Source organism: Pseudomonas sp. S9 (genome assembly GCF_000222125.1).
GTDB lineage: Bacteria > Pseudomonadota > Gammaproteobacteria > Pseudomonadales > Pseudomonadaceae > Aquipseudomonas > Aquipseudomonas segetis.
This window is the reverse complement of sequence record NZ_AFFX01000006.1, coordinates 285,907-335,422: the sequence shown is the minus strand read 5'-3', so window position 1 is coordinate 335,422 and position 49,516 is coordinate 285,907. Positions and strand designations below refer to the sequence as shown.

General features: G+C 56.7%; 34 protein-coding genes and 3 pseudogenes (1 of these 37 cut by a window edge). 9 read left to right on the top strand and 28 right to left on the bottom strand.

The annotated features are described in order from the left end of the window. Positions 1-64: 64 nt before the first annotated feature. The 10 genes and pseudogenes from pelG to PSES9_RS0114855 all read right to left on the bottom strand — a co-directional run bounded on the left by pelG (position 65) and on the right by PSES9_RS0114855 (position 14,937). Positions 65-1,435: an exopolysaccharide Pel transporter PelG gene (gene pelG, locus PSES9_RS0114895; RefSeq protein ID WP_010488199.1), complete on the bottom strand. Its 1,371-nt coding sequence runs from the start codon at positions 1,433-1,435 to the stop codon at positions 65-67. A 1-nt stretch (position 1,436) separates the two neighbouring features. Continuing rightward, positions 1,437-2,966 carry a GT4 family glycosyltransferase PelF gene (gene pelF / locus PSES9_RS0114890; protein WP_010488198.1) on the bottom strand — a complete coding sequence of 510 codons (1,530 nt, stop codon included), beginning with the start codon at positions 2,964-2,966 and terminating at the stop codon, positions 1,437-1,439. Continuing rightward, positions 2,963-3,952: a hypothetical protein gene (locus PSES9_RS0114885; protein WP_010488197.1), complete on the bottom strand. Its 990-nt coding sequence runs from the start codon at positions 3,950-3,952 to the stop codon at positions 2,963-2,965. Before PSES9_RS0114885 ends, pelF begins: the two co-directional genes overlap by 4 nt. Then, positions 3,930-5,309, bottom strand: a complete 1,380-nt coding sequence (locus tag PSES9_RS0114880; protein WP_010488196.1) for a PelD GGDEF domain-containing protein — start codon at positions 5,307-5,309, stop codon at positions 3,930-3,932. The genes PSES9_RS0114885 and PSES9_RS0114880 overlap by 23 nt, the downstream gene beginning before the upstream one ends. Next, on the bottom strand, positions 5,306-5,824 hold the full coding sequence (locus PSES9_RS0114875) for a hypothetical protein (RefSeq protein WP_010488195.1): 519 nt from the start codon (positions 5,822-5,824) through the stop codon (positions 5,306-5,308). The genes PSES9_RS0114880 and PSES9_RS0114875 overlap by 4 nt, the downstream gene beginning before the upstream one ends. 27 nt (positions 5,825-5,851) lie before the next feature. After that, positions 5,852-8,320, bottom strand: a pseudogene (locus tag PSES9_RS23715) (tetratricopeptide repeat protein). A 558-nt stretch (positions 8,321-8,878) separates the two neighbouring features. Next, entirely contained in the window at positions 8,879-9,448 is a 570-nt protein-coding gene (locus PSES9_RS24340) for a hypothetical protein (RefSeq protein WP_051120981.1), read from the bottom strand. Further along, a pseudogene (locus PSES9_RS23710) lies at positions 9,426-12,278 on the bottom strand (endo alpha-1,4 polygalactosaminidase). Before PSES9_RS23710 ends, PSES9_RS24340 begins: the two are co-directional and overlap by 23 nt. 178 nt (positions 12,279-12,456) lie before the next feature. Next, complete coding sequence (locus PSES9_RS0114860) at positions 12,457-13,680, bottom strand: CaiB/BaiF CoA transferase family protein (RefSeq protein WP_010488194.1); 1,224 nt, start codon at positions 13,678-13,680, stop codon at positions 12,457-12,459. A 78-nt stretch (positions 13,681-13,758) separates the two neighbouring features. Continuing rightward, entirely contained in the window at positions 13,759-14,937 is a 1,179-nt protein-coding gene (locus PSES9_RS0114855; RefSeq protein WP_010488193.1) for an acyl-CoA dehydrogenase, read from the bottom strand. Between the two features lie 274 nt (positions 14,938-15,211). Here PSES9_RS0114855 and PSES9_RS0114850 point away from each other — a divergent pair, with 274 nt between their 5' ends. From PSES9_RS0114850 to PSES9_RS23705, 4 genes and pseudogenes are all read left to right on the top strand, one after another. Continuing rightward, positions 15,212-16,120 carry a LysR family transcriptional regulator gene (locus PSES9_RS0114850; RefSeq protein ID WP_010488192.1) on the top strand — a complete coding sequence of 303 codons (909 nt, stop codon included), beginning with the start codon at positions 15,212-15,214 and terminating at the stop codon, positions 16,118-16,120. 536 nt (positions 16,121-16,656) lie between these two features. Further along, on the top strand, positions 16,657-17,778 hold the full coding sequence (locus PSES9_RS0114845) for a Re/Si-specific NAD(P)(+) transhydrogenase subunit alpha (protein WP_010488191.1): 1,122 nt from the start codon (positions 16,657-16,659) through the stop codon (positions 17,776-17,778). 12 nt (positions 17,779-17,790) lie between these two features. Then, positions 17,791-18,108 carry an NAD(P) transhydrogenase subunit alpha gene (locus PSES9_RS0114840; protein ID WP_010488190.1) on the top strand — a complete coding sequence of 106 codons (318 nt, stop codon included), beginning with the start codon at positions 17,791-17,793 and terminating at the stop codon, positions 18,106-18,108. A gap of 2 nt (positions 18,109-18,110) precedes the next feature. Next, positions 18,111-19,547, top strand: a pseudogene (locus PSES9_RS23705) (NAD(P)(+) transhydrogenase (Re/Si-specific) subunit beta). A gap of 91 nt (positions 19,548-19,638) precedes the next feature. Here the strand turns inward: PSES9_RS23705 and PSES9_RS0114830 are convergent. Continuing rightward, positions 19,639-20,190 carry a cytochrome P460 family protein gene (locus tag PSES9_RS0114830; protein ID WP_010488187.1) on the bottom strand — a complete coding sequence of 184 codons (552 nt, stop codon included), beginning with the start codon at positions 20,188-20,190 and terminating at the stop codon, positions 19,639-19,641. Between the two features lie 592 nt (positions 20,191-20,782). Here PSES9_RS0114830 and PSES9_RS0114825 point away from each other — a divergent pair. Beyond that, positions 20,783-20,998: a DUF1127 domain-containing protein gene (locus PSES9_RS0114825; RefSeq protein WP_010488186.1), complete on the top strand. Its 216-nt coding sequence runs from the start codon at positions 20,783-20,785 to the stop codon at positions 20,996-20,998. A 136-nt stretch (positions 20,999-21,134) separates the two neighbouring features. On the opposite strand, the gene PSES9_RS0114820 is transcribed toward PSES9_RS0114825, so the two are convergent. The 13 genes from PSES9_RS0114820 to PSES9_RS0114760 all read right to left on the bottom strand — a co-directional run bounded on the left by PSES9_RS0114820 (position 21,135) and on the right by PSES9_RS0114760 (position 36,213). Further along, entirely contained in the window at positions 21,135-22,289 is a 1,155-nt protein-coding gene (locus PSES9_RS0114820) for a glycosyltransferase family 4 protein (protein WP_010488185.1), read from the bottom strand. After that, on the bottom strand, positions 22,289-23,431 hold the full coding sequence (locus tag PSES9_RS0114815) for a glycosyltransferase family 4 protein (protein WP_010488184.1): 1,143 nt from the start codon (positions 23,429-23,431) through the stop codon (positions 22,289-22,291). Before PSES9_RS0114815 ends, PSES9_RS0114820 begins: the two co-directional genes overlap by 1 nt. Next, positions 23,409-24,797 carry a glycosyltransferase family 4 protein gene (locus PSES9_RS0114810; protein ID WP_010488181.1) on the bottom strand — a complete coding sequence of 463 codons (1,389 nt, stop codon included), beginning with the start codon at positions 24,795-24,797 and terminating at the stop codon, positions 23,409-23,411. The genes PSES9_RS0114815 and PSES9_RS0114810 overlap by 23 nt, the downstream gene beginning before the upstream one ends. Positions 24,798-24,805: 8 nt before the next feature. Next, the gene (locus PSES9_RS0114805) at positions 24,806-26,059 is read right to left on the bottom strand and encodes an ABC transporter ATP-binding protein (protein ID WP_010488180.1); all 1,254 of its coding nucleotides are present in this window, start codon (positions 26,057-26,059) and stop codon (positions 24,806-24,808) included. Further along, the gene (locus tag PSES9_RS0114800; RefSeq protein ID WP_010488179.1) at positions 26,059-26,856 is read right to left on the bottom strand and encodes an ABC transporter permease; all 798 of its coding nucleotides are present in this window, start codon (positions 26,854-26,856) and stop codon (positions 26,059-26,061) included. The genes PSES9_RS0114805 and PSES9_RS0114800 overlap by 1 nt, the downstream gene beginning before the upstream one ends. Next, entirely contained in the window at positions 26,856-28,295 is a 1,440-nt protein-coding gene (locus PSES9_RS0114795; RefSeq protein ID WP_010488178.1) for a mannose-1-phosphate guanylyltransferase/mannose-6-phosphate isomerase, read from the bottom strand. The genes PSES9_RS0114800 and PSES9_RS0114795 overlap by 1 nt, the downstream gene beginning before the upstream one ends. Positions 28,296-28,299: 4 nt before the next feature. Beyond that, positions 28,300-29,271, bottom strand: a complete 972-nt coding sequence (gene gmd, locus PSES9_RS0114790) for a GDP-mannose 4,6-dehydratase (protein WP_010488177.1) — start codon at positions 29,269-29,271, stop codon at positions 28,300-28,302. Positions 29,272-29,420: 149 nt separating this feature from the next. After that, on the bottom strand, positions 29,421-30,332 hold the full coding sequence (locus PSES9_RS0114785; protein ID WP_010488176.1) for a GDP-mannose 4,6-dehydratase: 912 nt from the start codon (positions 30,330-30,332) through the stop codon (positions 29,421-29,423). Further along, on the bottom strand, positions 30,329-31,519 hold the full coding sequence (locus PSES9_RS0114780) for an acyltransferase family protein (RefSeq protein ID WP_010488174.1): 1,191 nt from the start codon (positions 31,517-31,519) through the stop codon (positions 30,329-30,331). Before PSES9_RS0114780 ends, PSES9_RS0114785 begins: the two co-directional genes overlap by 4 nt. A 12-nt stretch (positions 31,520-31,531) precedes the next feature. Then, a complete protein-coding gene (locus PSES9_RS0114775; protein WP_010488173.1) occupies positions 31,532-32,386 on the bottom strand; it encodes a class I SAM-dependent methyltransferase in 855 nt (284 codons plus the stop codon). Then, positions 32,376-33,278: a class I SAM-dependent methyltransferase gene (locus tag PSES9_RS23700; protein ID WP_010488168.1), complete on the bottom strand. Its 903-nt coding sequence runs from the start codon at positions 33,276-33,278 to the stop codon at positions 32,376-32,378. The genes PSES9_RS0114775 and PSES9_RS23700 overlap by 11 nt, the downstream gene beginning before the upstream one ends. Continuing rightward, positions 33,275-34,774, bottom strand: coding sequence for a glycosyltransferase (locus PSES9_RS0114765; RefSeq protein WP_010488166.1), 1,500 nt, complete (start codon positions 34,772-34,774; stop codon positions 33,275-33,277). Before PSES9_RS0114765 ends, PSES9_RS23700 begins: the two co-directional genes overlap by 4 nt. Beyond that, positions 34,771-36,213 (bottom strand): glycosyltransferase, encoded by a 1,443-nt coding sequence (locus PSES9_RS0114760; protein ID WP_010488164.1) that lies wholly within the window; start codon positions 36,211-36,213, stop codon positions 34,771-34,773. The genes PSES9_RS0114765 and PSES9_RS0114760 overlap by 4 nt, the downstream gene beginning before the upstream one ends. A 554-nt stretch (positions 36,214-36,767) precedes the next feature. Between PSES9_RS0114760 and PSES9_RS0114755 the strand changes: the two genes are divergently transcribed. From PSES9_RS0114755 to PSES9_RS0114745, 3 genes are all read left to right on the top strand, one after another. Further along, positions 36,768-37,085, top strand: a complete 318-nt coding sequence (locus PSES9_RS0114755; RefSeq protein WP_010488155.1) for a DUF2388 domain-containing protein — start codon at positions 36,768-36,770, stop codon at positions 37,083-37,085. Between the two features lie 171 nt (positions 37,086-37,256). Further along, the gene (locus PSES9_RS0114750; protein ID WP_010488147.1) at positions 37,257-37,577 is read left to right on the top strand and encodes a DUF2388 domain-containing protein; all 321 of its coding nucleotides are present in this window, start codon (positions 37,257-37,259) and stop codon (positions 37,575-37,577) included. Continuing rightward, the gene (locus PSES9_RS0114745) at positions 37,574-39,526 is read left to right on the top strand and encodes a DUF7844 domain-containing protein (protein WP_010488146.1); all 1,953 of its coding nucleotides are present in this window, start codon (positions 37,574-37,576) and stop codon (positions 39,524-39,526) included. Before PSES9_RS0114750 ends, PSES9_RS0114745 begins: the two co-directional genes overlap by 4 nt. Here PSES9_RS0114745 and PSES9_RS0114740 read toward each other — a convergent pair. Then, complete coding sequence (locus PSES9_RS0114740) at positions 39,523-39,924, bottom strand: GFA family protein (RefSeq protein WP_010488145.1); 402 nt, start codon at positions 39,922-39,924, stop codon at positions 39,523-39,525. The two genes, PSES9_RS0114745 and PSES9_RS0114740, sit on opposite strands and share 4 nt — an antisense overlap. A gap of 77 nt (positions 39,925-40,001) precedes the next feature. Here PSES9_RS0114740 and PSES9_RS0114735 point away from each other — a divergent pair, with 77 nt between their 5' ends. Further along, positions 40,002-40,937 carry an AEC family transporter gene (locus tag PSES9_RS0114735; RefSeq protein ID WP_029529574.1) on the top strand — a complete coding sequence of 312 codons (936 nt, stop codon included), beginning with the start codon at positions 40,002-40,004 and terminating at the stop codon, positions 40,935-40,937. 2 nt (positions 40,938-40,939) lie between these two features. Here the strand turns inward: PSES9_RS0114735 and recD are convergent, their stop codons facing one another. The 3 genes in view from recD to recC are tightly spaced (each overlapping or abutting the next) and all read right to left on the bottom strand, a layout consistent with a single transcriptional unit that may run on beyond the window. Next, entirely contained in the window at positions 40,940-42,784 is a 1,845-nt protein-coding gene (recD, locus tag PSES9_RS0114730; protein ID WP_083840280.1) for an exodeoxyribonuclease V subunit alpha, read from the bottom strand. Further along, positions 42,784-46,377: an exodeoxyribonuclease V subunit beta gene (gene recB, locus PSES9_RS0114725; protein ID WP_010488141.1), complete on the bottom strand. Its 3,594-nt coding sequence runs from the start codon at positions 46,375-46,377 to the stop codon at positions 42,784-42,786. The genes recD and recB overlap by 1 nt, the downstream gene beginning before the upstream one ends. Beyond that, positions 46,374-49,516 carry the 3' portion of an exodeoxyribonuclease V subunit gamma gene (gene recC / locus PSES9_RS0114720; protein ID WP_010488140.1) on the bottom strand. The gene runs 130 nt beyond the window's last position, so 3,143 of the gene's 3,273 nt are visible here — the last part of the coding sequence; the start codon falls outside the window, past its right edge — the gene reads right to left on this strand; the stop codon is at positions 46,374-46,376. Before recC ends, recB begins: the two co-directional genes overlap by 4 nt.

Genomic DNA, 49,516 nt, shown 5'->3' with positions numbered 1-49,516 from the left:
GCACCTCAGATTTGCCGTCAAGGGTTTATTTGAATCTAATCCCGAAAATCTGCAAACCCGCTTATCAGCGGCTTAGCATAAAGGTTTCGTACTCAAGGTCATCAAGCGAGCTTGATAGCCGCCCGAGGGCCAGCAGCACGCAAACCAGCAGGGACAGGGTGAAGCCATATCCGAAGAAGCTCGGCCCCATATAGATGCTCAATATAGTCAGCGCGGCGTTGAGCACAACAAACAGGATGCATAGCTCAAGCACTATGGCGCGCTTGTCTAGATAGAAGAAGACGTTAAGCAGGGCCATGAAGACAACCTGGATGCTCACGCCGATCAGGTCGATATAGAACAAGGGCAGGTAATGGCTGGACATACCCAACCATTCAAGCAGTTGCGGCGCGAACAAGAACAGCAAGGTCACAGTGACGCCCTGCACCTTGCAGATCTCCAGCAGGCCTTGGCGGATAGATAGAATCATCTGCTCTTTTAGCTGGCCAATATGCTGCAGGGTCTCGCCCCCGCGGATGGCCACATACAAGCGCTCGTTCCATTCGGCAAAATCAGTTTCAATCCGCACCAGGAACACCGCCATGCCGGGAATAATCGCCAGGTAAGCGAGAAAGATCGGCAAGTCATACAGAATCGAGGCACGCAATGGCCCGATGACCTGGCCAGAGGTCGCGGGCGTGTACCAGAAGATAAACTTGTCGATCCACACCCCAAGGTTGTAGCAAAGCCCCGTGACCAACAGGCTGTAGAACACTTGCTGACGCTTGAAGAAGTCAAAGGCGACCAACTGTTTGGCCGGGTACTCACGCAAAATATCGAACAAGTACATAAAGAGCAGGCTGGCGTGGCCAATTAGGAAGGCCAGCAGCAAGCCCTCCATTTTCAGGAAGCGCAGCAGCAGGGCACAGAGCACCATCAGCGAATAGCCCGCCAGCATCACCAGCAATATCCGATTGTAGGCCTTCATCCCGGACAGAAAGTTAATAACCAGCCACAGGTTGCACAGCACTACGAAATTGGACACAACCAGCAGGTGGTAGGTAAAGGACTCATAAAATAGCGTCGCCAGCAGCATGAAGCCCAGGAAGCCTGCACCTATAGTGACGACTAACAGCATGCCCACCAGGTTAGGCAGGATTCTGTCGTTGGCCTTTTCAAACAAACGATCGGAAATAAAACGGGTAAACATCAACTGCAGGCCGCCGGTGATGATCAGCGAGCAGGCCATCAGGTAGGTTACTGTGATCAGGAACTGCCTGATGAGCAGTTCGGGAACCACTATACCCAGGCTGAGCACACCAATCATCATCACGCTCAGGATCGACAGCACCCACGGGCCGGAGCCGATCAACCCCGCATAGACATAGGCACGCAATGTCGATGTATAAGAGTCTCGCGAGAGAATCTTGCGCAGTTCAAATCCAATGCCAGCCATTTTATTGGGCCTCCATGGCAATAGCATCGTGATAAAGGGTGCGATAGCGCTGCAACATCAGTGTCTCTGTGTAATAGGTATTGACCCGTTTCAAGCCAACTGACTGGGCCTGGTGCCAGCGGGTTGAATCACTGAGCAGACTGACAATAGCCCGCGATGTCGCTTGAGGGTCGGCAATGGCCACCACCTCGCCAGCACACCCTAATGCCCGGTCTTCGCCCTCTGCGCCCTCGATCAACTCACGACATGAGCCAACATCACTGCTGACAACCGGGGTACCGGCCGCCCAGGCCTCAAGAATAACCAATGGCTGGGCCTCACTTATTGATGTCAGGACCATCATGCCCAGCTCCGGCAACAACTCGCGGATATTGCGATAACCCAGGAACTTCACCTTGTCCTGCAAACCCAGGCTGACCACCAGGCTATGGCATTCGCTGGCGTATTCCGGATCTTCTTCCTCTGGCCCCACAATCCAGCCTTCGGCTTCAGGTATGGCACTGACCACGCCACGCATCGCGCGGATGAATGTCTTGACGTCCTTGATAGGTACAACCCGTCCAATCAAACCCACTATTGGCGGGATTCCTGGCGGGCGCTGTTCAATGGCATTGCTCCAAACATCCATTGCAATACCATTGGGGATAACCCGGGCTCGCTGCGGATCGGCACCATCGGCCAGTTGACGCTGGCGATTGCCTTCATATAAAGCCGTAATCGGGTTGGCAGAGCGATATGCCAGCAAACCAATGCGCTCAAAGAACCGAATCCACAAGCGCCTGACGTAGTTGACCTCCGAGTCGATACCGGTCTTCAACGCTTCGTCCGGGCTATCGGAGATCCAACTGGCCTGTGCCAGGTCAATCTTGCGCTCCTTGGTGTAGATGCCGTGCTCACTCAATACATAGGCGCAATTCCAGCGCGACTGCAAGATGCTGCCCAGCAGCCCGGCATACCCCGTGGAAATCGAGTGCAGCGCGCGAGCACGTGGCATGCGCATTGCCGCTTCACACAGCATCATCAATGGCGCCTGCATGGTGCGCAGCGTCCAGAAATAATTGACGAATGAAGGATCGCTGCAATGGTTGGTGTAGCCTTCGGTGACGGCATCCCAACTGGCGCGACTGTGCAGCACATCGTCTAATGTCACCTCACCTGCTGCGAGAATCTCGAGCACCTGCTCACCCTGCTCGGCAAGGGGCTCAGCCGGGTGATGAAAAAACTCGTGCAAGGCATTGATCTCGGCTCGTGGGCCTTCACGCTTGGCCGACATGACTGCACGACCAGCCGTCCATGAGCTTTCCAGAAAATGCTCTTCGATATGCACCACATTTGGCGGAATAGCGTATTGGCGCTTGGTGTAAGCGCTTTGCTGCCCACCAATGAAGAACACCGAGAAAGTCAGCTCAGGCAGACCAAGTATCAGTTGATTAACCCAACTGGAAACCCCTCCGCGCACATAGGGCCAAGTGCCCTCAAGCAACAGGCATACATCGGCAATTGGCGCTGTATTCAGCGGTTTAGTCGTCATAACCAATATCTCGCCAGCGCGCCAAAAGGTGGACGCGCCAAGGCTTCGCTAGACAGCTGGGACAAGTACAGGGGGACCTCATCATAGCGCCCTTGAAGGAATGCAATCTCAGCCTTGAAGGGGGCAATTTTTTCTTGAGCAAGACCGGCAGCCCTTGCCGCCGATAGATGACTAAGCGCCTCCTCCAACAACCCTTGCTCCATGGCAATGCGTGCCGCCAACAGGTGCATGTCGTCGCCCGCGCCAAGGCTCAGGCCACGCTCGACATGCTCACGCGCCTGGTTGAGCACATGTTCGAGCACACTGCCTTGCGCCAAGCCCATATAGGCCAACTCCCAGTACCAGCGCGCCAGAGTCGAATGCAGGGCCGAGTGCTGTACCTGGGGGGCGGTTTGCAGTTGATTAAGGGTTTTCTCGATTCGCTGGTTGATCTGGCTCTCTTGCTGATCGAGCATCGAATACGCCAGCAAACGTACGTCGTCGGCCGGATCGCGCAATGCCAACTTGAGAATAGGTATAGAGTCCTTGCCATTCATGCGACGCGTAGCCATCATGGCCATGGTGCGACGTTCAGGGCTGGGCGCATGGCGCAATACATCCTGCAAACCACCATCATTGAACATCAGGTCACGACCAAGCTCCTGGGCACGAAACGGCAGCTCTGGCACATCCATTGAGTTCAACACCTGCGGCTTTGCTCGACGCGGCAGGAAAAGCGAAGAAAATACCGCCAGGATTACGCCCAGGGTGCCAAGAATGGGGATGAAGAAAGCCAGGCTGAACAGCACCAGCGGACTCCAGGGCAGCGGGAACTTATATCGGCGTGGCAGCAATAACCACACGCCTGCACTGAGCATTACACTCGCCAGGCCATGCGCGGAGACATAGAGCAGCGTGGCCTCGACCGTGGATAGGTTATCGAGCAAAGCAGCAAAGCTGCTCAGTTCGAAAAGCGCCGCCCCGCTAAATAGCCACTTGCTGATCATTGATCCCACACTCATTGAACAGAAAACGCCGCAGGCCTTCACTCCCGCCCTGACCATCGATGTCGAACTCGCGAACCTGTAGCCCCAGCGATTCGAAACTCTGATCCAGGCCAAAGCGCTCATGGATAATATTATTGAGTCGTGTCAGGTAGCCTTGACCGCCATCTGCAGATGTCAGCGGCAACAGCACCAGCACACACTCGTTGCCGCGCTCGTTAGTCGTCAGCAGTTGCACATCCAGACCGCGTCGACTGTCTTGGATCAGGCGCAGCAATGCAGCGCGATGCTCACTCGGGCTGGCCTCGATAACAAAGATGTGCGCTTCAAGGTCGTGCTCGACAGCATCATTGATCGAACGCTTGAGCTGCAGGGTGAAATCCTGTGCGTCCATGTCGGTTAGCTGCAAGGTTTGCGCATCGGTTTGCAGCAAGTCGGCAATATGCCCACACAGGATCATCAGCAGGCTCAACACACGCTGGGTAAAGGAGAAGAAAGGCATCTGCTCAACCGCCAGCAAGGCCAAAATCCGGCCTTCGGTGTCCATCAGCGGAATACAGACCTGATATTGCGAATGCTGGCGATGCTCGCCACGCTCCATCAACTCTTCGCGCACACTGATCAATTGACCTTGCGCCAGGCATTGCTTGACCAGCAGATCATCGGCCAGCATGGGTCGCACTTCCCCCATGCTGCTCAGTGGCTCGAGCACCACTGTCTTGCTTTCATTGACCAAATGCAGGCTGGCCACACGGAACGAGCCATATTGCGCGAGCAAGGTCAGGATGGATTCGGCCAGCACCGAGATGCCCAGGCTTTCGCGTGGCAACTCACGCATTTTTGCCCGCAGCCCCAGAAGCGAACTGCGCAAGCTCTGGTCGTTACCGGCAACACGCTTTTCCAGGCGATCATGGGAGATGCGCAGGATGTAATGAGCCCGGGTAAACTCATCGAGACGCAGTTGGCGATACTCATTGGCCAGTTCAAGCCGCTCAAGGCGCCGCTCCCAGATGTCGCGAAACTCGCCAATCAGCATTGCACTGATCAGCACGCCAACGATAAAGGATACCGGCAACTCCTGGTAAAGCCCCAGGCCACTGGCCCGATAAGCAAAGAGCGCGGCAAAAATAATCAGCGCACTGATCAAGACACGCATGAAGCCGTAACGAATCGCCATCAAAAGTGGCGCCAGAATCAGCCATGGAAACGAGCCGTGCACCAACAACGGATCAGCCGGTGACAGCCAATAACCAAGCGCGACCGCAACCACGCTGATTAACAGGGTTTCGATCCAGGAGACATGACCACTGGCGCGAGGCGCCAGGGCAAAGTCCTTGTGAGCAGACTCAGTTGCCATCATTCAACCTGTAATTCGCCGACCAGCTCACGCAGGACTTTTTGGGTGGTGCCAGCCAGGCTTTCGCGTGACCAGCCCGCGCGTGCACCGCTGTTGCTCCAGAGCACGCGACCTGTTGCAGGCTCGATAACCTGCAGGCTCAGGCCTACAGCGGGCTCGCCATCAAGGCCACTTTTGTACTGCCACTCCTCAACGCTGCCGCTGATGACGTAATCCAGACCTTCTTTACGGGCCCAGTTAAGCGCCTCGTCAAGACGTGCACGGTCATCCAGCAACGGCAATTCACTTTGCGTGCTCGCCGGATACAAGCGAGGGTGCAGCCCCTCTTCGTTCAACACACTGAGCAAGATCTGCTCACTGCGCTGCCCGGCTTGCGGCGCTTGGGAATAATTGACCAAAGGCAAAACGCCCCACTGCGCGGCACGCGGGAACACCTGGCCATCAGGCGTGGTGAAACTTGAACAACCCGCTACCGCGACAACCACGGCCAACAAGGCCAGCTTTCGAATACTCAACATTGTCAGTTCCTCCATTTAAACCTGTTTTCAGCGCCCAAATCGGGTGCTGTAAGTAATTGCTGCGGTGCCACCCGACTCGCCATCGCCGTTTTGCGGAGCCGATTGATAACCCATGGAAAATGCCAGCTCGTCATCGCCGACCACTTCCATGCCCCGGCCGGTGCTGATGCCGTAATTGACCTCTTGATAACCCCACTGCCAGCCTGCCTGCATATCCACGAACCAGGTGTATTGCGGGTGACTGCGATTCAATGAGCCAGGCAGACCGCGTTGCCAACTGGTGCCGAAGTACAGCTGGCCGTAACGCTCCTCAAGCAGGGTTTCAGGCGTCGCACCTTCAACATCCAGCGCGCCACCAGGTAACCCGGGAGCATTTCCCCTGGCCGTAGAAGTCAGCAGATCATTAGGCAAGGTGTTTTCCAGGCTGTTGCTCTGGTAATCCACAACGGTTCGCAGCACCCAGGCCGGGCGGGCAAAAAACAGTGTGTGGTTGTATTCCAGGCTTTATTTCTGGCCCGAACCTATGTCATCGCCCTGGCGGGTCTGGTAATACTGCTGGCCGATAGACCAGGCAATCTGGTCACGTGCAGTCAGGTTGTGTTGCCCGCCCAGCGTCAGGCCGTCACGCATGCCCAATGCCCGCAGCAAACCACTTTCGTCAGCCTCGCGATGAACGTCGAGATCGACTCGCAGCAAGTCACGCGAGGTCAGCCGCAAGGTGCGGAACAGACCGAAACCATAGCGGTCCTCATCGTCGCGCCAGCTTCCATCCAGTTCAAAACCGAGAACTCCGTTGTCCATAGCCCGTTGCAATTGCAACTCGGCATTGCGCTCATTGCCGATAACACTTTCATCGAGACTATCCGAGTCGTAACGGCCGTCGAATAAATCAAGCCGCGCATACCAGTCATCGGTGATATTACGGGCAATCGCCCCGCGGGCACCTTGCAACTTCAGCCCACCGAAATCTTCACTGCGCCAGCCTAACTGAGCGCCTTGCGGCGTACTTTCAATGACTCCAGCCAACATCCCGCGAAGCTGATTGCTCACTGCACTTGGATATTGATCGGACAGATGGCTCAGCGCATAAGCATGGGCCTGGCCGTCCTTGCCTAACGCCGCAAGGACTTCGGTTTCTTGCAGCGGATCGAGCCCGCCTTTGTCCAGCTCTGCTTGCAGGCGGGTACGGTTGAGGGTACGTACGGCTTCGCTAAGCTGCTCATAACGCTCGAGCTTCAGGCCCTGCGCTCCTGCCCACGCCAGCCACTGGCCATTAATATCAGCCTGACCGTTAGCACTGAGTTGCGCCGTGTATTGCTCGAACCATAGTTGCAGCATCGCCTTGGAATCACCCGCCATCCTGGCAGCCTGAGCAGATGCGGCATGCTGCGACTGGGCACTGGCGAGCAGGCGCAAGTAGATGCGCAATGTATCCGGGTCTGCCGGCAGGGTTTGCGTCTGCATTTGCTTGAGCAGCTTGCTGCGCAGGCGCAAGGCGGCTTCCTGATAACCCGCGCTGTCGAGCGCATCGGCGTAACTGGCGTTGGCCAACAAGTCATCTGGATTGGCCTGCAGATAAAGCTTCAGCCAGGCCAGCGCACGCTCAGTCCGATTGAGCATCAAATTAGCACTGGCAAACGGCAACCACATGATGCCATCGGCCCGTGCAATGGACTGCCACTTATTCAGCGCACGCTCGATATCTTCATGTCGCCCCTGATCAATGTAGAGCCAGAGTAACTGTTGACGGTAAATATTCTCGGTGGGGAACCGCTTGAGTGCCTGTGCATATATACGCTCAGCCTTGGCTAGGTCGCCTGCACGAATGGCCAGTTGAGCACGGGCATTCCATAGCACCTGAAGGTTCTCTGTGCCTGGCACTTTTTCAGCGCTGGCTACCAACGCAGCATACTGCTCCCAGTCACCCAGCTTTTCAGCCAAGTCCAAGGCACTGGCCAATCGCTCAGGCCTGTGTCGCGCATTCCAGAAAGACACCGCCAATGCCAAGGCTTTTACCGGGTCGACCTTTTGATAAATATTCAGTAATTGCTCACGCTCGGAACTGTACAGCGGCTCATTAAGGGCCAGGAGTTGCTCAAACGAATATTGAGTATCTTGGTCGTTGGCCGTGGCCCACGCCAGCTCAGCCCTTAGCCGCCAATATTCTGGATCGGTAATCTTCTCGGCGTGAGCGTTCTTTGCCGTGAGAACCTGCCAGGCAGCTTGTTCGTCAAAGAGTTTCCAGTGCGCGTGAGCCCAACTGACTCGTTCACTGGTCGATATTCCGAAACGCTTGTCCAACTGGGCCCAGATCTGAGTTTCGGCCTTGAATTGCTGGGTCCGCTCAAGCAATTGCTGCAATCGCAACCAGCCCAGTTCCTGCCCGGGATGTGCCTTTGTATAGCGGCGCAACCATTGCTCTTCTTCCTCGGGCTCACCAAGGGACTCATAGCTGTACACCAGCGAATCAATCTCTTCCGGCGTCAGCTCGCGCATATCCCCCAGCTCGACCAGCAAGGGGATTGCTCGGTCGAACTCAAACAGCTGGGCCGCCAGACGCCAGGCGTGCTCACGAACTTGCGGGTCTTCCTTCAGCGCCAACAAGCGCTCCCAGTAGTCGAGCGCGCCAATCGATTGTCCAACCCACTCACCCAACTTGCCCATGGTGGAAAGCAATTCGGGATTGTCTGGATCTTCAACGACCAACAACTGACCCAGCGGCCAGGCAGCGGCAATGTTACCCGAGGCCATATGTAGATCGAACTCAGCCTTGATTGCACGTTTGTCATTGGGTTCCTGCTCACGCCACAGAGCGACAAACTGTTCGGCCAGGTCATATCGATTACTGCCCAAGGCAGCGTGGAAGCCTTCATCCAGCAGTTCCGAGTCGTGACCACTCAGGGCATCCATGTGCTCGCTGAGAAAAATCGCAGCCGCATCATCTTGATTGGCGCCTCGCAGGGCCAACACCGTTTGATAAATCAGGTCGAGGCGCTTTTGCGGGTCCTTTTCATCATCAAGCAATAGCTTGTATACCTCAGCTGCGCGCCCTGGCTAAGAGCCTGCCATAAACCATTTCGCCGCCTGGTCTAACCACAGGGCCTTCTTCTCCGGCTGACGCACTGCCAACTCATCATAGATCGACGCTGCAACGGCAGGCGCGCCTAAAGCAAGGGCATAACTGGCCTCACGCTTAAGCTGCTCATCACTGAGCTTGATGCGCGGCAAGGCCTCTATTCGCGCAACCAGTGCGGCCTTTGCGGACGCATCGACACCCTCGGTTTTGGCCAGTGCCTCCAGAGTATCGAGCTCCAACTCGAAGAAGCCCTTCAGATCAGGGGCCGTCACCGGCAGCTCATTGATGTGTCGACGCGCAGCGTCATAACTGCCCAGTTCGATAAGTTGCCCGATGAGCTTTTCACGCAGCTCCTGGTTCTCTGGATCAGCCTTGAGCAATAACTCTGCGTAATTGACCGAGACGGCATCAGGTTTATTGTCGTCCGGCAAAAATGCATCTTTACCCGAAAAACTGACAACCAATAGCGTGCCGACCAGTATGGCGATCAGCAGAAGAACCCAGGGGCTAAGCAGGCGAGTCTTTTTAACGACAGGTGAGCTGCGCATCGTTCACCTGTGCTTTATTGATATTGAACTGCCAAAGGCCATCAACCGCCTTGGCGACATAACGCTTGCCTGCAACCTCAAGTGAGCACGCCGAGCTGGCGCGAACACTGAATTGCAGTGGAAATTGCCCGGCGAATGACACCCGCACCTGCTTGTCATCCTGGTATACCCAGCCAGTCAGCGGGATATTGGCTTCTTCGATCGACGGCCGGGGGTCGCGCGTCTTGCGCAACGCAAGGATGGGAAAATCGCTACTGAAATGCACATAACGCCCTTGCGGCAAATCCCTGACACCGGCAACACCTTTGGACGCGCCCACATCAGGCCAACCCATTGCCGGATCAATACGCACGGTGCGTAGCTTGTTCAACCCGCGAAACTGCCAAGCGCCATCTGCACGCTGAGCCATGCTGGTTTCATACAGGCCGCGCATACGCGGAATGTAATCGCTCATCCACAGCGATATCGGATGCTCGGCCTGCATCGACCGGTAGATCTCGCCCATGACCTTGATCGAAGCCTGCTTGGTTCCTGAGTAGAAGTGGTAGTACAGGTGCAATCCACGCAGGCGTCTTGGTTTGTCAGTCAAGGCAAAGGTTTGCATGACATCACGGAAGCCGTAGTACGGACCATGCCAGAGGTTGGTGTAGACGTTCTCGTTGATAACTGGCGCGTAAAACTGCACGCCACCGGCGCTGGGCTTGATCAAGGGGTAGAGATTGGTCACCGAAGGAAATGCATTGGTCAACGCCGTGTTGCCACCATTAACGTTGGCCAGCCCCTTGTCATACGCCAGCTTGATGGTGGCAGCGTCAGGGATGGCATCACCAGACCAGAAAATCATCTTAACCGGCTTATCCGGCGTGGTTAGCCGCTGGTTGATGTAGTCCGTGGAGCCGATCACCTCACGCTTGAAGTCAATCTTCTTGTACCCCGGAATCTGCATCATAAAGCCGTATTCAGGGTCAAAGCCCTCACTCTGGCTAGCCTCTTCCGGCCGCCAGAAAAACGGATGACTAAAAGTGTGAGTGGCCACTTCAACCTTGTCTTCGGCAAATATCTTGCGCGCAATAGGCTCCAGCTCGCGTGACAGATGCGGGTACATGCCTTTTGGCCCGACTTCGCCTTCGATAACCGAAACCGAGGTTAAAAAGTCATGGGGCTTGATAAAGCTGTTGAGCACTTCAGTACCGGCATAAGGACTGCCCGGCACCTCGGCACGCGAGAAAAAGCCATCGCCATCGATATGCACGGTTGCTACACGCCTGCCGTTCTCTGTGGTTACATCCGGGCGCGGCATGGTTTCAAGTTTCAGTGCGCGCTGCAAAAAGGCAAAGGGATCAACAATCCAGCGCATTTGGTCAGGAATGGTTTCAAGCACGAACGGGCTTAGCACAAAGCCGCCCCAGTCGCCCAAGGCGACTGGGGTATAAAGCTCGCCATTGTCATTTACAGTCAGTGCTGGCTTGGGCCCATCAACCAATGCAGTCACCGTCGAGAACTCGCGGGTGCGCATCTTCAACGGCGCCTCAAAACTACCCAGCAAGGTTTTGTCAAAGCTGACAATCTTGGCATCCTTGCTTAAATCCACGGTATTTAGCTGCATACCAAGCCGGCGCAGAAGTTGTGGATCGGTAATCGGCAAACCCTTGAAAATAGCCAGGGGCACCTGCTCATCAAGCCGCTGATTGATCCACTTATTGAATACGCTGGCTTTCGTCGGTTGCCCGGTGGTCATCCAGGGGGTGATTCCGGCATAAAGGCCAGGGGCTGGAATATCAGGCAAATCGTCAGCGGCAAAATAATCCACACGATACCCCAGGTACTCCAGCAACCCACCGAGCACATTGAAGCCAGTTGCACGATAAAGTGCTCCTTCACGCAAGTCATAAATCAACGCGATTCTGCGTGGCTTTACCTCAATTGAACTGATGCCCAGGTAGTTGAGATCGGGCATGGTCACAAACGGAATAAAGCCTTCGCTTTGCAATTGCTTGGCGAGTTTGCGCGCGTCCGCGCGGCGTTCGGCGGGCAGGTAGTCAATGGCAACCAGCGGTATACCCTGCCCACGCAGGGGCTTGAGATGGCCCTAAAGCCACTCACGATCACTGGCAGGCACGTCACGGTAACTGCGCTTGGATGGGTTCCAACCGGCATGGATTGACTCCACAGCAACGGCAGCCGCTACACCTGGCAGCTCGGGGAGCACTTCAAAACCGCGATTGAAGAACAGTTTGAGATCGGGCTCTTGCCTGGCCAACTGCTTGAGAAAGTCGCGCAGGGCAATACGCTCCGCCTCTTGCTGGTCCTTGGGCAGGAGCTGGAAACTATCAAGAGTGTCGAGAAACAGCCCGCTATAGCCCTGGGCCTTGAGCGCTTTTGCCCGTTGCAGCAGATGCTTACGCCAGACGTCGGAGCTGAGTCGCATGACCTGGCTTTGCCAAGCATCGTTGCGGGTAGGGCTGGCACCGCGCTGCAGGCCTTGGTTTTGGATCTGGCTCAGATCGCCATCGAATTCGCCCACGGAAAGATAGGCAAAAGGCTGGGAGCCCTGATCGCGCAGGTACTTAACATCCTTATCGCTCAGGTGCGCAGGCTCGACCACACTCCAGTCAAACTGGGCGAGCTCGGCCAGCGGGGGCGAAACCGCATACCAGAACACCACGCTTTTAGGGGCTTGCGGCTGGGCAAGCGCCATGCCTGAGAACAGCAGGCAACAGCACATAAGCAAGTGCTGGGACTTGGCCTTCAGAATGAGGATCGAACGAAGCAGTGATGAAAAGAATGAGACGGTCAAAACAACTGCTGATCGAATACTGCAAAATCTAATCATCTACAGCCCTGTAGGAGTAATCCGTCTAAAAGGAATAAGATTAGGCGGTATTTTCCGAGGCGTGAAATTAAATTAAAAATTTGTTGTCTAAGGCACCCTTCAATAATTGGGCGGCATTATATTGACATTAGCCTGTCCTGCTCGGACTGCAAGCACGGACAGCTCAAAAGCCTTGCTACAGCACCGCACCATCACGCAATTGCGCTATCTCGGCATGGCTTAGCCCCAGCCAGCGCTGCAGCACCTGATCGGTGTGCTCGCCCAACAACGGCGGCGCATTTCGATATTGCACCGGCGTCTCGGACAACCTTATCGGGCTCGCAACCTGCGGCACCGAACCTGCCAGCGCGTGGGGCAACTCAATCTGTAGCTGTCGCGCCATCACCTGCGGGTCAGCAAACACCTGCTCAATATCATTGACCGGCCCACAGGGAACCCCTGCCTGCTCCAGATCCCCAACCCATTGTGCGGTTGTCTTGAACACCGTGACCTGGCGTATCAGCGGGATCAGCTCCGTCCGGTGCGCGACTCTAGCCTGATTGGTCGCAAAGCGCGAGTCATCAGCCCATTCAGGCTTGCCAGCAACCTCACAAAACTTCTTGAACTGCCGGTCATTACCCACCGTCAGGATGAAATCACCGTCTGCTGTCGGGAAATCCTGGTAGGGCACGATATTAGGATGAGCATTGCCCAAACGCTTTGGCGCCATGCCGGTTGCAAGGTAGTTCATCGCCTGATTGGCCAGGCATGCCACCTGAACATCAAGCAACGCCATATCAATGTGCTGCCCCTTTCCCGTCTCACCGCGACTGGCCAGGGCAGCCAGGATCGCCGAGGTGGAATACAGCCCAGTCAGGATATCGGTCAAGGCCACCCCGACTTTGACCGGCCCGGCACCCGGCTGGTCATCCGCCCGCCCGGTCAAGCTCATCAAACCGCCCAGACCCTGGATCATAAAATCATAGCCCGCACGCTTGGCATAAGGCCCGGTTTGCCCAAAGCCGGTGATAGAGCAGTAGATCAGGCGCGGATTGAGTGCCTTGAGGCTCGCATAATCAAGACCATAGGCAGCAAGGCCGCCCACCTTGAAGTTCTCAATCAATACATCGGACTTGGCCGCCAGCTCACGAACCAATTGCTGGCCGCGAGGCTGGGTAAAGTCAATGGTGACCGACTGCTTGTTGCGGTTGGCGCTCAGGTAGTACGCCGCCTCCGAGGTATCTTCGCCGGCCGCATCCTGCAAGAAGGGAGGCCCCCAATGACGGGTATCGTCACCCACGCCCGGGCGCTCGACCTTGATGACCTCGGCCCCAAGGTCAGCGAGTATCTGCCCCGCCCAGGGGCCAGCCAGCACACGGGACAGATCAAGAACGCGCAGATGCGACAGAGCGCCGGACATAACAGACTCCGAAATTGAGACAAGGCACAACGGAAACAGAAGGGCGAGACCTTGCCGGCCCGGCCCTCGGATCGCGAATCAGAAGAACGCCTGGATACCAGTCTGCGCACGCCCAAGTATCAGCGCATGTACATCATGGGTACCTTCGTAGGTGTTGACCACCTCCAGATTGACCAGGTGCCGGGCCACACCAAATTCATCACTGATCCCGTTGCCGCCGAGCATGTCACGCGCCATGCGCGCAATCTCCAGCGACTTGCCGCAACTGTTGCGCTTCATGATCGATGTGATTTCGACGGCAGCAGTGCCTTCGTCCTTCATACGCCCCAGGCGCAGGCAGCCTTGCAATGCCAGAGTGATCTCAGTCTGCATATCGGCAAGTTTCTTCTGCACCAACTGCGTTGCAGCCAGCGGACGACCGAACTGCTGGCGATCCAGGGTGTACTGGCGAGCGGTGTGCCAGCAGAACTCAGCCGCCCCCAAGGCGCCCCAACTGATGCCATAACGTGCTGAATTAAGGCATGTGAACGGGCCTTTAAGACCGCGCACACCTGGAAAAGCATTCACTTCAGGCACAAACACATTGTCCATCACGATCTCACCAGTGATCGAAGCGCGCAGTCCGACCTTGCCGTGAATCGCCGGAGTGCTCAGGCCTTCCCAGCCTTTCTCCAGGACAAAACCGCGGATCTCACCGGCATCATCCTTGGCCCAGACCACAAAGACATCGGCAATCGGGCTGTTGGTAATCCAATTTTTGCTGCCACTCAAACGATAACCGCCCTCAACGGCACGAGCACGGGTGATCATCGACCCAGGATCCGAACCATGGTTCGGTTCGGTCAGGCCAAAGCAACCGATGTATTCGCCACTAGCCAGCTTGGGCAAGTATTTCTGCCGGGTTTCTTCATTGCCAAACTCGTAGATCGGCACCATGACCAAGGAGGACTGCACGCTCATCATTGAGCGATAGCCCGAATCAATTCGCTCGACCTCACGGGCGATCAAGCCATAGCTCACATAAGTGAGGCCACTGCCGCCATAGGCTTCGGGAATGGTTGCACCGAGCAGCCCGGTTTCGCCCATTTCACGGAAAATAGCCGGGTCGGTTTGCTCATTACGGAAAGCTTCGAGCACCCGCGGAGCAAGCTTGTCATTGGCAAACTGCTGGGCGCTATCACGCACCATGCGCTCTTCTTCAGTGAGCTGTTGATCCAGCAGCAGGGGGTCAATCCAGTTAAAGCTTGCCTTGGCCATCGGGTAATCCTCTGTTCAGCGCGGGAGCAACAAGGCGCTCCCCAAATGATCGTGTGGATTGATCCTAGCCCCGCCAAGCACAGGAGACAAACGAGTATTTTGCACTGACCTGTGCATAATACTCACTTCGTAAATCTGCCATTGAGCACCACGGATGCCTGCCATGACAGCCCCAGAGCCTGTAGGTGCAACCAAGCATGGGACTGCACAGAATAACCTTATGGCATGTTTCCAGGACATAGGCCCTGACATCAATACCAGTGAATAACCGACCATGCGCCGAAAAATACCCAGCACCGCAGCCCTGATCGCCTTCGAGTCAGCAGCGCGACATCAGAGCTTTACCAAGGCAGCGCAAGAACTTGCACTGACACAAAGTGCAATCTGCCGGCAAATTGCCGGGCTTGAGGAGTTCCTGAATGTCGAACTGTTTCGTCGTTCGAGACGCGGGGTCGTGCTAACGGAGGCCGGCGCGTCCTACTCACGTCGCGTCGCCAGCCAACTGGATGCTGTCGAACGCGATACGCTGGCGGTGATTGGCCAACAGGGTGCGATCACCATTGAGCTGGCAGTGGTACCCACATTCGGCACCCAATGGCTGCTGCCACGGCTCAAGGATTTTCAACGCTTGCACCCACAGGTCACGGTTAACCTGACCAACCGTACCCGCCCCTTTTTATTTGCCGATACCGACTTTGACGCCGCCATCTATTTTGGTGACGGCGACTGGTCGGGCACCGCGTCCTACCGGCTGGTGCGTGAAAACCCCATGCCGGTTTGCAGACCTGCACTACTAGACGGCCGATCTCAATTATCGCCCGATGAACTGGCAAACCTGCCGCTGCTCCAGCAGACGACTCGTCCGTACGGCTGGCGACAGTGGTTCAATGGCCAGGGTATGTCGGTCGCCCGCGACATGAGCGGCCCCCGCTACGAGCTTTTTTCCATGCTTGCCCAAGCCGCTATCCATGAGATGGGCATTGCCCTGATACCGCCGTTTTTAATCGAGCGCGAGCTCAACGAAGGTCGCCTGGTGATCGCCTCCCCTTATAGCCACCCAAGTGACAAGGCATATTTTTTGATCATCCCTGAACGCAAGGCCGAATTCACCGCCCTGAAAGCCCTGCGCGACTGGCTGATAGAACAGACCAAAGACTACGCTCAACGTACTGGACTGGAATAAATGACAGCAACCAAACGGTTTTTTGCAGTTGATTTGCTTACTTAACTCCAGTCAAATCTGGTTAAAACCTTCAAAATCAGTGGGCAAAACAGAATAACTGACCCCGTAGTCAGCATTTGCCACAGCTACAGATCAGCCTCTTCTCAAACCCTCCAAGTGTTTCGTTTTTTGCACAGTAGAGGTCGCTAATGCGCTGTTTCAGTGGTTTTAACTCCAATTACACTGTTAACCATTGATCTGCTGAATCGCAAATTATTTAGCCTGTACCCGGCCCATGAAAATCTACAAAAACAAGCCTTAACCTCGCTAAATACAAGGTGCCAGCCATAAACAGTGGCTGCCTGGTCATCTGGTGACCTGTAGTTACTGCAAGGTTTTATTACAGAACGTCTTGAAGGCCTCGCGCTTCACCTGCAAAATGCCGACCCCGCTAAATACTAGAAGCCATGCTTAAGCGGGATTGTGCTGATCCTCCCTCGCCCGCATGCCAACGTAGCGTACGGGTTCACAAAAAAAGATCACGCAGGAGATTTGAAGTGCACATCGGTGTTCCTCTCGAAACCCATGCCGGAGAGACGCGCGTAGCCGCGACTCCCGAGACCATCAAGAAACTGGTTGGCCAAGGCCACCAGGTAACAGTGCAAAGTGGCGCAGGCATTAGTGCCAGCGTGACAGATGCAGCTTATGAAGCTGCCGGCGCAACCATTGGCAGCGATAGCGATGCCTTTGGCGCTGAACTTGTGCTGAAGGTGGTCGCCCCATCTGAAGCTGAACTTGCGCTCATGAAATCCGGCACCGTTCTGGTGGGTATGCTCAACCCGTTCAGCAATGAAACCATCGCCTTGATGAACGCACGCGGCATTACGGCCTTTGCCCTCGAAGCGGCGCCGCGCACCTCGCGCGCGCAGAGCCTCGATGTGCTTTCATCGCAAGCCAACATTGCGGGCTACAAAGCCGTGTTGCTGGCCGCTCATCACTATCCGCGCTTTATGCCGATGCTGATGACCGCTGCCGGTACCGTAAAGGCGGCACGCATTCTGATTCTCGGTGCCGGGGTTGCGGGCTTGCAGGCCATCGCGACTGCCAAGCGCCTGGGGGCAGTTATTGAAGCGTCAGATGTGCGCCCTGCGGTTAAAGAGCAAATCGAGTCGCTGGGTGCCAAGTTTGTTGACGTGCCATTCGAGACCGATGAAGAGCGCGACGCCGCCCAGGGTGTCGGTGGCTACGCCCGGCCAATGCCAGCCTCATGGATGGAACGCCAGGCAAAAGCTGTGCACGAGCGCGCCAAGCAGGCCGACATCGTGATCACCACCGCACTGATTCCGGGCCGCAAGGCGCCAACCTTGCTGCACGAAGCGACGGTGCAGGAAATGAAGCCGGGGTCGGTCATCATCGATCTCGCGGCGGCCCAGGGTGGCAACTGCCCGCTGACCGAAGCCGAGCAAGTGGTGGTCAAGCACGGCGTGACCATAGTCGGCCATAGCAACCTGGCAGCCTTGGTTCCAGCGGACGCATCGGCCCTGTATGCCCGCAACCTGCTCGACTTCCTCAAGCTGGTCATCGACAAAGACGGCCAGTTCAACGTCAACCTTGAAGACGACATTGTCGCCGCGTGCCTGATGTGCCGCGACGGTGAAGTCGTGCGCAGCAACGGCTAAAGGAGTAGAGACATGGAAATTTCCGACGGTATCTACAACCTGATTATTTTTGTGCTGGCTATCTATGTCGGCTATCACGTGGTCTGGAACGTCACCCCGGCGCTGCACACGCCACTGATGGCGGTAACCAACGCTATTTCGGCAATCGTCATCGTCGGCGCCATGCTGGCTGCCGCATTGACCGTGACCCCGTTCGGCAAGCTGATGGGCACCATGGCCGTTGCACTGGCAGCGGTTAACGTCTTCGGTGGCTTTTTGGTCACCCGACGCATGCTCGAAATGTTCAAGAAGAAGGCGCCTAAAGCAGCCGCGCCGACGGAGAAGCACTGATCATGAGCATGAATTTAATCACTGTTCTCTACCTGGTCGCCTCGGTCTGTTTTATCCAGGCACTCAAGGGCCTGTCACACCCAACCACGTCACGTCGGGGCAACCTGTTCGGCGTGATCGGCATGGGCCTGGCTGGCATCACCACTATTGGCTTTATGTATAAGCACAGCGCCGAAGCTGATTCACCCGGCATTGGCTAAGTGATCCTCGGCCTGCTGCTAGGCGGCACGGCCGGTTCGATCATGGCCAAGCGCGTTGAAATGACCAAGATGCCCGAACTGGTTGCCTTCATGCACAGCATGATCGGCCTGGCCGCGGTGTTCATTGCGATTGCCGCGGTAGTTGAGCCCCAGTCGCTGGGCATCGTTGCCACGTTGGGCGACGCCATTCCAGCAGGCAACCGCCTGGAATTGTTCCTCGGCGCAGCCATTGGTGCCGTGACGTTCTCGGGCTCGGTGATCGCTTTCGGCAAGCTGTCAGGCAAGTACAAGTTCCGCCTGTTCCAGGGCGCACCGGTATCCTTCAGCGGCCAGCACAAGCTCAACCTGATTGTCGGCATCGCAATTCTGGTGCTGGGCCTGTACTTCACCTTTACCGGCAGCCTGACTGCTTTCGTTCTGCTGCTGATCCTGGCCTTTATCATCGGCGTGTTGATCATCATCCCGATTGGCGGTGCGGACATGCCGGTTGTGGTGTCGATGCTCAATAGCTACTCGGGCTGGGCAGCGGCCGGTATCGGTTTCTCGCTGAACAACTCGATGTTGATCATTGCCGGTTCGCTGGTTGGCTCGAGCGGCGCGATTCTGTCCTACATCATGTGCAAGGCCATGAACCGCTCGTTCTTCAACGTCATCCTCGGTGGCTTTGGTGCCGAAGCGGATGCAGGCCCGGCAGCCGGCAGCAAAGAGCAGCGGCCAGTCAAGTCTGGCTCCAGCGACGACGCCGCCTTCTTGCTGACCAACGCCGACACCGTTGTGATTGTGCCCGGTTACGGTCTGGCCGTTGCCCGTGCCCAACATGCGCTGATGGAGCTGGCTGAAAAACTGACCCATCGCGGCGTCACCGTTAAGTATGCAATCCACCCGGTTGCCGGTCGCATGCCTGGGCACATGAACGTATTGCTGGCTGAGGCTGAAGTGCCTTACGAGCAAGTGTTCGAAATGGAAGACATCAACTCCGAGTTCGGCCAGACCGACGTGGTGCTGGTATTAGGCGCCAACGACGTGGTCAACCCCGCTGCGAAAAACGATCCAAAGTCGCCGATCGCGGGCATGCCGATTCTTGAGGCCTACAAAGCCAAGACCGTCATCGTCAACAAGCGCTCCATGGCCAGCGGTTATGCCGGGCTGGACAATGAACTGTTCTACCTCGACAAAACCATGATGGTGTTTGGCGATGCCAAGAAAGTCATTGAAGACATGGTAAAAGCTGTTGAGTAAGGATTGATCCCTTATCCAATCGCATAAAGGCCCGGACTGCTAATCAGCCCGGGCCTTTTCAATTGCGCACTGCGCACATTCAAGCAATGGCCTATTTGGCACTCAATGTCGGATAGGCCTCAGTGTAGATATAGTCCTTGGACTTGGCCGGTAAATGGCAACCCAGGCAATCGATCTTGTAATCGGTGACCACGCTCTTGCCGCCACTGTCAGGCTTGAATAGCGCCCAACCCCAGCCATCGCCCCAGGCAGGATTCTTACCGGCAAAACGGTTGGTACTGTCCTTGACCATAACAAAGGTCTGCTTGATATCGCCCGCATGACTAACCCCAGCACCAGTGGTGTAGTTGCCCACCTCGGGGTGACGCAACTCCTTGACCATTACGGCTCCATCCGGGAACTTGCCGGTTTTGCGGAATACGGTGACTGCGTCTGAATCCAGATAGACATCATGGAAGCCACTGGCATCGCCAGCAGGAACGAACCAAGAGCCCAAATGCGACATCGTCGCCCGAAAATCATCAGGTAAACCAATGTTGCCCTTGGCATCGACCTGAGAAGAGAAACTGTCATCGGCCTGCGCCGACAGCGCCACACAGGATGCAACCAAGGCGGCACCAGTAAACCTCGTTAATGTATTCACGGCTGTTTCCTTATCTATTTTCCTCATCCCGTCTGTGTATCCATGACTCCAGTCAGGAACACAGCAGACATCTCTAGATAGGGACGCAAAGCGCGCCCGATCATTACAAGCAGCCCTACAGGTTTTGCCTAGAAGCCATTGCCCCAATGGCGCAAAACGCTAGGGTTAGGTCGAGGGAGATTGTCTATTGCTGCGTGGGAATCAGCTGTGACGCGTGGATGAGGAGGGGTAAGACTCTAGGCATTGGCTCGGTCTGGCAACCAGTACAGACAACTTAAAACCGGCAAGACTATTCATATAACCTGAAAAACAGGTCAGCTAAATAACTCGATCAATCTGCAACTGTACCGCAATATTTATCCTGCATTTAATGAAAATGACAGAGTAATAAACTGCCTGAAAGCCATTACTATGGCTAAATAACTTATGTGCAGTACAGTTTTGTCAAAAATCACAGAAACAGTTACAAAGCATCCTATCTATTAACACAACAATTTCGTTCAGCTGTGGCTACTGCATTATTTGCAAAAGAACGATCATTAGTACCAAGCAAAATACTCTCTCACACCGCCACAAGCGGAAGGATGTCACCATGGAACGTACCCTCAGTTCCGACTTGTTGTTCGAAACCAAACCGACTTCTGTTACCAGCGGCCTTCCGCTGCGTATGGCTGCCACGCTGTTGCTGTGGCAGCGCCGTATCGTCAGCCGCCGCCAACTGGCGCGTCTTGATGCACGCCTTCTGGCCGACGCCGGCATCAGCGAAAGCCAGCGCCATGCAGAGCTGAAGAAGCCTTTCTGGCGCTAATTCAAGGCCAACAAAAAACCGCCAAGCTCACGCATTGGCGGGTTTTTTTTGGGCTTTAATCAAAGCCAAAAAAAAACCCGCCAAGCTCACGCATTGGCGGTTTTTTTGTGGACGACGAAAATCCTGGCGGCTTCGACTAGGGTTTGGAGCTCATGCGCAGGGGTTCGGCCTGCTCATGCGGAGCATCCAGCAACTCCTGATAAAGCGCAGCGGTTTGTTCGCACATGCGCTGTGCGGAAAACACCCGCTCGTAGCGCTCTTGTGCTCGTACGCCCATCTGCGCAGCAAGTTCCGGGTTATCCCAGAGCGTACGCATGGCCTCCCTGAATGCAGGAGGATTGCTGGGCGGGACTACCAAGCCTGTCTCGCCATGAATATTGATATAGCTGGTGCCTGTTCCTATTTCACTGGAGATCATCGGCTTGCCGTACATGGCCCCTTCGAGCAAGGAAATACCAAAGGCCTCGGACCGCAAGTGCGACGGAAATACGATCGCACTGCACAGTTGCAGCAAGGCCACTTTATCTTCGTCACCCAAACGACCAACAAAGTGCAGGTGATCCAGACCAAGGCGCTGAGCCTGAGCGCGCAATTCCTGCTCCAACGGACCCGCCCCGAGTATAACCACCGGGTAATGCGTGCCTTCCAGGGCATCGAGCAGGATATGCAAGCCTTTGTAGTAACGCATCACACCCACGAATAGAAAAAATCGTGGGCCGAACTGCTGGCGCCAATGATTCAAGCGCTCAGCCTGGGCGATGGGATAGGTACTTTTATCAAGGCCATAGGGAATGACCCGTGTCTTGCTGGCAAAGCGCGTCAGCACTTCGCTGGTGTGCATGTAGTTTGGCGATGCGGCGATGATCCTGTCGACACTGCCGAGGAAGCGGTTCATGACCGGCTTGTACAGCTGCAACAACCTGCGTTGACGAATAATGTCGGAGTGATAGGTCACCACCGTTGGCTTGCGCACAGAAGAAGCAAAGTGCACCACATCCATGAAAGGCCATGGGAAGTGATAATTAATAATGTCCGCTTCAGCAGCCAGTTCGCGGAAGCGCTTGAACGCACTGTACGAAAAGCCCGTGGACGCCAGGTAGAAATCCAGGTTTGCACGATGTACCTGGTGCGAACCTAGTGCGAAATCCTTGGCCCCATCTTCGGCGCTGAGCGTCAGTACGTGGCTATCAATGCCCTGAGCGGCGCTGCCCTGGCAAAGTTGATAGATAACCTGCTCAATGCCACCCATGGACTCAGGCAGGTAGGCCTTATAAAAGTGCAAAACACGCATTAGCTCACCATTACCTGTCGATACACATCAGCAGTCACCGCCGCGCAGCGCTGCCAGGAAAATTGTTGCGCACGGGCTAGCCCAGCCGAACGCTTGGCCTGCCAAAGCTGTTGATCTTCCAGCAATTGAGTGATCACTTCGGCGCATGCCATTTCATCGTCCACGTCCACATAGCTACCAGCCCCGCCCGCAACCTCAGGCAAAGAAGCCCGCCGGCTGAGTACAACGGGTACACCGCTGCTCATGGCTTCAAGCACCGGCAGGCCAAAGCCTTCATAGAGCGATGGAAATATCAACAGCCGCGCCCCAGATACGATTTGTGCGAGCAGTGCATCAGGCTGATAGCCCAGCACTCGCGCAAAACCAGCAGCGAGTGCCTGCTGCAATTGTTGCGAGTAGCTCTCGGGCAGCCAACCGGCCATGCCAACGATCGCCAGGGGATACTGCCTGCGTAGCGACTCAGGCAAGCGTTGATGTGCACTCAGTGACAGCTGTAGGTTTTTACGAGGTTCCAAGGTGCCGACACACAACAGGTACTGCCCGGGCACCAGGCCAAACGGCTGCAAGGGTTCATGCAAGTCTTCAGCGGCTCTTGGCTGGAAGCGTTCAGAACAACCGAGCGGGGCAACTACGAGCTTGTCTTTAGCGACCGCATAATATTTTGCGACCTCAGCCGCGATAAACTCGGAATCAACCAAGACGCGCCGGGCCCGCTGGACAGCTTTGGCCGTATGACGCTCGATTTCAGCGAGCCGGTCCGCTGGCTGGGTTTGAGGGTGATGCACATGGGTAAGGTCATGCAGCGTCATCACCATGGGCCCATCGAACTCAAATGGCCAGAGATTGGGATCGTGATACAAACACCCTGGCTGCTTGCCTATTCCTTGGCTAAAGCGCTGTTGTTCCAGCGCCCTGCGCAACGGATAGGCGCCAGGCACCCAACGTTTGATCAAAGAACTCCAGCGCGAATAGCCGGGCATAGGCGCATCAGGTAATTGCTCGCTCCAGTTCCAACCATTGAAGAACTGCAGTTGCAGGTCATCTTGCTTGGTCAATTCTTTGGCGAGCTCCGTCAGGTACTGACCAATGCCAGTACGCGGCGCACGCAAAATACTTGCGTTAAGCGCTATGCGTCTTGGCATCAAATTCTCTCTCTGATCTGTCCACCGAGCGCGCTTGGCCAATATGCGCGGCGGTGCGCGCAACCCATTGACGAGTCGAATCACTCCAGCTCAACCATGACCACTGCTGCAGATCCTGCGCTGCAGGAAAACGACCTTGCTGCTCAAACGTTTCGACCAGGGCGGCCAGGGATGCGGGTTGATCAAGCTGGAAATAAGCCATGAAGTCACCGCCGATTTCTTCAAAGACCGGGATTGCACTTGCCATGGCTGGCAGGCCGCGCTGCATGGCTTCAACCAGCGGCAGACCAAAGCCCTCAACATAGGAAGGAAAAACCAGTGCCCGTGAATGGCTATAGGCATATTCGAGCCCGGCATCATCAAGCCCGTTAAACATAAACAGGCGCCGGTTCAATTCCGGGTGAGACTCAATGCGCTCGATTAAGGCATCGCATTTCAAACCGACTTTACCAATGATGCACAGGCAAGCTGGCGAGCCCTTTTGCCAAAGCAGCTCAAAAGCATCAAGCAAATAAGCGTGATTCTTGCGCGGCTCTATGGTGCTGACCATCAGATAAACAGGCGCGTCCTTGGCAAACAGGCCGAGCAGTTCGGGATCAAGCTTTTTACCGGGCACAACCAGGTCAAGCTCAGACCCCAGATGAAAATGGTCGAACCAACGGCTTTGAGCCTTGGCTTGACCAATGCGTCGACCGACCTCTGCCCGCACCTGCTCACTGATGGTCGAGGAAATTGCGATAAAGCCATCTGCAGTTTGCGAGATCCAGTCAAACCAACGGTCAAATACCTTGACCAGGCCGGCATCACAAAACTGCGGATGAGTCAGCGGGATAAGGTCGTAAATCACCGAAATGATCCCTACGCCCTCGCGCTTCAAACGCTCGGCCAATGGAAAGAAATCGGCATGCCAGGATGAGTCGAGCAGCAATAACTGATCGCCTTCCCGACATTCCAGGACCACCGCACGCTCTGGCGCAGGAGTGTCATCGATAAAGCGATCAAGCAGACGAATGGGAATGCTGAAGCTCAGCCCAGCCAAACGACAAAGCACATAAAAGAGCCGGCGCAATGCATGGGAATAGCGCAGGGGCGCATGCCGCTCAAGTCGCGCATGTAGGAACCAGAAACGGTTTCTCCAGTGCTCAAGCCTGACCCGCAAGTTTTGCATCCACGACAGCTCTCGCGTTGGCAGTGGCGCCAGGCTAAAGACTTGATGCACCTCTCCCGCCTGCATCATGACGGGGATGCATTCGACCCCGGAATCAACCGAGGCCAGCTGCTTGATCACATTGCGCACAACACGCTGAATGCCCGAGTTGTCGTTCGGGTGCTCAAATACGTAAGTACATTCAACTAAAAGCCGCATAGTCTTCCTTAACCCTCAACAGTGGCCGCAACAACAGCTTCGCTGCGCTCGATGGACACATCGGAATCGAGCCAGGCACAGCCCACAAAGTCAGCCTGCTTGATATTGATCACATGAAACACCAAGGCAAAATCACGCCACTCATAATTGGTGTCGAGATGAGAGTCAAAGCGTGACAAGGACAAGGCAATTGAGTAGTTGCCCTTGCCCAGACGTGCAGGAAACTTGAACCGATAAACCACCTGCTCACCTGCCTTCAGGTTTTCCACAGGCTGATTGAGACGATGGGTATTGATGCCGTACATGGCTTGTCCCATGCGGTCTTTGATCATGAAGCCCAAAACCAGTCTCGGCACATCCGCCCTTACATCCACGGTCACCTCAAGCGTGACCATGGCACCGACAGAAACGACATCAACCCGCTGCCCCTGATCATTGATCAAGGCGATATCGGCAAAACCTGCTTCACCGGTGCCGGAAATGGTTCTGACTTGTCCGCTTTCGAGGCGTTCCTGGCGAACGGTTTGCTGTTCTTTTTCGGCGAGCATGGCGCTGTAAAAATCCATGACCTCCTCGGGTGAACCTTCAAGCGCCAGCTTGCCGTTTGCAAGCAAGATAGTCCGGTCGCAAAGGTTCTGGATCGCCTGGCGATCGTGGGACACAATCAACAATGTGGTGCCGGCCTTACGGAACTCGCGAATACGCGCAAAGCTTTTATGCTGGAAATACGCATCCCCCACCGACAATGCTTCATCGACAATCAACACATCCGGACGGCGAGCGGTTGCCACGCTGAATGCCAGGCGCATTTGCATGCCGCTGGAATAGGTGCGCACGGGATGATCAATGTATTCACCGATTTCAGCGAATGCCTCGATCTCCGGCATCAGTTCGTACAACTCATCCATCCCAAGGCCCAGTAACTGCCCGGCCATGAAGACATTTTGCCGACCACTGAAATCCGGATGAAAGCCCATGCCGAGTTCCAACAGGGCTGCAACCCGCCCCTGCAAATGGATATGCCCGGCGTTGGGCTGGGTGGTTCCGGTGATCATCTTCAACAGCGTGCTTTTACCCGCACCGTTGACCCCAATGATGCCCAGCGCCTCTCCCGGGTTAACGGTAAACGACAGGTCTTGAAGCACCCACTTGAGTTGGTGCCTTGGCCTTGAGAAGGGAATAAACCACTCGGCAAGACGCGCCCAGCGAGAAGGGTATTGCTTATATGCCTTGCCCAGCTGGCTGACTTGAATGCTGCCCATTAGAGTTCATCCACCATTTCGCCCGAGCGCTTGCGAAACAAGCGCATTGCCAACCCACACAGGGCACCAGCAATGATCACTGTCGGCACTAATGACGACCAATCAGGCCAGTTGCCATAGACAAAGATGCCTTGATAGCCAGCAATCAATGGCGCCATCGGATTCGCGCTCAGCAAAGGCTTGACCCAATCCGGAAGGATTGAAGCCGGGTACACAATAGGCGTGAACCAAAACCAGAACTGCAGGAATATGCCGACAAACTGACCAACATCGCGAAAGAACACATTAAGCACGCCAAGCATGACGCCAAGGCCGATAGAGAACAGGACCTGAATCATCAACAGCGGGATGACCGCCAAAACAGCCCAGCCTGGAAAGTTCTGCGTAGCAACCAGGAACCCGAGGAACAGGGCAAAGATAATCGCAAAGTTGACCCCGGCATTGAGCACCACAATCAGCGGTAAACAGATTCGCGGAAAGCTGAGCTTCTTGATCAGGTTGGCATGTTCCAGGAATACCGATTGGCTTCGGCCGATGATCTCGGCAAAGAATCCCCAGGTGAGAATGCCAGCGCACAGATAGATCCCATACGCCAGGCCGTTATCCACACCCGGCAGCCGGGCTTTCATCAACTGCGAGAAAATCACCGTGTAGACAATAATCATCGACAGCGGATTAAGCACCGACCAGGCAGCGCCCAGCAGCGAGTTCTGATAGCGCGTTTGGAACTCCCGCTTAACACTGCCGAGCACAAATCCACGGTAGGTCCAAACAGAGCGCGCCATGCTCAAAGCCATCAGACCACCCTGCCGTACTGATCTTCAAAACGCACAATATCGTCTTCACCAAGGTACTCACCGCTCTGCACCTCAATCATCACCAGTTCAATCACCCCCGGGTTTTCCAAGCGATGCTTGTGGCCGGCCGCGATATAGGTTGACTGGTCGCTGTTAACCAAGCGTGCACCGTCGCCATTGGTAACCTTGGCCATGCCCTTGACTACGATCCAGTGTTCGCTGCGGTGATGGTGCATCTGTAGCGACAGTGAGGCGCCAGGCTTGACCACAATGCGCTTGATCTTGAACCGCGGCCCTTCTTCAAGAACGGTAAAGGTTCCCCATGGCCGGCTTACCGTGCGGTGTAAACGGTAGGCATCATGATTGTTATCCTTGAGCTGCTTGACCACCAACCGGACATCCTGCGCGCGATCAGCATGAGCAACCAACAGCGCGTCATCGGTATCAATCACAATCAGGTTATCCAGGCCTACGGTCGCGACCATCCGACCATCGCTTTGCACATAATTGTTGTGGCTATCGATAAACAAGGCATTGTGGGTCGCACGATTATTATGTGCGTCAGGTTCGACCAACTGGCTCATGGCCTTCCAGGAGCCAATATCACTCCAGTCAAAGGTCGCCGGTATCACAGCCACTCGTTGCGAAACCTCCATCAAGGCGTAGTCGATGGAAATATCCGGCATCTCCGAAAAGGTTTTCGTGTCCAGTTCTCGCTGAACCAGCGTCGGGACTTCCTGCGCTGGGCTTTGCTCAACGCACTGGCGGACCTGCTCGAGCAATTGCGGCGCGTAGCGCTCGAGCTCTTCAATAAAGGTACCGGCGGTGAAGCAAAACATGCCGGAGTTCCAGAGAAACTTGCCACTGTCCAGATAGGTCTGCGCCGTACTCGCATCTGGCTTTTCGACAAATCGCGCAACCCGTGCCGCACCTTGGGCGTCGAGTTCACTACCGGTTTCGATATAGCCAAAACCGGTTTCAGGCGCGGTGGGCGGTACCCCGAATGTCACCAAGTAACCCTCTAGCGCAAGGGCCTCTGCATGCTTGACTGATGCAGTAAAGCCAGCCCCGTCGCAGATCAAGTGGTCGGCAGGCATCACCACCATCACCACATCGTCACCATGACTTTGCGCCAGTGTCAGGGCCGCAATCGCGACGGCAGGAGCCGTGTTACGCCCAACCGGCTCAAGAATAAAGTGGGGCCGACGCGGCCTGGTCTTGGCGGCGTGAAAATGATCCTTGCTTTGGAAGTAGTAGTCACGGTTGGTCACAGTGACAATTTCCCCGCCATCGACAATCAAGTCTGCAGCCCGGCGATAGGTCTTGGCCAACAAGGATTCGCCATCGGGCATGAGCATGAAGGGTTTAGGCTGCCCTTCACGCGACACTGGCCACAAGCGTGTTCCGGCACCGCCGGACAGAATCACAGGAACTATCATCAGATCACTCCTTGGCTACACGCTTGAGATCAGCATCCACCATCGATTGAATCAGGGTTTCCAAATTGGTCTTGGGCGACCAACCGAGGACTCGCTCAGCTTTAGCTGGGTTACCCAGCAAGACTTCGACCTCAGCCGGGCGGAAAAACTCGGGATCAATCACAACGTGATCCTGATAATCCAACTCCACGTAGGAAAACGCGATGCGACACATTTCGCGTACCGTGGTGGTGACCCCTGTCGCGATCACAAAGTCATCAGGCTTTTCCTGCTGCAGCATCAGCCACATGGCTTCGACATAGTCACCAGCAAACCCCCAGTCACGCTGGGCATCGATATTGCCCAGGCGCAGCTCGCGCTGCTTACCCTGCTTAATCCGCGCTACGGCATCTGTCACTTTGCGGGTGACGAACTCAATGCCGCGCAGTGGCGACTCATGGTTAAACAGAATCCCGCTGGAAGCATGTAAGCCGAAGCTTTCTCGATAGTTAACCGTAATCCAGTGGCCATAGAGTTTGGCCACCCCATAGGGGCTGCGTGGATAAAAGGGTGTGTTTTCATCCTGACGCTCGGCCTGAATCAAGCCGAACATTTCGCTGGTCGAGGCTTGATAGAAACGCGTCTGCGGCCGGAACTGGCGTATGGCTTCAAGCATATGGGTAACGCCCAGGCCATCCACTATGCCCGTGGTGATAGGCTGATCCCATGAGCTGCCGACGAAGCTTTGCGCACCGAGGTTATACACCTCATCCGGGCAGGCCTTGAGCACGGCGCGCTGCACTGATGATGCATCAGCCAGATCGCCGTCGTGATAGACAATGCGCGACTCAACCCCAAGCTCGCGCAAGCGCCAGCGGGTATCGGTACTGCGCCGGGCAACAAGGCCATGAACCTCGTAGCCCTTGTCTAATAGCAGTTTGGCCAAGTACGCACCATCTTGACCTGTTAAACCTGTAATAAGCGCTTTTTTATACATTATTATTCTCTTACTTCTCTCAGAGCTGACTCTGAGCAGCGGGCCTCTGGAAAGTTTTGCTGGGTTTTTACCCAGTCTCTTCATCTGTTTTTCAGAGCTATCAACTCCCGCGGTGTGACTCGCCAATCAAACCTTATCGGGCGTTGTATTCAGTTTTCTTCTCGCGCCTCCCAATCACCCAGGACGCCGAGCAGCGTCTCGGAAAAATCAGTACCTGGTTTCCATCCGGTCTGCTTTTGTAGTTTTTCGGAGCAACCCACAACCCTTCGTTGCTCGGCTTTGCGCAATCGCGCCGGGTCCTGTTCAAGAGCCACTTCCAGGCCAGCCAAATGCGCCATATCGACAATCACGTCGCGAACGCTGCGCTCAATGCCTGAACACAGGTTGTAAACCTCGCCAGCCTGACCTGTTTCCAGCATCAGCAAATAAGCCGTCACCACATCCCGGACATCGAGAAAATCCCGAGTGACATCCACATCGCCCACTGTCAGTACAGGCGCTTGTTGACCGCGCTTTATGCGGATTAACTGGCGCGCCATGTCGGCCACTAAAAAGGTTTCGTTCTGGCCACTGCCAATATGGTTGAACGGCCTGGCAATCAGCACACGCCACGACTCGGTATATCCCCACTGCTGGCACAGCAGCTCTGCAGCAACCTTGCTCACCGCATAGGGATTGCGCGGTTTAACCGGCAAAGCCTCGGAAATCGGCATGTCCGGCGTATCAACATGGCCATAGACATCACCCGAACTGACATAAAGAAAAGTGCCGCTAAATCCACGCCGCTTGAGCGCCTGTAGCAGGTTCAGGGTGCCCAGCAGGTTCACGTCAAAGGTTCGTTGTGGATCGCGAAAGGCCTCCGGGACAAACGTCTGGCCTGCAAGATGGATGACCGCATCCGGGCAGGCCTCCGCCAGCGCAGCATCCAGTGAGGCAGGCTCAAGCAGGTCAAATTTTGCCGACTCAATAAGTTGCCAATCTGATCCAGGCCTGGACGCTAGCACCTTCTCTAGATGCCGGCCGACAAAGCCACTGCGCCCGGTAACAAAAAGACGGCTCATGCCTGTTCGCCTATTGTGTTGATGGGGGTATTGAGCAAGGCAGGCATTGGTTGCAAGCCTCTTGCACCTTGATCCTTATGTTCGAAGCGTTGCGCTACCCGGCTACCTAATTGACGCATCGGCATTTCTACCCAGCGGTAATTAAGCTGGCTAAGCACCGAAATCAGACCAGCAGCGATAGTTAGGCTCAGGAGCACATGCAGACTTGCTGAAACATCGGTAACGCCGAGTGCTCTATAGAGCAGTTCACGAGTAAAGAAGTAGGCAGGAATATGGATGAGATAAATGGCGTAGGAGCGAGCACCCAGCCACTTCATCAAGCGCTGGCCCAAACCTGTTGGCCATAAATAGCCTCGTCCATAGGAAGCGAGCCAAACCAAGACTGTAGCCATGACAGCTATCAAGCCAATTCGAACAGTAGGCAGAAAATCGTTATGTGCCGCTAAAAACGACATGGCCAGCAGTAACGAAGCCAGAATCAAACCACCAGATAATGGCAATGCCTTTAGAAAACGGGGTTCAAACATCTGGTAACTGGGTTTTGCCGACCAAATAGCGAGCAGTACGCCCAGCGCCAGCGCATCAGTACGCAAAGACATCATCAATACGCTGCGCACTTGAAAAAACTGCACTAGCACAACGATTAACAGCAACCACAACAACTTCTGTCTGAAACACAGCGCCAAAAGCGGTAGTAGCAAATAAAACTGCTCCTCCAGGGAGAGGCTCCAGTAAACAAAACTAAAGCCGTAGTCATACTTAAAGAAGCTGTCTGCAAAGCGGAAATTGGCGAAATTAAACAAGCCTGCAACTGTGGCTTCCATATTTGTCGACAGCGCACCAAAGACACCCGTTTGGTTGAACACCAGAACCAATGGCAAAGGTAGAAGCAGCCACAGCCAAGCCGATGGTAGAAGCCGGAAAGCTCTCCGAATCCAGAAAGCAACGATTACAGGTCTGGCCGCAGATTGCTGCAAAGCAGGTAGCAACTGGCGCGCGATGACGAAACCTGAGATCACGAAGAACAGATCGACTCCCCACCAAAGCTGCAACTGCGACATCAAAGCCTCAAGCCACTCAAGGTTACTGCTCACCAGATTTCCAGAGACGTGATGAAACAGCACGCAAAGGACCGCCAGCCCACGCAGAACTTCAATCTCAGCAATTTTTTGCGTAGCTGCATTCATCCTGGAGCCCACCTAAAGAGGCTTGCGCGCAATAACGACTTGGCTTTTAGGCATTGCTGCATCCAGCGCCTGCTTGATTTGCTTGCCTTGGGGCAGCGATAAAAGCGTTGACCAGGTTTGTCTCCAGTTTTCTATAAGCGGATGCCAGGGCGGCGATAGAGGCTGGTTTTCACAGGCCCAGTACAGCGACCACCAAACCGAATGGTAAAAGCCATATTGGGTGGTGCGCTCAATTGTCAGGCCGGCATCAAGCACCAGTTGGGCCAGCTCGCCGCGTTTGAAAATACGAATATGGTTGGGCTTCTCAAAGTAGACGGGAGGGGCGATATGGGTTTGTATGGTTTCAATCAACTCGTCCGGCACTGTCAGCAGGAACAATGCACCAGGCGCCGCAACCCGAACCAATTCCTGCATAAACTGGGCAGGATCATCGACATGCTCAAGCACCTCCATGGCCACGACCCTCGTCACATGTGCATCAGGCAAGGGCAACGGGTTGGCATCGGTAACCAGTGCCTGAACGCTTCTGGCACCCGAAGCTTCAACATGGCGGCGCGCCGACTCGATTTTCTCTGCATCGACATCGGCAAGGATAATGGCGGCGCCCTGCCGGGCACTAAAGCCTGCATAACCACCATCACCACAGCCAATGTCCAAGAGTGTGTCGGCTGCTGTAATAGCAAAACCTTCAATCAACTCGCCTGTATCGCCACGCATCCAACCACTCATATAGCTATCAGCCAGGCCAACATCGATTTCTGGCTGTGGCGCAGGCACGGCGGTATCAACAGGCTCGGCCACAACTGGAGCTGGGTCGACTTGTTCAACGGAGTCCGCATTGAAAAAGCGTTTAATTTTACTGAGCATTTTTATTCCTGTTATCGGCTCGTGACTGGCTTGGTTTGCGGGCGACAATGACCTGACTCTTAGGCATCAAGCTGTCCAGGTTCTGCTTCACCGGGGAAAACTCCGGCATATCAATCAAACGCTTCCAAAGACTCGACCAGTCCTCCACTAGCGCGCTGTATGGCGGGTGTACGACATCATGGGTTTCGCCTGAGTTGGGCTCGCCGCCGTGCTTTTGCTGCGTCCAGTACATCAGCATCCACATGGTCCAAAAGAAGCCATAGGAAGCGCGGCGTTCAATGATCAACCCGGCCTCCTCGACCAAGGCGGCGAACTGTTCACGCTCGAAAATATGGATATGGTTGGGATGGCTGAAATAGTGCGGCGCCGCACACTCTTTTTGAATGTGCTCACCGACAGGATCAGGCACGGCCAAGAGAAACAGAGCCCCCGGACGCGCAACACGCACCAGCTCACGTAAAACCCGTGCGGGATCTTCCACATGTTCCAGCACCTCAAGGGCAATGACCCGGGAGGCATACTCATCGGCCAAGGGCAGCGGCACGCTGTCAGAGACAATGCCTTCGACTCCACGCGCCGGTGTCTCCTTGAGCTTTTGTTTGAGTGCGTCAATTTTTTCGGCAATTACATCGGTGAAGACCACATGGGCGCCGCGATTGGCGCAGAACAATGTGGCGCCGCCAGCCCCGCAGCCGATATCAAGCACCACGTCCTCAGCGGAAATAGCAAAGCCGCTGAACAACTGGTCAGTGGCATTTTGGAACCAGCCACTTTGCACGGCATCGACCAGCCCGCAATCACGCGCATCAACGTAGTCTTCGGTACGGCCACTCGCAGCTGCAGATGCAGCGGGCGCGCCTAGACGCTGGAAAAGCTTTTGCAGAATCTTCATGCCGAGACCTGCTCTTCAAGCTGAAGAAAACCGAGCATTCGCTCACTGGCAACCGAGTAAGAACAATGCTGCTGCATGCGCTTGATCGCATTTTTCGCCAGTTGCTGATAACGCTCCGGGTGCTCCTGGACACAGCTGTAAGCGGCGCTATAAGCCTCCTTTAGCGGGTGCTCCTGGACACAGCTGTAAGCGGCGCTAAAAGCCTCCTTTAGCAACTGCCAATCTATCTGCTGGCGCAACGTACGGTAGGCGATCCTCGGATCATGGGGCCATGCGGTTGCATCTGCCCAGCTATCGACCACAAAACCCACGCTGTCGTCGATGTAATCCGTCATTGCCGAATTTCGCGGCGCAATGGCCGGCTTACCACAGGACAAATACTCCATAAGCGGCAGACATTGGCCTTCGCCATAAGATGCATTCACTATGTAATGCGTTGCCTGGATCAGTTGGTTATAGGCATCGCCACTCAGATAGCCATGTACCAACACCACTCGACAGGCGAAGGGATCAAGGCGAGACATTGCCATTAATATGCCTCTGATCGCATCTTCATAACGGTGATGGCCCAGTTTGAAAACCAGGGTGGCGTTGGGTTCATCCTTGAATGCCGAACAGAAGGCCGTCAGCATATCCACCCAGTTCTTGCGACCATCTTGAGGATTAAACAGGCTGGTAAACACCACCCCGCTCAATTCCAGCTGACGAGTACCGGCCTGCCACGGATCACTGCTCTCAACGAAGCGATCAAGCATCTTGCGCAATTGCGCAGGCAGGGCCGGAGCCACCACCTGTTGATACCAGAGCAAGAGGTAGTGCTGGGTGATACCAACAATGGTCCCGGATTTACGTCGATAACCAAGGTGATTCTCGATTGGAATCAATCCACGAGACTCAGCAACCTCGCGCGCAATCTCCTCTGCTGTCGGCAGTAAACGCGCAAAATCAGGAGCATGGCTATCAAAGACCACGCCACGTTCTATCGCCAAGAGCTGTGACCTGGCGACAGCTGCCGTCCGAAGAAACTCGCGCACGGTTTCCAGGCGATCCCAAACGGGAGCCGGAATCGACACTACCGCGAATGCCTCGCCCATGATCTGGCGAACCGCCCTTACGCTTTGCTCCGAATGGACAATGGCCGCACCGCACTGGGCGAGACATTTACGCCAATCATTTTCAGGCCGGTCCTCCCACCAGGTTTCATCCGGCATGCTACTGAATTCCCATGCGAAAACAGGAATTGTCGGGCAGGCCAGGTCTCGGCATGTCAGGTGTGGCGGTGTGAAGCTGAGAAATACACAGTCCTCGCCCCTGGCTTGAGCCGCTGCGTAATGCGCATCAACTTCAACAGCCGGATCGGCCACCAGAACCACTTCACCAAGCGTCTTGAGCAATGGCAAGAACTCGCGAAGCACAAAGAAATAGCTGTACTCGGGTTCTCCCAGGTTTTGCACTACGGTTTCAGCATTCATGGCGCTATAGAGCAAGAACTTCATGCTTGAGCTCCAGCCAGGCGTTGTTCGCTACCTGAGCCCAGTCCTTGCAGAAAATCCTGCACCTGCTGTGCAACGACTGGGGTATCAGAAAACTCACGCAATTGATGCCAAGCGTGCTGGGACATTTGCTGATAACGGGCAAGATCACCGCCCGCAATCTGATGACAATGGCGATACCCCTCCATCAGCGATTGCCAGTTCAATCGATATTTGCGCGTGCGAAATATTCCACAAGGATCGTGCGCCCAGCAGGATGGTTCGACGCTGGTTTTCACGACATAGGCCATCTGCTCATCGACATAATCGAGCATCGCTGTATGCCTGGGGGCTAGAGCGGGTTTGCCGCTGGCAAGAAACTCCATCAACGGCAAGCACAAGCCTTCGCAAGTCGATGCATTGACATAAAAGTCACTGATCTCAATTAACTGCCGATACTGCTGATCATCGAGAAATCCGTGTAATACCAACACTCGGCATTTGAAAGGTGCTAAGCGCGACAATAGGGTCAGCAAAGGAATTCGGTAGTGTTCCAGATCATGGTGGGTCATCTTCAGGATCAAGGTCGCATCGCTGGTTTCTGAAAATGCCCAGCAGAACGCAGTCACGATATCGATCCAGTTTTTGCGGCCATCGCGCGGATTAAGTACAGAGGTAAACACCACGCCTGACAATTCAATGCGGCATGCATGCAACGCTTGCGCACCGAGTTCACTATGGGCAGGCGCAGCAGGCTTTTCACGCCTGGCCACAGCGCTGGGCCTGTTGCTCAGGGCCTCGCGCCACGCGTGATAAAGCGCCCGGGTACGTCCAACCCGGCTGTGATCTGACTTCGCCGCTGCAACCAACAAGGGCGCTTGGGGCCGGGGCATATGCTGGACCAAGCCATCGGCCGAAAGTCCCAGTAAAGGGCTGTCGATGACGTGCCCGGTGAACTCGATAGAGCGCCCTGGCCGGCAAGGTGTCCAACCACCTTCCGGCATCAGGGCTTGGAATCGTGACCAGACAGGTGCTGGTATCGCAGTAACTGGATAGCTATTACCCATGGCTTTACGCACTGCATCCGCCGACTCACGGCTGGAGGCTATGGCGCCTGCAATGCCTTGCAGGACATAGCGCCAATCATTACGTGGTTCGCCTTCCCAAGACTCATCCGGCACATTGTCGAACTCCCAGGCAAACAGGCAAATCGTTGGACACTCAAGATCAATGGGGGTCTGTTGCGGAGGGCTTACGCTGATAAAAAAGACTTGCTCGCCAGCGGCGCGATACTGTTGGTACAGGCTATCGACCTGATCGGCCGACTCCACGCTGATGACTTCGGCTATCTGCTGCAAGGCAGGCATGAATTCTTTCAGCAAAAAGAAATAGCTGTATTCGGCCTTGCCCAAGGAGGCCTGGATATTCGACTGGGTAATTTTCGAACTGATGAGAATAATCATGTACGGCTTGCAAGCCTTTAGCGTCAGATCCCTGGCTGCGAGCAACCAAGCTTGATTGTTATTATTTTTAAGCCTTGCTTGACCTGACGCCGAGAGATCAAACCGTTATAAAAGCGATAAATTCGCTATTTTTTTCAGGTTTTCATGACATATGGCGGCAATATCTGCAGGCAAATATTTTTTCACGACCCCTCAATACCACCAGCATTTAGTTTGGCTTGCAATAGGCAAATCTATGATATGTGAAATTTTTTGTAACCTGCGAAAGGCGCAATCTAGACGCTTTGCGCCGGCCCAGTATTTGCAGGGCCTGTGCTGAAACCTATGCGTAGTGAATAAAAACTGGAGCGCATTGAATCAAGGTCAGTGCAACTTTCGCTGCCGCCCAAACTCATAGCTTGGCGCTACGCACAATCCGCTGGCCGAACCTTCAGCTCCCGGATTAAAAAATCTATTAGCGGGCATTACCCGACGCGGCATAATCAGCGGGCTAGGCTTATACTCACCCTAGGTGCCCAGCGCCCAACATCTATCCACAGCTTGGAGTTTTCAGGATGAATCCCTTACGCACACTTAGCTTCGCAGCCCTTATGGTTTGGGCAGCCAATGCCTCGGCCCCCAGCTTTGTGGTCACAACCGATGCCATTGTTGGCGCTGTTGCAGCAACCACGGATGCAACCTCTGATGTCAGTTCGTCGTTCAAAGACGACAAAGTTGTCTTGGCAGCCCGTGATGACGCAGCCAGCTTCGTTGCCAGCCAGGGCGCCATTCGTGGCGTTCATCTGGAAGCCGCTCTGGATCACATCCGCACCACAGTTCCAAGCCTGCAAGCCAATGATATGCAGCTGGCTCAGGCCATCATCAGCCTGTAACCGCCCAATAACGCCACGGCCTGTTCGTGGCGTTATGCATTTCCCCTGCACCTCTGGCTATCGGCCTGCCGTGTGAGTCAAAATCCGCATACCATGCTGCTACCTGTGTAGCGGAACCGGGCCGAGTTTTGCCCGTCCAATCGCTATCGAATTGTTTTACGGAGATTTTTTATGCGTCGCATTTTGCTCACTTCTGTTGCCGCAGCCGCACTCATGGCCGGCTCCGTCCAGGCCCAGACACTGGTTGCGACCAGTAATATCATTGTGCGTGCTCTTGATCGCACCCTGGATTTCACCTCGGACACCACCACATCAATCCGCGACTCCAAGGTCGTGCGTGAAGCCCATGATGACGCGGCCAGCTTTGTCGCCAGCCCGGGCGAAATCCGTGGTGCCAACCTTGAAGCGGCAATCACCACTATTCGTAGCCGCGTACCCGAAGCCGAAAACGCCTCCGACCTGACCCTAGCGCAAGCCATTCTCGCTCTGTGAGTCTGGCGCGTACCTGCCTGGTTCTTTGCCTGCTGCTGGTTTCCACCGGTAGTTACGCGCAGCTAAGCCTGGAAGTTGTTGGTGACGAGTTAAGCGCGTCGGAGCAAGCGGCCAGCCAGGCGTTGCTCCAGGATGCACTGCAGGTGCTGCCGCCCCAATTCCGTCAGCGCCTGGATCGCAAGGTCAATTTCAGTTGGCAGCAATTGCCGGAGCAGGTCTACGGGCGCACGGTAAAGGTCGATCAGATCCGCCTCAACCAACGACTATTGCCGGCGCTGGTTGATGGCAGCGCGCAAACCCAACAGACCAATCGTCCCCACGGCACGGTGCGCAAAGAATTACTGGCCACGGTGATTCACGAACTGACCCATCTCTACGACCGCGCCCAGCTTTGGCCCACCGCAGAAAAAATACGCCTGCAGCGCTGCCAGAATCGCGCCAGCAGCAGCGGCCTTGTTGGCTTGCCGGATAACTGTCGCGGCGAAACCGCACGACGCTTCACCCTCAGCGATGACCCGCGCCTGCTGGATATTGCAGGCTGGCCGCAATATGTGGGCCGCCGCGGCGAACGCGAGCAGGAAAACCACCAGGTTGCCCGCAGCCCGGACCTTTACGAGCTGGAAAACGCCCGCGAATTTGTTGCGGTCAATATGGAATACTTCCTGCTCGATCCCGACTTCGCCTGTCGCCGGCCAACACTGGCCGCCTACTACCGCGAACAGTTTGCCTGGACGCCACCGAACCAGGCCAAGTGCGACACCAGCCTGGCTTATCTCAATGCGGGCAATGACTTCGCCAAGGAACCACTGGGCAAGATTGATCCGGAGCGCGTCTACGCGGTCGATTATCTGCTGGCCGAGGCCAACGACCAGCTTGCCAGCCGCTGGGGCCACAGCATGATTCGCCTGATCATCTGTGCGCCGGGCCGGCCACGTGGCCCAGCGTGCAGGCTCGACCTGGACCAGAGCCTGGTACTGTCCTACCGCGCCTTTATTGGCGACGTGCAGCTGTCCAGTTGGGGCGCGATGATTGGCGCCTATCCATCCAGGTTGTTTGTCTTGCCATTGGCCCAGGTGGTCGATGAATACACCAAGACCGAGCTGCGCAGCCTGATTTCGGTGCCGATGAACCTTGATCGCCAGCAGATCAATGATTTTGTCACCCGCTCGGTTGAGCAGCACTGGAGTTACGACGGCAACTACTACTTCCTGTCGAACAACTGCGCGGTGGAAAACCTGAAACTGCTGCGCACGGGCACCAACAACCCCAAGCTGCAAACACTCGACAGCATCATGCCCAATGGCTTGCTGGAAGTCCTTGAGGCGCGCGGACTGGCGGACTCGACTGTACTCAAGGATCGCAAGGAGGCCATGCGCCTGGGCTATTTGTTCGATTCGTACCGCGATCGCTATCAAGCCATGTTTGATGTGTTGCGCACTCACTTGCCGATCAAGCAAGAGTCCGTGGACGACTGGCTGGAGCTACCAGCCAAACAACGCAGCCAATGGTTCGCCCAAGCCGACATACGCACCACGGCGGCAATGATGCTCCTTGAAAAAGCCGCGCAGCGTAAGCAAATACTGGTCGCCCAACAGGAGCTCAAGGAACGCTACCTCAGCGGTCGAAAAGTGCCTGACAAAGGGCTGGACAAGGCAGGCAACGCCCTTGAGCAGATCCTCGCCAATAGCGGCTTCCTGAGCCGGCCAGCGGAGATGCTCGAGGGCGGTTATGGCTTGCCCCAGCCAGCCGAATGGCAGCGCCTTGAAACCGAGAGCAGCAACCGGCAAAAGTACCTGCTGAAACTGCGCGACTCGCTCGACAATGAAGTCCGCAGCCTGCTTGAGCCAGAACGGCTGGCGGAGCTGGAGACCATTGAAGACAACCTCAAGCTACTCGGCAAACACTTGCGCGAGATGCATAAGGCCAGCGGCGGGTTGATGCTGCCTTAAAGAAGCTTCTGCTTCTCCTCTGGTAATTCGGGGTCAAGCCGCAGCCACGGCAACCTGCTTTGCACCCAGATATGCCGGTCGGCAGCTGCCAGCTCTGGGTGATCAAGGGTTGCGATGGTGACGTCCAGGGTGTGGGGGCTGAGCGTGGTGAACAACGCCAGCTGCGCACCGCAATCGGCACAGAAATAGCGCGTGCAACTGGCTGATGACGCATATTGCCTGGCCTCGCCTTTGAGCCAGGCAAAACTCGCCAGCGGCACGGTAATCCAGGTGGTGACAATTGCTCCGCTGCTGCGCCTGCAAACCGAGCAATGGCAATGCGCGATGTCCTGCAGCGGCGCATCGAACTGATAGCGCATGGCACCGCACTGGCAACCGCCGCTATGGAGCTGCGTCATGGTCATGCCTCCCGTTATGCAAATTACAACGACCCTGGACAACCTTGTTGTTGCGCTCCAGCACGCCACTGAGCAAGATAGCTGCCTATCTATTGCAGGAGGTTACCGTTCTTGAGCTGCTACTGGCCTTGTGGCCGTTATTTGCCCTGATTGTGGCCGGTTTCTATCTGCGACGCTGGAACTTTCCCAATGAAGCCTTTTGGCCCGGCGCCGAACGCCTCAACTACTTTATATTGTTCCCGGCACTGTTGTTTAGCAGCCTGGCCCGCGCGCCACTGGATAATCCTGCACTCAAGCAACTGGCGCTCGCGGTGATGCTGGGGCTTGGCATCGGCTGGCTGGCGCTGCTGCTGATGCGCCGCCTGCGGGGCTGGCCCGCCGCACGTTTCGGGGTATTCACCCAAGGCACCCTGCGCTTTAACACCTACCTCGGCCTTGCCGCAGTTGGCAGCCTGTTTGGTCAACCGGGCCTGACACTGGCCGCACTGATGCTGGCGCTGATGGTGCCGACAGTGAACGTATTGTCAGTCTGGTCTTTAACCGCCGAGCGCGGTATCAGCCTGCGCAGCCTGCTATTCCCCATCGCCAAGAACCCACTGATTCTTGCCTGCCTCGGTGGCGCACTGATCAACCTCAGCGGTATCGGCCTGCCCGGCGGCAGCGATCGACTCCTTAGCCTGCTCGCTGCCGCCAGCCTGCCCCTGGGCCTGCTTTGCGTTGGCGCGGCGTTGAAACCTGAAGAGCTGGGCGGGGAAGTTCCGGCCCTGGCCTGGAGCAGCCTGGCGCGCTTGGTCGGCATGCCACTGCTGGCGTGGGTGATTGCGCAGGTTCTCGGCCTGCCAGCGATGGAAACCACCGTACTGGTCTTGTTCTTTGCCCTGCCGACAGCGCCCACCGCCTATGTGCTGACGCGCCACCTGGGCGGCGACAGCCAGCTAATGGCGGGCGCTATCACCCTGCAAACACTGCTCGCCGCCGCTAGCCTGCCGATTATTCTGATGCTGCTGGGCTAGGCTCAAAATAGATCCAACTGCCCCTGATGCCCAGCGCTCGCTGGCTCATCACGGGGCGCCAGTACAGCCGGGGCGGTTGGCACCCTGGCCAAACGCTCAGCCAATCCAGCAGCGCGCTCGGCGCGGGTCGCCACGGCTTCAGCCAGCCGCTGGGGCAGGCCCCAGATCTCGACCTTGTGCTTGGCCCGGGTAATACCGGTGTAGAACAGGCTGCGGGTCAGCAACGGGCTTGGCTGTTCAGGCAGCGCCAGCAAGACTTCGCTGAACTCCGAGCCCTGGCTTTTATGCACGGTCATGGCAAATGCACTGTCGTGGCTCGGCAGTCGCGCCGGGGCGAATGGCCTGAAGCCCTGCTCGCCCTCGAAGAACACGCGCAGGCCGTGCTCGGTCGGCAAGCAGATACCAATATCGCCGTTGAAAAAAACCAGTGCATAGTCATTCTGCCGAACCATCACCGCTCGCCCGGCGTACCAGCGCTCGCGGCTGGCGACTTGCTGGCGCCGCCTGATGCGCGCCTCCAAGGCTTCATTGATACCCGCCACACCCCAGGCCCCTTCACGCTGGGCGGTGAGCACACGGAATTCATTGAAGGCAGCGAACACGGCTTCCGGGTCGGCGCTTTTCACCGCGTGGAAGTAACCGGCGTAGCCCTGGGTAAGGCGCTCCAGCAGATCGGTCGCGTTTGGCTCTGCCTGCCAGGCAAGGTCAACCCGCGACTCTCGAAGCAGGCTCAAGGTACCCGGCACGTCACCGGCGTTTATTCGCCGGGCGAGTTCGCCAATCCCGCTGTCACCGGCAAAACGATGGCTGTGGGTCAGCAATACCACGGCATCACCAAGTTGTGACGCCGGTGGCTGCACCTCTACTTGCTGCCCGGTAATGCGTTGCAGGTCAGCCGCTGCCTGGGCATCAAAACCACGCCCCTCGCATAACTCGGCAAAGACGGCGCCCGCTTCAACCGCTGCCAGCTGGTCTTTATCGCCGAGCAATATCAGCCGCGCCTTGGGCGGCAAGGCATCGACCAGCTTGGCCATCAACGCCAGATCGACCATGGAGGCTTCATCGACCACCAACACATCAAGCGGCAGAGGATTGGCCGCCGTATGCCGCACCTGCGGGCTGTCACCGCGACTACCGAGCAGGCGGTGCAAGGTACGCGCTTCTTCCGGGAGCATCTGCTTGACCGTATCGCTCACCGGCAATGCAGTCTTTGCGTTGCGGATGGCCTCGGCCATGCGCGCTGCGGCCTTGCCCGTTGGCGCACCAAGACCAATCGCCAACTGCCCGCCACCCGGCTGCTCAAGCAAGGCCGCGAGCAAGCGCACAACAGTGGTGGTTTTACCGGTGCCGGGGCCGCCGGAAATCACCGCAAGATTACGCCGTACCGCTTGCGCCGCAGCAAGGCGCTGCCAGTCAGGCTGCTGGGTATTGAAGGCAAACAAACGCTCAAGGGTTTGCCCAAGTATGGCTTCATCAACCGCTGGCAGAGCGGCGGAGCGGGCCAGCAATTTTTCGGCGGGTTGTTGTTCGTAGGCCTGAAAACGGGCCAGATACAAGCGGTGGCCATCCAATACCAGCGGCGTAAAATCACCGGCCTCACCGACCAACGGCGAAGCATGCAAGATGCTCAACCAGTCAGCCAGTGCGGGCAGTTGCGTGGTGTTTTCCGGCCATGGCCGCTGCCCGGCCAGGCGCGATAGATCCAGGCACACATCGCCCTTTTCCAGGGCGGCGCAGGTCAAGGCGGCGGAGGCCAGAACCCATGCATCTGCATCCGGCTGCAACCGCTGCAGGCTCTGTACCAGGGCACGCTCCAGGGCACCGAATGACAACTGGGCAAGATCAATCATGCAGACACCTCGGCGCTGAATAACAGATCAAGGGCATCCAGCAATTCATCACTGGGCCGCGAGAAATACACCCCAGCGCTCGGCATGCCGCGCAGGAACAAGTAATAGGCACCGCCAATGTGCTCATTGCTGAAGTCGCTCAGGCGCTGGCGCAAGAAGCGCCGCAGTGCGACCAGATAAATCAGGTACTGCAAATAGTAATGCTCGCGGGCCAAGGCCTGCACCAGCCGTTCACCGCCGTAGAAACTGGCATCCGGCCCAAGCCAGTTGGATTTGTAGTCAGCGATATACCAACGCCCTTGATACTCAAATGTCAGGTCGATAAACCCCTTCAGAAAGCCTTGCAGGCTGTCGAATTCAAGCCGCGCCGCGGCTTCTCGCATGGGCTCGGCCAGACCATGGGCCGGGTCAGTCAGAATGGCGCGCAAGCGCTGCACATCCAGACGCTTCACCGGGAAGGTAAAGCCCAGCTCAGGCAGGCGACGCGCACCCGCAAGGCTGGTCAGGGTCAGTCCAGCGCCGTCCAGATCAGTATCGAGCACCTGTTGCAGTTGCTGACGGGCGATTTCAGTCCAGTCGCTGGAAATGCCATGGCCGCTCAAGGCAGGCTCGACCAGTTCCGCCAGCGGCGCCTTGTTACAGGCCCAGTCTTCGAGGATTGCATGCAGGCAAGTACCGGCCCGTGCTCCACGGGGGAAGGCGTAGAAGCCCATGCCTGGCTCGCTGGCGTCGGGAATCACCAGCCCATCGCGGTCAGGCGCCTCCATGTGCATGCCGGCTGACAAGCCAGAGAAACTGCCAATACGCCAACTGCTGTGCAGGCTGCGTTTCAATTGCGCGAGTTGCGCAGGCGCCGGGGCGCGATGCTCACCGGCGGGGCTGGCTTTGGTTTCAAGCAGCGGGCTCAGGCCAATATGGCCCTGGCTGGCATTGGCCAGGGCTTCAAGTTCTGCATGTATGCCCTGTGGCGCCAGGCTTTGCAGGTGCTCAGCCAGTTCGAAAAGGGGGTCGTTGCCCGGCAGATAACGACCCTGTAGCAGCCAGGCCAAGGCGCTGCTGTGCAGGCCCTCATCGCTCAAGGTGCCGTCCTTTTTCGGTTTGCAGTCGATTGCGCCCCAATGCAACCACAGACGCACGGCAGCGCGGGTCATGGCCACATAGGTGAGCCGTAAACGCTCGGCAAAGCGCTCTTGTCGCGCCAGTTGGCGATGTTGCTCAAACTGTTCGCCGCCAAGGTCGAGCAATGGCGTGCCGTCTTCGGCATGGCAGGTGATGTCTTCCGTCTTGCGCAACAACGCGCCATCCCAGAGGTAGGGGCAAAACACCAGGGGATATTCCAGGCCTTTTGAAGTGTGGATGGTGACTATCTGCACCCGTTCGGCATCGCTCTCAAGACGCAGCAGCGCCTCTTCGCCGTGATTGTCCACACCGCGCTGGGCGTTGAACCAGGCCAGCAACTGCTCCATGCCCGGGCGCTGCAGGCTTTCGTTCTGCAGCAGTTCGGCCAGGTGCAGCAAGTTGGTCAAGCGTCGCTCGCCATCGACCACCGCAAGCAGGCGTTCGGCAACGCCTTGCTCGTCCAGCCAGGCGCGAAAGGCGCGCATGAAGCCTTGTTGCTGCCAGAGTTGATGATAGCGGTCAGCTGCTTCCCGCTCCTGATCCCAGGCCCGCGCATCATCCTGGCAGGCCGCCAGGTCCGCGGCGCTGCGCCCAAGCAAGCGTGTAGCCAGCGCATAGCGCAATGCACCTTCACGGCCCGGCTCAGCGTAGGCTGCCAGCACCGCAGCCAGGGCCTCTGCCTCTTCGCTGTGCCAGACACTTTCCTTACCGCGGCGCACGCTGGGTACGCCCCGCGCCGCAAGCTGCGCGGCGACCTCAGCGGCTTGTCGGTGACTGGCGACCAACACCGCGATATCACCGCCCTTGAGCGGTTCGTGCACGCCATCATCGTCGAAGTAAGCCTGGCCCCTGGCGCTTGCAGCCAGCAGGCTGGCGATTCGCCTGGCGGTGTCGATGGCGACCAAACTGCCCGCCTCGCCTTTGCTCAGGTAATCATCCGCCAGCCAGACCAACGCCAGCGAGGCATCGCTTTGCCCCTCAAGCGCTGGCAGCACCAGCTTGGCCCGCGCCTTGTCGCTGGCACCAACGCTTGGATAATCCAGCCCCGCGACGGCAAACGGCATGGGCCGGTCAAATACCTGGTTAAGGGCGCTGATCAGTTGTGGCGTTGAACGGTGGTTGGTCGCCAGGCTGTATTGCCGGGCGGCTTCACCACGCGCAGTAAAATAGGTGGCCAGGTCCGCCCCGCGAAAGGCGTAGATTGCCTGCTTGGGATCGCCGACAAAACACAGGTCGGCACGATTTTCAGGCTCATCGATGACCTGCGATGGCTCGCCCCCGCTGTCTGAGTAGATACGCCGGAATATCTGGTATTGAATCGGATCGGTGTCCTGGAACTCATCAATCAGCGCCAGCGGATACTGCTCGCGCAACGTCTGGGCCAGATGCTCGCCACCTTCGCCATACAGGGCTTGTTGTAGCTGGTTGAGCAAGTCATCGAATGCCAGCATGCGCTGCGCCGCCTTGCGCGCCGGCAGTTTTTGATTGAGCTGGCCGATCATCCGTACTTGCAGGTCGATCAGGCGCTGCTCAGCCTCTGGCTGCGCCGCGTCCAGTGCGTCACACAGGCCCTGCAAGGCATCGGCGACCGCTTCCAACGGCGCCGAAAACCCCTTGTTGGTGCCCTTGATCAACGCTTCGCGGGCCAGTTTACGCAAGCCATCGACCTTGCTGAACAGAGCCGCCGCATCACTGAAATAGCCATCCAGTTCAAGCTGCCAGAAGCCGAATTTCTCGGCGCTAAAGCTGCGCTTATTGAAGCCATCAAAGGCTTTGAGCTGCTCGATCCAGCCCGCGCCCTGACGCAACCAGAAGTCTTTGGCGTGCTGCCAGGCGCTACGCAGTTGAGCCAGCTCGGCCGGAGCGCTCGGCTGGGGCTCAATGCGCAAATAGGGTTTGCCCAAATGGCTGCGCAAGCGCTGGCGCAGCACCTGCGGGGTTATTTTTTGCTGCACCAGAAACGCCGCCCATTCAGGTTCTGCGCTGGCAAGTTCAATGCGCCAGAGATCGGCGATCAGTGCATCCAGCAGTTCGCGGTCATCCTGGGCCAGCTCGTTATCAAAATCGCCGCCGGCTTCAAACGCCGCATCTTGCAATGCCCGCTGGCAGAAACCGTGGATGGTGAAGATTTCCGCTTGGTCAAAACCATGCACCGCAAGCAACAAGCGCCGATGGCTGGCCGGGTCGGGGAACTGGTCATGCAAGGCATTGAGCAAGGCATCATCGCCATGACCTTGCTCATAAACCACCAGCAACTCGGCCAGGCGCTTGCGTACCCGCTCACGCAATTCGGCAGTGGCAGCCGTGGTGTAAGTCACCACCAGAATCTGGGAAACGGACAGCTGTTTTTCCAGCAACAAGCGCGCATAGAGCAGCGTCAGGGTGAAGGTCTTACCGGTGCCAGCACTGGCTTCGATCAGCGAGCGACCTTTGAAGCTGTCGTGCAGCAGGTCCAACTTGGCGCCACTCATTGCTCGTCCTCATCGCCTTGCAGGGCATCCAGCGCGGGGCCATACAACTGTTCGGCCAACGCCTCGAAACGTTCATCCAGGGGGTCTCGGTCACGAAACGCCAGTGCGTTCCAGGGGTCCTGGCTTTCGCCACTCATAAAGTCATTACCGGCCCACAAGATACGTGCCTCGCTGCGCGCGGCGTCTATGGGTTCCTTGCGCCCTGGTTTGCGCCATTTTTTAGCAAAGCCATAACTGCACTTGGCCAGTACCGGTAACGGCTCGCACAGCGCCGAGCGATAGGCCAGCAGCCAGGGTTCGAGCAATTCACGGGCATTGCCCAGGGCACCGAGACGCCACTCGCTTTTCGGTGACAGCAACCGGCTCTCGCGACAAACCGCCGGGTTATCGCTGCAATTGAGCAGCAAGTGACGCAGCCAGAATGGCGCCAGCTCCCATGCACCCAAATGGCGCAACCGATAATCAAACAGGCCAGTCTCGCAAACACCTTCGAGCCAGCCATGAATGCGCACCCCGGCGAGCTTGATATCAACCAACACCGGCTGCGGCGCATCATCCGGCCGTTCGGCAAACAGTGTCGGTGCGAAGGCCCGGATCGGCCCGCGAATCCGCCCCCAATACGCCTGTCCCAATTCGCCCACCGGCAACCAGCCGGAGGCTGCCGCGACTGCACGCTCCTCGGCTTCGCTCCAGTTGCGCTCGATTGCCTGCAAAGCCAGCTGACGCAAGCCATGGGTCGATGTCCACTCGACACTGAAGGGCTCGTCACCAGCCAGCGCGTCCTCGGTTTCCGCCAAACGCAAGCCAAGGCGCTGCTCAAGCAGATAGCGCGCCGGGTGCTTGAAGCAATGAATCAACTGGCTCGGCTCCAGCGTCAGCCATTCCTCATCCGGCTCGGGTAAACGCTCGACAAAAGGCTGGGCGAGCATATTCGCCGGTTCTGCAAGACGCTGCGCGGCGCGAAACCAGGGCGCGGCAAAACCGGCATGGCGATCCTGTTGAAAGTTGGCCGGGGCAAAGGGCTGCAACGGATGCTGGAGGACGATGTGTTTGCTCGCGGTTTGCGCATAGGCATGTTCCGCCCCGGCGCATACCGCCGTCAGGTCAACCACTTCGAGCAATTCGCTGATCAATACCGAAGGCGGCAACTCGGCATTGCTGCGCGGGTCACGACCGACGTAGCTGAGGTACAGGCCACCGCGTGCGCTAAGCAGGGTTTCGAGCAGCAAATAGCGGTCATCCAGGCGCCGGGCACGATCACCCCGGCGCGGTTTCTGGCCGATCAAGTCAAAACCGGCCGCAGGCGTCCTGCGCGGCAGTGCGCCGTCATCCAGGCCCAGCAGGCACACCTGCTTGAAGGGCAGGCTGCGCATCGGCACCATGGTGCAGAAGGTCACCGCACCGGTCAAAAAGCCCGAGGCGCCGTTGCCCTGCTCCAGCGCAGCGCTGAGCTGCTGACGAATCAGGGCCAGCTCAAGGGGCCGCTCGATACCGGATGCCAGCGCCTGTTCCTGCAACGTCGCACATGCCTTGGACAGCAACAACAAGGTGTCGCCCGACTCGCGCTCATCAAACAGGCTATCGACCAGTTCAAGCAAGGTCTGCGCCCATTCACTCAATGAGCGTGGACGCTGCATGTTTTGCGCTAATCCGGCGAGCCGTTCGACAAACCCGGCCAGGCGTCCGAGCAATTGACCACGCGCGCCTTCCAGTGCATCCAGCGGCCAGCTTTCACCCAGCAGCGGCGCAGCCAGACCGGCCAGTTGCGGCGGCGCGGCAAAGCCCAGCAACAGGCGATCGAGGCCCTGGCGCCAGGTAAATGCAGCATCAGCCGGCAACCCCAATTGCTGACGGTGGCTGCTGTCGCGACCCCAACGCCCGCAAGCCTCTTGCAGCCAGTCGCGAATCAGCGGTAAATCCTCTGGTTCGATCCCGGCCTTGCGGGCGATTGCGGGTTGCTCAAGCCAGGTCAGTACCTCTTCTGCGGCGAAGCGGCTGTCGGGCAGACCGAGCAGGCTGATAAAGGCCTCAATCAGCGGTATTTCAGCGCGCATGCTGCGGTCGGCAAGGCTGAACGGAATGCGCGGCACGCCTTCACGGGGCGCGAACACCGCCTCGATATAGGGCGCATAACGCTCGATATCCGGCGTCAGCACCACCACCTGATCGGGCGTCAGCTCTGGATCGGCGGCAAAGCGGGCGAGTAACTGGTCGTGGAGAATTTCGACTTCGCGCAGTGGCGAGTGGGCGACATGAACCTCCAGCGAACGATCATCTTCGCGCAGCACCAGACGCTGCTCGGGCGTACGGGTTTGCAGGCGCAGGATGTCGTTCTGCAGGGCTTGCAGCAGGCTGTCGTCATGCAGCGCATCGTCTTCAGAATACAAGCCAACTTCCTGGCTGCCTTCACTGCTGGCCAGGGAGAACAAGCTGTCGAAGAAGTCGCGTCCCTGTTTGCCCAGGCTCGCCAATAATGGATGGCCGACATCCAGGTACCAGTCATCCGGGCTCAGCTCAGGCTGACGCGCCAGCTCACGGATATCACGAATCTCGCCCCAGGCTTCGCGGCATGGGTTGAGGGCGAAGATGATCACTTCTGTGTGCTTGGCCAGGCCATCGAGCACGCGCATGTGGTGCGGCGGCAAACTGCTGATGCCAAATACCAGCAATCGCTCCGGCATGTCGGCAATAGGGTCACTGCTGTACAGGCGCTTGAGCAAGTCATCGAGCAGGCGCGCCCGGTGTGGGTGGCCATCCTTGGTCAGTTCGCGCCAGAGCAGGGCCTGCCAGGACTCGTCCGGGCCCAGGTCCAGCAACTCATTGCGCTCCCAGGCCGCCAGCCAGTCATCGCGGTAGAGCAGATACTGGTAAAAGACGTCCGCGATCTTCGCTGCCAGCGACAACCGGCGGCGTTCATCACCGCCTTCAAGGTAGTGCGCCAGGCGTGGCGCCAGAGCGAGATGCTCAGCCTCGCAAAGCCAGTCATACAGGCGCCAACTCAGGGTGGTCGGTGAGAACGCGGATTGCTCGGGCAACTGGCCGAGCGCCAGGCGTGACAAGTCCCAGACAAATTTGGCGGGCAGTTGCACATCCAACTGCATGGCAATGCCTTGCTTGCGGGCCAACTCAAGCGTCAACC

Bases quoted from the DNA above. Each gene is read 5' to 3' on its own strand.
- pelG (WP_010488199.1), bottom strand. From the start codon at position 1,435: ATGGCTGGCATTGGATTTGAACTGCGCAAGATTCTCTCGCGAGACTCT.
- pelF (WP_010488198.1), bottom strand. From the start codon at position 2,966: ATGACGACTAAACCGCTGAATACAGCGCCAATTGCCGATGTATGCCTG.
- PSES9_RS0114885 (WP_010488197.1), bottom strand. From the start codon at position 3,952: ATGATCAGCAAGTGGCTATTTAGCGGGGCGGCGCTTTTCGAACTGAGC.
- PSES9_RS0114880 (WP_010488196.1), bottom strand. From the start codon at position 5,309: ATGATGGCAACTGAGTCTGCTCACAAGGACTTTGCCCTGGCGCCTCGC.
- PSES9_RS0114875 (WP_010488195.1), bottom strand. From the start codon at position 5,824: ATGTTGAGTATTCGAAAGCTGGCCTTGTTGGCCGTGGTTGTCGCGGTA.
- PSES9_RS24340 (WP_051120981.1), bottom strand. From the start codon at position 9,448: ATGCGCAGCTCACCTGTCGTTAAAAAGACTCGCCTGCTTAGCCCCTGG.
- PSES9_RS0114860 (WP_010488194.1), bottom strand. From the start codon at position 13,680: ATGTCCGGCGCTCTGTCGCATCTGCGCGTTCTTGATCTGTCCCGTGTG.
- PSES9_RS0114855 (WP_010488193.1), bottom strand. From the start codon at position 14,937: ATGGCCAAGGCAAGCTTTAACTGGATTGACCCCCTGCTGCTGGATCAA.
- PSES9_RS0114850 (WP_010488192.1), top strand. From the start codon at position 15,212: ATGCGCCGAAAAATACCCAGCACCGCAGCCCTGATCGCCTTCGAGTCA.
- PSES9_RS0114840 (WP_010488190.1), top strand. From the start codon at position 17,791: ATGGAAATTTCCGACGGTATCTACAACCTGATTATTTTTGTGCTGGCT.
- PSES9_RS0114825 (WP_010488186.1), top strand. From the start codon at position 20,783: ATGGAACGTACCCTCAGTTCCGACTTGTTGTTCGAAACCAAACCGACT.
- PSES9_RS0114820 (WP_010488185.1), bottom strand. From the start codon at position 22,289: ATGCGTGTTTTGCACTTTTATAAGGCCTACCTGCCTGAGTCCATGGGT.
- PSES9_RS0114815 (WP_010488184.1), bottom strand. From the start codon at position 23,431: ATGCCAAGACGCATAGCGCTTAACGCAAGTATTTTGCGTGCGCCGCGT.
- PSES9_RS0114810 (WP_010488181.1), bottom strand. From the start codon at position 24,797: ATGCGGCTTTTAGTTGAATGTACTTACGTATTTGAGCACCCGAACGAC.
- PSES9_RS0114805 (WP_010488180.1), bottom strand. From the start codon at position 26,059: ATGGGCAGCATTCAAGTCAGCCAGCTGGGCAAGGCATATAAGCAATAC.
- PSES9_RS0114800 (WP_010488179.1), bottom strand. From the start codon at position 26,856: ATGGCTTTGAGCATGGCGCGCTCTGTTTGGACCTACCGTGGATTTGTG.
- PSES9_RS0114795 (WP_010488178.1), bottom strand. From the start codon at position 28,295: ATGATAGTTCCTGTGATTCTGTCCGGCGGTGCCGGAACACGCTTGTGG.
- gmd (WP_010488177.1), bottom strand. From the start codon at position 29,271: ATGTATAAAAAAGCGCTTATTACAGGTTTAACAGGTCAAGATGGTGCG.
- PSES9_RS0114785 (WP_010488176.1), bottom strand. From the start codon at position 30,332: ATGAGCCGTCTTTTTGTTACCGGGCGCAGTGGCTTTGTCGGCCGGCAT.
- PSES9_RS0114780 (WP_010488174.1), bottom strand. From the start codon at position 31,519: ATGAATGCAGCTACGCAAAAAATTGCTGAGATTGAAGTTCTGCGTGGG.
- PSES9_RS0114775 (WP_010488173.1), bottom strand. From the start codon at position 32,386: ATGCTCAGTAAAATTAAACGCTTTTTCAATGCGGACTCCGTTGAACAA.
- PSES9_RS23700 (WP_010488168.1), bottom strand. From the start codon at position 33,278: ATGAAGATTCTGCAAAAGCTTTTCCAGCGTCTAGGCGCGCCCGCTGCA.
- PSES9_RS0114765 (WP_010488166.1), bottom strand. From the start codon at position 34,774: ATGAAGTTCTTGCTCTATAGCGCCATGAATGCTGAAACCGTAGTGCAA.
- PSES9_RS0114760 (WP_010488164.1), bottom strand. From the start codon at position 36,213: ATGATTATTCTCATCAGTTCGAAAATTACCCAGTCGAATATCCAGGCC.
- PSES9_RS0114755 (WP_010488155.1), top strand. From the start codon at position 36,768: ATGAATCCCTTACGCACACTTAGCTTCGCAGCCCTTATGGTTTGGGCA.
- PSES9_RS0114750 (WP_010488147.1), top strand. From the start codon at position 37,257: ATGCGTCGCATTTTGCTCACTTCTGTTGCCGCAGCCGCACTCATGGCC.
- PSES9_RS0114740 (WP_010488145.1), bottom strand. From the start codon at position 39,924: ATGACGCAGCTCCATAGCGGCGGTTGCCAGTGCGGTGCCATGCGCTAT.
- recB (WP_010488141.1), bottom strand. From the start codon at position 46,377: ATGAGTGGCGCCAAGTTGGACCTGCTGCACGACAGCTTCAAAGGTCGC.